This is a genomic window from Vibrio sp. Of14-4, assembly GCF_022347625.1.
GTDB classification, from domain to species: domain Bacteria; phylum Pseudomonadota; class Gammaproteobacteria; order Enterobacterales; family Vibrionaceae; genus Vibrio; species Vibrio pristinus.
Genome location: NZ_JAKRGI010000002.1, coordinates 1 through 57671 on the forward strand (window position 1 = coordinate 1; position 57671 = coordinate 57671).

A 57671-nucleotide genomic window follows, 5' to 3' on the forward strand; every position below is an offset into this window, starting at 1 on the left:
TGTCGATACCGTTTGGGATGGGCTCAACATTGTGTATGATTTGGGTAAAGTTGGCGTCGGCTATGCGACCAATAACCCTGTTATGGTTAATCAAGGTGCAGCCGACTTAGCTTGCGACACCGCCGCGATTCTAATACCCTATGTTCCTGCTGGCAGCACCAAAGTAGCCCGCTTATCTTCGGATGTGGCTGAAGTTGGGAAGAAGGTCGAGACACCGCATACTGTAAACACTGGTGGTAAGGCTCCCAAGACTTCTGAGCCAAATTCAATAATAGAAAGTAAACGAGCGGATGGTTCATCAAGCGTTACTTATTATGATGATAAAGGTAAAGCATTCAGTCGAGAAGATTATGGTCAACAAAGTACTCATGGCCCGTTAGGAAAGCGTGCAGATGGCAGATCGGTGGCCCATGAACACAGATTTGACTACAACGAGCGAGGCTTTCCAGTTAAGCAAGATGTTTTTAGGGAACTATCAGAAAACGGAACGCCCGTAGGACCTTGGATAAAAAACAAATGAGTGAAACTATAATCGGTTATATCAATTCTATTCACAGAACAGAGTTGATATCTACAGAAAATGAGATTCAGCAGAAGACGGATTTGGGGTTCAAGTTTGAGAATAATTTGAATTTGTATAATTATCCTGAGAACATATCTTCGCGCGAAGATATCGTGTATTTTATTATATCTGATTCAAATAATTCTAGTACTGCAACAATATTGCTGAATGAATATGATTACGACCCCGAAGATGAATCTGAAGGTAATTCCCACAGCAAAATTCCATTTTTATTAGAGGACAGGATTTTTGAAATTACCAAAATTATTAAAACATTACTAAATAGCAACTCAGTGAGAGAACTAGGCATTTCGCTTAGCTTATGTGATGAAATAGAGAAAGTTAAATACACTTCTATCGAATCATTCGAAGGTATTATAGTTGCTGATTGTGTAGCAAGTTGCCCACCAAATACACTGTACTTGGTAGAAAAATAGTGAAAGCCTTAAAATTTCACTTCCGTTTGAACTTAGCTGATAGAGAATAATCGATTAAACACAGGCACCATATAGACAGAATATGGTGCCTATATTTTTATCTATACAGCGTATTTTGACTCATACCGTTCAGAAAGTAGTGAACGATGAACTTCACTATTCCCTTACATCTGCATCTTATTTTCGACCAATTCACCTTGATTTCATCTCAGCTTAACCGTAAATTCAATCACTTAGACTCATATGGTCAAGTAACGTAGCGACTAAAATAATGAACCTTTTTCTAGACGCCATTTCCGAAGGCAAATACTGGGTAGCGGTGACGATTGCCTTCGTCTCAATTTTGCTCAACATCCAGAAAGTGACTGAGTATTACTTCTATCTGCGTAAAAATAGACAAGCCCAAATTTTAGCCGCGCTGCAAGAGCCTTTAGTGTCATCCGAGTTAAAGTCTCACTTAAGAAATGAGCTCGATATTGAATATTTTAAGAGCGTACATGGCGTGCGTTTAAGTACACCTATGCTAAACGCTGTCTTTTTACTCAATCAGAGACTAGGCGATAGTGTCGCCTTTCGGCATGTTTTGCGTGCTTTTAAGAATACACCCGATATCTCGGGAATAGAGCAGTACTCATTTCGTATCAAGGTTAGCTTATTTGAAACCCTAATGAAGTTGTACAACCTTATCGCTGGCATTGTTATTACTGCTTTAGGCTTTTTGGGCTTTATGTTGTCTATCCACATAATAATAACTGGTGGTGAGCTAAGCACTTATATGACGGGTATTCTACTTATTCCAATAGGCGCTTTTATATTTGATGATGGTGTGGCTTTTGTCTCGGTTCGCCACATTAATCAAGCACTAGAGGATTACGAGCAACAACGCCTTCAGGTTGATTGAACAATGGTTTGAATACGCATATAAGCATATGAAATAGTAACTAATTTCTCCGTTACATCACCGAAGCTTTTGATGATATAAATCCAAGTAAATCCCCTTCATCGCTGGGCGCATCACAAATCACGCTGCTTACAATCTTGATGGTTGCTTTTCACCGCATCATCACTCACAGCTTTCGCATAATTTCTCATCCTTTGTTTGTCGAAGATTCTGATTTGTAGCTATGCTGAATTCGAATTTAAATTCATACAAATCAACAATTTATTTGTTGCTTTATCAATTATACCTAACAAAATAACAAGGTTTAACACTATGAAAATGACAACAACGCTGCTGGCTACACTTCTTTTCGCTTCCACTGGTGCGGTTGCTAATACAGCCCCATTAACAGAAAAAGAAAACCAGTTGATCGAAGCGGCAGCGACTTTGGATATGCGTGGTTGTGCGGTGGCTTCACTTGAAGAGCTGCGTAATCCAGAAAGAAGAGGAGCACTAAATGCGTTATTCCAAAGCATGAATATGGAACTTCAAGGCATCGGCTATGAGTCAATGGGCGCAGACCTACCTAGCTCAGAGCAAATGGCTACGGCTATTTTAGCAATGTGCAAAGCTAAGTATTAATCGCTTAGCCGAATACTTTTCACCAAAAGAGTGGGAATTCTCCCACTCTTTTTGTTTAGGTATATTTTACCTGTTTATATAGTCACCTTTTCACCAGCCATACATCACCTAAAGTGTCTAAAATTACTCTTCACCCACGAACATACACAGACCCTATTTAATATAACCGTATGGGTTATAAAACCACATTGTAACAATGCTCCTTTTTTACCGAGGTTTAATAGTTTGTTCCCTCTTTTTTTGATTCACTTTTCTTTACTATGAATAAATCATTACGTGAGTTCTGCACATTATGGATATGGAAAGACTATGAATTGGTTCCTAAAGCAAGCAGCGAAGCGCGCAGCCAAACAGGCAGCAAAGAAAGCCGCAAATCAGGTAGCAAAACAAGCAGCGATGCAAGCGGAAGAAGCAGCGAAAAGAGCAGGACAAGCCGCGCAAGAAGCTGCCATGCAAGCCATTGAGGCCCCGCACATGAGTGACTTTTCCGAACAGGCTTCGAATGAATCATCTTCGCCTTTCTCTAAACAAGGCACCAAACTCACAGACAGTACCTTTGCCGATACCATTGGCTTGGCAATGCACAACGCAATCAATAATCAGCAGCAATCTCAGGTGACGACAGCCGCTACTGTGGCTAGCACCTGCGCAAGAATACTCGCCACATCGGTTGGGCCAAGCGTTCCGACACCCAAGGCTAATTCGATGATGGGCAAAGTCAAACCCGATGGACTTGTTCTTCATAACCCCAAAACGCAGTAAGGATATCTAAACCAATTAATTCGTGCTAGTTATAAACATTCAATAGAGTGATATGTTTATTATATTGTTGTTAATTTATAAAAAAAAAGTGATGGCAGTTAAACATTAAGGTATTTCATTTGTCAGTAATGAAATAGACCTTTTCAGTATAATAATCAAACACTATCATCCGCCTTGCTCTGCAGTCAAAGATTATATTAATCAAGGATTTATTGACTATGCACGAGCTAAACTTCAAACAAGAAATAACGAATTGAATAACATAAGGTTGGCTGATTATGCAGTTAAAATCTCTATCCCTTGCATCAATGTTACTTGTTGCATCAACAAGTGCATCCGCTTCTTTCATTAAATTGCTTAATGATGATGAACAATCTACGTACCATCTTTCTAAATATTGTGTAAATGAGCTACATGAGCTAAAAACAGAATCGCAAGATGCATGGATTGGCCAGTCAGAATATGTTGAATACCACGATGGGTTCTATGGATTCAACTACCGTGTATACCACGCGCCAAACTACTTTGAAACAGAAGAGCTTGCTGTTATCAGACTAAACGCTATCCCGGTGCCACCGCCAGTACCAGCAGATGCTCCGAGCCACAACTTCACCTGTAGTATCGATAGACGATAGAAACCAATATTTACCTTATCTGACGCACTGAATATAGGTTGAGGGCGTCGGCTGAGTATAAAAAGTCCGCGCGGGATATGTTCAATCTCGCGTGGATACTTTACAAACCCCGAACTAAACTGCTATTAGCTGACTTAGACGCCTTGCGATATGGTTATCTAACGCCATTTTACCTGCACCGCTAATGGCTAATGAAGCCGAGGAAGCAAGTAACACCAAACCAAACTCATAGCCATTATTAGACATAAATAATCCATTTTCGATATGAACACTAAAGATGGCCACCACCATAGTAAAAGCGGTCAGTATTGCCGCTGGACGGGTTAAAAGCCCAAGCAGGATAAAAAGCCCACCAAAAAATTCAGCACTGCCCGCTAAAAAGGCCATTAATACACCGGGGCCAAGACCTATCGACTCCATCCACTGCCCTGTGCCTGCTAAACCATAACCGCCAAACCAACCAAATAATTTCTGTGCTCCATGTACCATAAATATAATTCCGACTGGAATACGCAGAATGAGTGTTTCAAATCCCGAATTTGAAACTGATAACGCTCGAAACAGTGCCTTCATAGTTCTTACCTCAATATTTTCAAATAACAACAAACTTATCGTTATAACTACTATTGCTGACTTGAATTCAATACTAGTCGTACATAAGTCAGAGTTAAATCCCATATCGATGATGATATTATTCGAAAAAACTGAATGAATAACATACATCAACAATAGAAATCATGATGGTGAAGCGTAAGTTTTAAAAATTGTTAAATAAAACAACTCGGCTAACCTTAGAAAGTGTATGTTTTTCAGTTCTAGGACAATAATGATGATGAAGCTATTAACAGTTCTCCCCGTTATACTGGCATTGGCAAGCTTTAGTGTAAAAGCAGAAACAATTGCCGTTGCTGGCTCAACAACAATCAAACCTATTTTTGATCATCTTAATTACGTATTAAGACAAGGAAAAGTCAGCTTACCCGCTGAAGAAGTGAAATCCATTGATGCAATTAACCAAGCTCTGGGTCCAGATCAACTTGCGCAAATCAAGCAACACTTTAATAGCTATGTGTTCAATGTTCGCCCCGGAGGATCTTCAAAAGGGGTAAAAAGTGCCTTCGACAATCAAGTTGATATAGGTATGGCTTCAAGAGCACTAAAAGAGAAGGAGTCACCCCTTAAGAGCTCGCTCGATGTAGTTAGTATTGGTTCTGACGCACTAGTATTTATGGTTTCTACTACAAATTCCGTTGATAATATTCCTCTTAACTCGTTATCCCAAGCCTTCTCTGGGCAGATAAAAACATGGGAAGAATTAGGTACAACAGGTGGAAAAATAAGGCTACTAGGCAAAGGCTCACACCATGGTACTCATGATGTTTTTCTTGCCAAGCTCAACTTGAAAGGAAAAAAACTTGCGCCTATTACCTATTTCGAAGATGAACTAACCATTACAAAATCGATTGCTCAACGTTTTAAAAATGGACTCGCGTTTGGTTCTTTAGGGGCCATACCAAACAACGCACTTGGACAGACTGTCAAACTGGTCTCCGTAGATGGAGTTGCGCCTATGGTTGATGGACAATTTAACTCTCAATACGGTTATGTCTGACCACTAAACCTAGTGGTCAACAAGTCATCGTCAAACAAGCCGGGAGTTAAAGTTGTTTTGGAATTTTTCAAGACTGAATCTGGTAAAGCGCTGATCAAAGCTTATGGTTTTGTCCCCACACCTTAAGTGAGTAACCAATTAGTTTAACGTGCCATAAGGCATAATCACAGTGTCTGCTAAAGCAGGCAGGCACTGGCTGCGTTCAACTATTAAATCTCGCCATATGGTAAGCAGAGACATATTCGCCATTTCTGTATGCGAAAGCAGCAGATTCACCCTCAATAACAAAGCCAAACTTTTTATATAGACCAATCGCGGCTTGGTTGTCTGTGTATACGGTAAGTTCGATGCGAGATAAATTTAGCCAGTTGTCTGCCAGATCTATGATGGTTGAAAGCAACTTGCTACCCACTCCTAGGCCAGAATAGTTGTCTTTAATTCCCATCCCAAACGAAGCTACATGCCTGCGACGTGGATTCACACTAATGATGAGAGAAATATCCCCGACGATTTCACCCTCGACTAAAGCGACAAATCTATGGCAGTTATCTGTCATATTTTCGACCCTATCATGCCAAAAATCAGCCGATGGAAAAGGCAGTTGCAGCGTATTACTGTATGCGTTGGTGCATGCGTAAATATCTCTAATTTGCATAGCATCTGAGGCTTGTGATCGCCTTATTTCAATATCCATACTTCTCCTCAACAAAGATAGGGTCGATACACCCGAATAATTTACCTAATATTTATATGACTTATCGACGACTCAAGTCCTTCCATATTTGTACTTGTTGTATAAATAACTTGTTATCGGACGTTGAATAAGACTTGGCTACGTTCACCCACTGGGCGCCTGTTTCATCGATATGGCGAAATTCTATTTGAAGGGCATATTTCGCGCAGCGAGTGAGTCCAAAAACAAATCCTACTGTGGTAAGGCTTGCAACGACAATCTTTAACCATAGTGGAGACTCCTCTAACTGTGAAATTCCAAGCCAAACAGAACCAGAAAAAAGCAGTATCCAAAATAAAATCTGCCAAAAATTATCAAGAATGGATAATTTCTTAACACGAAATTGATTTATTTTCGCCAATGGATATACATCTTTTTTAAATCTAAATTCAGTTTTACTTAGTTCAAAGTCAGTTAACTTATACATGATTTCCCCTAGTACTACTATATCTAGAAAAGGATAGGTATCTTCAATCTAACAGATTGATTATTAGTGACTATAATAAAATCAAGATATACGATCAAGCACATAATTAATGCATTTTCAGGCGATTTATTGTCGAAATCAATACAGAAAAATTTAGGTGATTTGGTGAAAGGTGGACACCATATCCTTGGCATCCTTATACTAAAAATTTAATCTTTATTATTGAGTACTAGATATCACGCCTAGTTTCTTTAACTCCTTTGAGGCTTCTGCCATTGCTTGACGAAACTCTGGCTTAGCATGCAACCTAGCAAATACCGCAGAGCCCATTAACCTGCCTGCATCGACATCGCTTTGCCAATGTACGCCACATACAACACGGCTTTGCCCAAAATCATAGCCGCGCGCTAGCAGCACGTTTTGTTTCTCAGGGACTAACTCTGCTAACACCAAAGCTGCGGCCCAACCATAGGAAGCGTGACCTGAAGGATAAGATCCATTTTCTGACAAGCTCTTCTCGCTTTCTGGCGTACAAGAATGGGTATCAAAATAAACAAACGGGCGGGTTCTCATATATTCAAGCTTAGCTGAGCGAACCGCCAGCCTAGCACTGTCGCCACGTACCCTTTTCAGAACTTCAATAAGTTTGGGTGTTGTTGTAGGTGAGATATCAATGCCTAAAACACCACTAAATGCATCACCCATGTGATTAGCAGATAAGTTGGCATCGGCTATTGCAAGCTTCCACCTTCTCTCTCCTTCAAAATGTCGTGTTTGGATAAAGGCTTGCTTATCAGCACTCCATTGAACTGTATTTTCAGTTGGTGGAGGAGGAAGAATGGAGAGACTATCTGGTACTTCATAGATAGATAAGAAGTTTACAATTTCATCATTAGAGGCAGCGAAAATATGCGTGGACCATAATATCGAGGCCATAACAGCAACATTCTTGATCATCGACGAACTCCTTTTAGAATGGATGAACCCATTTCTGTATGGCAAGACGGATGTTCTTGATAAGAAGCCGTTAATTGGTCAACTCTAGCTGGATTCCAATCTCTTGTTTTTTGGTTATTCGCACATAGGGTCAATCGAGTTTGAACTTGATTCATTAATGATTTTATAAATTTCATGGCTTTTATCAGTTAAATAAGAAAATAAAGCAATAGTAAGGCTTGCCCTATTCTTATTCGAAGAACACACTGATTTATTCCGTAACCGGTATAAAAGTCAGTGACTTAGAGCAAGCCATAGCCACAGCCTACCCTAATGAGATAACGCATGAAATCAGGTGAAAACCTGAGGAGCCTGAGGTGATTGACAGATATGTATTCTCTAAAACGACCCTATGTATAAAGGTAAAAGTTATCGCTTTTTATCTACCTACAGTGAAGCAAACAACCAGTTGAGAACAGAAAATACCACCATACCACCCGTAACAATCAGTAATGTATTTTTGTATCTTAAGCTCAGCAACACGGTAATAGCGCCAGCATAAAAAAATGGGCTATAATGCAATGTCTCAAGAGAAGAACCATGACCTAAAAATACGATTGGTACCCACATGGCAGTCAGTACAGAAGGCGCCGTATACCTAAGAAGCTGCTTGGTTTTACTACCAAGAGAAATCGGCATTGATTTCATAAAAAACAGATATCGACATGAAAATGTGATCAGAGCCATTAAGAAAATAACCCACTCGGTATTAAGCGTCATGTTTTTCTCCATTCGATGTATAAAAGCCAGTAATCATCCCCAGTATCGTCGCGCCAATAAGAGAATACTCAAATCCTACCATGTCTAAAGCCAGTACAGAAAAGCCACTGACAAGCACCGCAAAAAGAGTCGAACGGTCTTTTATTGATGGGATAACAATAGCAATGAATGTTGCAGCGATTGCAAATTCAAGTCCGAGCTCCTCAATATTATCAATACTTGAACCTGCGATTATTCCGCCGAGCGTTGCAAGGTTCCAAACCAAATAAAAGCCCACTCCTGCTGTCATGGCATACACGTAACTAAACGAGCGAGTTTTATCTATATGACTGGTTGAAACAGCAAACATTTCATCGGTAAGAAAAAAAGCGAAAGCCATACGTTTAAACCAAGATAGCTTCATGATGTGTGTTTGAAAAACGGCTGAATAAAGAAGATGACGAGAGCCGATAACAAAAGTTGAAGATAGTATGGGCAATGTAGGGCTCATTACACCAAATAGAGAAATACCCGCCAACTGAGCAGCGCCAGCAAACACAAACAGTGACATTGCCTGTGCCTGCAACGGGGAAAGCCCTGCTTGAATCGCCAATGAGCCACACAGTACTCCCCAAGGGATTAGTGCTAAACACAATGGGAAAATTGCAACACTGGCTTGATAAATTAACCTAGCTTCACTGGGTAGTTTAAAGTTCAAAATCGATGGCCTCTTTTCTACAAATTGTTATGAGAACATATTTATCATACTTTTCATTAATAGATCTAGGCCAGATAATATAATTAACTACAATATTTCTCATAGGCAAATAATTAAGACCAAATATTATGTTAATATTGAACTCAGAAATTGATGTTTTTTTATTTATTCATCTGGTTCTCTAAGGTTTGAATACGTTTATTTTGTGCTTTAATGGCTTCGAGCAAGATTGGAATCATTGAGCGATAGTCAACTCTCAAATAGCCTAATTCTGGATCATCATGGACAATTTCAGGATAAACAAGCTTTAAGTCCTGAGCAATGAAGCCAAACTCTGTTCTATCTGAACCGTTAAGTTGGTATCGAACACCTTGAATGCGATTTACTTTCTCCATCGGGGATATAATATCGGTAATATTTTTCTTCAATTTTATATCACTGCACCATGGTTGAAACTTATCTGGACACACTTTGGGTTGTGGTAAATTGTCTGCATTGACTAAATTAGACACAAAGGCCATGACAAAAGTAATGAAATAAAGAATTTTGTTGTTTAACATAAAATCTCACTAAATAGTAATTTATTTATTTTTTATAACTATCAAATGCAAGAATATATTTAACCATATAATAAAAGCGATACAAAGGATGATATAGAATATCTAACCAATAAAATATAAAAAGCAAAATAATGATTAATTTATCCTTAAAATGATTAATTTTGGTGACGAAAAGCAATTAATTTAAAATATCCAGTTCGAAAATGTTCTTTTTATGTTAAAAAAATCCGGTGTAACTATACAAAACAATCTTATAATGAAGACATTAGCCGCAATTTTAGTTTTTTTCATGAGTGTAATAAATACTTCTCAAGCGACAGCTCTCACTTATGTCTACTGTGGTTTACCCGATGGCAGTGATTGGGATTGGTTGCTTGATGAACAAGGAAACTACATCAGTATAGAAGGGCAATGGAGAAGAGTATCTCTTCATGATTCAAGTTTCTTCAATGTATTCAACGTAGAGAAAGCAACCTTTGATGAAAAAAACCTAGATTGCCCCTCGGGTTATAACCTCCAACCTGCTGACCGCAATACCTCATATTGGGAAGTATTCCAAATAACACTTCCCAATGGCTCGACCTATTTTATGGACGGGCATAAGTCTTATCACAATACTAGCCGTCATCAAAGCCATTACCTTCGCTCATTGTAAAAACTCAAAATATTCACACTTATACAGCCGAGATTAAATAGTAATGAAAAAGGTACTCGCTTATTTTTTATTTATACTGTCGCTTTATCCCTCAATATCATACTCAATGACTTATGTTTATTGTGGACTACCCGATGGCAGCGACTGGGATTGGTTACTGGATAATAATGGAAACTACGAAACAATAGAGGGAACATGGGCAAGGATTACACAAAGTAACGGACGATATTTTAATGTGTTTCGTGTAACAGAAAGTCATTATGACAGTAAAGCGTTTAGCTGTCCCGCTGGCTATGTACCACAGCCAGCAGAGCGAAGAACATCAGGGTGGGAAGTGTTTGAAATACAAAAAACCGATGGTACAAGAATTCTACTTGATGGCCACAAAACAATCTATGACTCAAGGGGAGTACCGTCTGCCTATCGGCTTTAATAATCACTAACAGTACTTTTTTTTAAATATCTAAGCTTAGCGATAGAACAACTGGATATTCGCGCGAATAAAAAAGCGGCACTTTTGAGTTAGTCAATACTGTAATTTTTAGTCCAATTTACAAAAATTCTGGACAATTGTACGTTACGATTTCAGATGAATGTCAGGCGTTCGGATAAATTTAGCTAGGGCAAAATGAAAGACCTGATCCCAAGCATTTGTGGCGTATAAAACGACGAGAGCACCGACTCAATTACATGTTTCTGGTGGGAGAACGTAAGTACGACTTGAATATTTGAGGGAAAACTCGCGTTCAGAACTGCATTCTATATAACCTTGGTTATTGAGTTCATTCTGTATTGATAGATTAATCTTCCAACCATAGGCAAACGTAACAAAAAAAAGGCCGCCTAGAATTATAATGATAAATTTAGGCATCCATCTTAAACACCTTCCAGTAACAAAAACTATAAGTGCTAATAGCGATGCCACTATTAATGTATAGCTAATAGCGAGCAAGGAGGCGTCGTTAAGTGCACTGTAAACCTTTACTACGCTTGGGAGTTCCTTCGGTACAAATAAATTCTGTGGCGCAAGCAAAAAAACTAAAACTGAGAGTGCAACACATGATGCTAAAAACAATCCTGAGCGTAACCGATTAATTTTCATTAATTAATCCTTCAATTTCTTTTTTCATTGGTTCGGTATACTGATACTGATCATCGATAGCAGAAACAACCTTACCTATACCAAAGGCAGCTATCGCAAAAAATCCGAGAACAATGGCGGTGGGAGGTGATGCAAAGGCTACTGCCAAGCCAACCCTAAGCCCTATTGTTAGACCTTGAGCTATTACGCCCGCCACAATTCCCTTGGCTACATCAGCAGAATATTGGCCGACAACCTCACCCAAGGTTTTTTCATCATGCATTATGTAATCAACGGCATTGACTGCACCACTGAAAACAAGCTCTACATATATGTTACCTTTCAAGAAATTAATATTGCCCTTAACAGTATTCAGTGCGTAGCCAATTTTAAGCATTTGAGGTGTCGCTTCCTGCCAGCGAATACCGAGATCTAAATATTTAGGCTTGTAATTTTCAACGACAATATTCGTTACTCCATTGATATCGACCGCTTTAGCTGTTGCTCCCCATCCTCCAAGTTCTTTAGCGACTTCATAGGCACCTTTTAAGCCCATGCTTACACCTGTGTAGTCTTTACCTGTAGCGAGCTCTCCGTGAGTGTCTTTCATGAGTAAATCTAAATACTCGTTTGCTTCTTCAACTGTCATCACAGCAATGCTGACATTAGTTTGTTGAGACGTATCCCACTGATATTCTTTGGCTTGCTCTTGTAAGTCTTTATTCCACTCTTTTTCAGTAAGATCGTAAGCCTGCTGTGCAGCAGCGCGCTCTGCAATAACCCGCTCTCTATTTTCTGCCCAACGTTTCTCGTCCTTTACGGTATAAGTTAGTTCCGCTCTTCGCTCTTGACGTTGACGCGCTGCTCTTTCTCTTGTGGTTTCTTGCCTTTCTTCTGGGACATATGGGAAAGATTCATACCGCATGTGAGTTGGCCTTAATAAAAAATAAGCCAGATGATATCAATATTTTCAGTTATTTATAACGCCTCACAAGGTGTTTTGAGGCATTTACCGACCAAATAGTTATTTTGACTACTAAAACGCTCAAAGTGACGCTTTTAGTCCTCAATTTTTGAGAGCAAATATGAATAGAATCTGGTTTTATTAGGAATGGAAAGAAGCTTGTCAGCCACATTAATAAATTAGAATATAACGAATTAGTTGAGGTATTGAAAGTAGCGTCACCATAATTTGTGCTCCCACTGAACTTACAAAATACACCAAGCTTCAAACCAAAAATACACCGTGTAATGCATCAACTTTATGGCTTTTTTATTTATTTTTTTTGAGCTCATCAATATAATTTTTGACTTGACGCATTAACATGCGTGGTGCAATTAATTCGAATCTAACGTCATCCATTTCTTTCCATTGATATCTGTAGACATTTACTGCTATAAACTCATCAATGCTTGCTTATGATTAAGCTCTCTTCTTCTGAGATGACTTAGGTGATAAGTCGTCTGTTTTAAATTGACAATTGCAGGATGGTACTGTATTTACATACAGTCAATTAGGCTGGTCATAATAAACAACAGGAGCGTCTTTAATGGTAAGTCTTAGTTTGGAGAAGGGTATAAAAGAGCTTGTTGAAGGTTTTATCAAGGCAGGATGCCCTTCCGTCAGGAATCAGTCTATTGCTGAGCGGCGACAATGCTACTTGGACAGTGTCTCTCTTGCAGGGGAAAGCGAGCCTGTAAATCAAGTCAGAGAGGTAGAGATTGATGGTTTAACGCTACGCATGTACAAACCATCTGCTGAAGAAAGACTACCAGTAGCGATATATTTTCATGGTGGTTGTTTTGTTAGTGGTGGATTCGATACCCACGATCAACAACTTAGAAAACTGGCTAATGTTTCTGGTGCAATTGTCATAGCGGTAAAGTACCGACTGGCTCCTGAGCATGCTTATCCAGCAGCACACGATGACGCATATAACTCGACCTTGATTATACGTGAACACTGTGCTGATTGGGGTGGTGACCCACATAATATAAGTCTTGTCGGAGATAGCGCAGGAGGCCACTTATGTCTCGTAACATCTTTACGATTAAAAGAACATTCTGACTGGCAACCAGCAAAGCAAATTCTTATTTATCCTATGTTAGATGCGACTGCTTCGAGTCAAAGCTATGAAGATAATGGTAAGCACTACATCATTACCAAAGATACCTTGGTAACAGGGTATGATATGTACTTAAATGAAGTATCGCGAGAGCACCCTGAGGCAAGTCCTCTATATCGAACTGATTTAGCGGGTCTTCCAGAAACTCATATTCTTACTGCGGAATTCGATCCTTTAGTTGATGAAGGTGAACTTCTATATCGCAAGTTGCTGGATGCAGGAGTTGAAGCTCAGTGTAGAAGGTATTTAGGCGTAACTCACGGATTTTTTCAGCTCTCAGGCATAAGCCATGCGGCTAAAGAGTCCATTAATCAAGTTGCTACTATTATCCAATCCAATAAATGAGCTTTACGCCAAGCTTTACTGATTTTCCTCGCTGAAAGGTTGGCTCACATGACAAAAGTCGTTCAGTACAAGATTTTAGAGTATAGACATTCAAATGCGAATGACTTCAGTTTCATTATAATGGGAAAGAAGATGGGAGTTTTCTATCATGGTCTCTCTGCTGGAAACCATGAACAAAAGTATGGTGATTTCAGTGGCACGATCTGCCTCTGAGTAATTGCGTTAAATTGGAATGGGGCAAAAGACGTGCTTGCCGAGATCGTCGCTAGGACTTCCTTAGACAAAATTGAGCTAGTGACTTTGCTAATTTGGCGGATTCAGAAGTAGCTACAGCTATTGAGACATGTCTTATCAATTTTAAGAGGGAACAAGTATTGAAACTCGATCTCTTCTTGCTCAATTTATCTGGGATGGAAGTCCTAACACCTCTATTTCAAAGGATCGTCATCCGGCAGAGCATTATGAATCCAGAGTGCCAATCTATGTTTGATACTGGTTCCATCAAGTTTACTCTCTGGCAAAGGTGTAATTTGCTTAGCATCAACCAAAAACAGATAGATGGCTTTTACTTTCAAAGGCTGAGGAGACTGAGGTAAGTCAAAACCTTGCATTTTGGCCATTTTACCGCCAATTTCTAACGCTTTTTTGACCAGTTTGTCTTCGTTATGAAGTTTTGATTTTTTTGACATGAAGAAAACCTCTTTAAATAATTGCACTTAGACTACACCAAACCAACAAAAGTGCCTGTTAACAGACTCTCAGATTAAGCGCCAACCCAGCAAAGATTCTCGCTAAACTGCACTCTTCAACACAAGCATTCAATAATGAGATAAGTGAGGTTCAAGATTGGACATCAGAAAGACACGATTTACTGGTCCAGTTACTTGAGCATGAAACCATGCATGAAGGCCAGTTAATTAGGCACATATATGCACTAAAACAAGAACTACCCAATTCTATCAAGTGGGCGTAAATGCCCACAAATCGAGCAATTACTTCTCTTCGTTAAGAATAAATTCAATAAAGTTATCTCGTGCAGGATGGCTAATATCTTGGTTCCAAACCAAACCAGATTCCCATACTGACTGTTCTCCTTCTAACGAGAAAAAGATAATATTGCTATTCGCTATGTAACTTGCACTTTTGGGTATTATGGTAAATCCTAAATCAGCAGAGACTAAAGCTAACAATGTTTGAATGTCATCAGCCTCCTGTACCGGGTATAGTTTCTGCCCATGTTCAGCCAGCAACATATCTATCTGCCTGCTAAGGCCTCTACCACGTGCTGACCTCAGTCGTAAGTAATTTTTCCTTTTAAGACATTGCCATAGGTTGCTTTTGTCTACACAAACACTTCGGTGAAAAGCGACAACTAAACTATCCGATATAAGGCGAATAGCAGTCAAAGGTGGGTCAACGGGTAATCGGCTAAAGCTTAATTGAAGCTCGTCACGCAATAGCGCAATGTTTTGGCTGTGCGATGGTAAATCATTCAACGTAATGTGAATATTCGGAAAATGGCGCTTAAACCGAGCTATATAGTTAGGCGCAAGATGGTAGGACGAAATACCAAAACCTATATTAAGGGTACCTGTCGTCCCCTCAACAACCATATCCGCTAACGCACCAAAGGCTTTAAAGCTTGCAACTAACCGCTGAGCTTCTGGTAGAAGAGTCTGTCCTGCCTGCGTTAAACAGGCCCCTTGCCTTCCCCTATCAAACAAGCTTATCCCTATCTGCGCTTCAAGGCGCTGAATTTTTTTTGTGAGCGCAGATTGAGTAATGCATAAGTGTTCCGACGCAATACGGTAGTTTCCATCTTGTGCTAACTGGCAGAAGGTATGCAGCTTATCAAAATCCATTCCAATAACTCATTGAAGATGTAAGAAAAGTCATTATACGGAATGAAACATCCTATTTACACTCTGGGGAAAAGTTAGAGTCACCAAGGAAACATATATGAAAAATCTGCGTGTTGCATCCGTTCAGTTTAACCATCGGGCTAATGATAAAGTTTACAACCTATCAGTCGTTGAACACTACGTAAAACAGGCCGCTATTCAAAAAGTAGAAATCATAGTGTTCCCTGAAATGTGCGTGACTGGTTACTGGCATGTATCGAAACTGGATAAAGAAGCCGTGTTTTCTCTTGCGGAGTTTGTCCCAGAAGGCGATACATGCCAAGCACTATTGGCGATGTCGTCACAACATCAACTCACTATCGGCGTTGGCCTTATTGAAAAAGATCAATCTGGAAACCTTTATAACGCATATATAATGGCAATGCCTGATGGGAAATTAGCTAAACACAGAAAATTACATACGTTTGTCAGTCCATACATGTCTAGCGGTAACGATTATACCGTCTTTGACACCCCTTATGGATGGAAGCTTGGCATTTTAATTTGTTGGGATAACAACTTAGTTGAAAACGCTAGGATTACAGCGCTCAAAGGCGCTGATATTCTGATTGCTCCACACCAAACCGGAGGATGCAATTCTCGAAGTCCAAACGCGATGGGACTCATTGATCCAGAACTTTGGCATGAACGCAATACAAATCCAGATGCTATACGCGCCGAAATGCAAGGTCCAAAAGGGCGAGATTGGTTAATGCGTTGGTTGCCATCACGAGCTCACGATAATGGTATGTTCCTCATTTTCAGTAATGGAGTCGGATTAGATATGGATGAAGTTCGAACTGGTAATGCGATGATCCTCAACCCTTATGGCGAAGTGGTTGCTGAAACAACAAGTATTTATGATGATATTGTTATTGCAGATCTAGATGCAAAAGAACTCAGTATGTGCACTGGTAGGCGTTGGATCCGTGGTAGAAGGCCAAATTTATATCAAGCATTAACAGTAAAAGGAAATGAACTTACCCCCGCTCAAGCAAGGTTCTCCACTGAGTCTACCGGCTCAAACCAAGGTTTGATTGAGCAATCTCAATCAAGCAACTATAAATCATCTTAATTACTATTAATGCGACTTCTGAATTGGGAATAAGCGAAGAATGACAACGACCAAGCGCCGTGAGCAGCATATCAAAAAAGTATGCGACTTTATTGATCACAATTTAGATGATGAGTTCACACTAGAACAACTCAGCGCACTGGCAGCAAGTTCCAAATACCATTTTCATCGGATATTTAAGTCGTCTTTGGGAATAAGTGCTACCCAATATGTATTATTGGCTCGTATGAAGAGAGCGTCATTTCGTTTGGCATTCGAACATGAAGTAAGTATTACGGACATTGCATTTGAAGCGCACTTTGAAAGCCTAGAGGCATTTTCTCGCGCTTTTTCGAGAATATTTGGTCAGTCTCCTTCTCAATTTAGAAATCAACCTGAGTGGCGTGGTTGGCACTCACGGTATGACTATCATCCGCCAAAAGTTGGAGATAAAGTAATGGATGTAAATATCATTGATTTCAAACAAACCCAAGTTGCTTTAATTGAGCATATCGGCTCTGAAAAGCTGATTTATGAAACCGTATCGAAGTTTATACAGTGGCGAAAATCGACAGGATTATCGCCAATAAAAACACATGACACATTTGGTATCCCGCACTCTGATCCAAGTATCACACTAGATGAAGAATTCCAGTTTGATATTTGCGGTTCTTATCAAGGGGAAATACCAGAAAATGAATATGGGGTAAAATCCGGAGTCATTCCTAGTGGTAGATGCGCGGTTGCAATTCACAAAGGAAGCTATAGCCATATGAATGAAACGATAGAATACCTATATCAAAAATGGCTTCCTCAAAGCGGAGCCAGTTTACGGGATTTTCCGTGCTTCTTTCGGTATATAAACTTTAGCCATCAAGTGGATGAGTGTGAACTATTGACAGAAGTTTATCTGCCTATTCGATAAAAATAGTACTTGATGGAGTAGGGCCTAGCCCAATTATAAAGCTTAGTCTTCGAAGGAGACTAAGCTTTATGAGAACACAGCCATCGTTAGCCTTGGTATAAATATATCATTCAACAAAATAGACCAATAAAGTTCATTTAAATAACAAGCGAATCTATGTTTATTGCTTTAAGCAACCAGTATAATATAAACCTGCCGCATAATTGGCGATTACTAATATTATAATTTGAGGTTTTAATGAAAGTTGGTTTAATACTCATATCGATTGTTTTAATAGCATCGGCACAGGCTCAAGAGCCAAGAACTTGGCAGTCCATGGATTTAGGCAGCAGCCATAGCTGCGCAATTTCCACCTACGGCCAATTACATTGCTGGGGAAATAACTATTCAGGTGAGCTTGGCCTTGCCATTTCAAATGCACACACCTTTAACACTCCACAAAGCGTTAACATAAGATACCCTATAGATTCGGTGCACTTGGGAGGTGCACATACTTGCGCTATCTTGCAAAGTGGCTCGGTAAAGTGTTGGGGAAGCAATAGCCGGCACCTTCTCAGAAATCACTTACACCGACTTATTGCACCTACTAACTTAAATCTTGAAGATATACCCAGTGCGATAAGCATTAATGAAGAACATGCCTGTTATACACTCGCTAACAACACAGCAAAATGCTGGGGCGAAAACTTTTTTGGCCAACTTGGTACTGGCTCAACAAACCCAAGGCTACATCCTGCAAGTGTATTCAATCAAGAAGGCGTCTTACAGGTAGAAACCGGCAGCAATTTCTCATGTTTAGTCAATAACCTTGGGCAGGTGAAATGTTGGGGGAACAACTATTTTGGCCAGCTCGGTATAGGGTTTCCGCCTTGGCACCTGCAAGATACAAACTCGTACTTGATTCCACAGTTAGTTGAAACTCAAAATAGGGTTTTAAAAGTGTCTTCGGGCAAAGTATTTAGCTGTGCACTCAATGAAAATGGTCGGGTACTGTGTTGGGGGAACAATCAATATGGACAAATTGGGATTGGAAGTAACCTCAACTCTCCTCTTCCTCAAACGGTCACCCTCCCTCTGGCAGCTATTGATATTGAGGTAGGTGATCATCATGCCTGTGCAATCCTTTCTGATTCAAGTCTGTCTTGCTGGGGCAATAACCAATATGGACAATTGGGTATCGGCGATACGATCAATCGTTCGACTCCTGTCGGCGTATCTCTAGGCAGCGATACCCACAGTATTTCTTTAGGTGCCTACCACTCATGCGCTTTGCTAACCAACGGGGTGATGAAATGCTGGGGAGACAACGTTCACGGGCAGTTAGGGATTGGCAACAACATGTCAACCACGTTACCACAAACAGTATATTAAAAGATCGCGGCTAGACAAGAATCTCTATATCTTCGGTAGGATAAGAGCAGCAGGGCAATATATAGCCCTGCTCAATATCTTGGTCTGATATGCCACCTTTGTGATCCATAACCACTTGACCTTTGTTAAGCCTGAGCTTACACACGCCACAGCAACCAATACCACAACCTCTGGGTATACAATAGCCAACCTGCTCTAATTGGCTTAGCAAAGAAAGGCCTTGGTTATGCGCACAATCAATCAACTCACCGTTCACTTTAATGGTATGTTTAGGCATTATTATTCGATTGCCTTTCAAGATACTGCTCGGCAACATCCTCAAGTATTTTACCCGTAAGATTTAATGTCACTCTCGCTACCTGCTTAATGTTTTCCCTATCGATATCTGATGTCACCCACTTAGCGATCGCCATCTCCACATCTTTGGCATGTTGGGCATCAATTTCCGCATGGGCAATAAAGAAGGTCATTTGGTCATCTCTCAAGCCCAGCCTGCTTTTACATACTTCTAACAGCGGCTGCAGATGTTCATAACTATCTTCAGCCCAAAAACTGTAGCCAAGGCGAGCTGCGACACCCAATTTCATCGCAACACTATCTAGATATCCACTGAGTGCTGCCGTCGCTGGCAATGGCGGTGACTTGAGAACATCTTCATTGAACCCAAGTGATTTCAAGTCATGAGCCGCCATATTTTCGTGACCTAGTTCCTCCATTGCATGTTTCAAGGCAAAATGGATCAAACCAATATTCTTATAGCTTTCTGGAAATACCGCCGAAGCTTGATTTAGAGAATTATACTTGGTGTAGTGATACACTTGTACCATAGCAAGAACATAGAGATCTGGATTATCCATTTCCATTGCTAGCTTAAAGAATTGCCCTCGCTTTATTTTACTCCATTCATAATCACATATTTCTTTTAACTCATTAATTAAGTTAGACATTATTCAATCCTTATAACCCAAATACACGTTTAATCATAAATATGAATATTGATATTCCATTTAATCCTTCAACAGAGTCCCAATGCTCTTTTATTTTATTATTTTTTATTTCATAAATATCTATAGCTTTGTACTTTAGTGTTATACCTAATAATTTAGTCCAATGATTTGCATAGACAAATACATGATCATCACTTGAAAGTATCTTTTCTATAGAAGCTGAACCGTTAGGAAACTTCTTACTATAATTACTAAAGTACTCTATAAACCCATCTCTTCCATTATCAACAAAATTGCTATTGTTAATATAATTTTCATCCATATATTCTTTACATCTAGAAAAATCTCTATTTATAAAAACATCGGTGTAAAAGTCTTGTACCAAGGCAATATTCTCTTTCATAAATTTAGATACTCTGCTTGTTGTTCACTCTTTCATCCAGAATGTCTATCGCTTCTTCTTCGCTCTCAACATCCAAATTCAGACGTTTTATCATGTCTTGAAACATATCTACTTTAAATAGTAAGTAGTTATGATCTCTTTCCTTAATATAGAACTCTAACGTATCGTTACTAAAGCTAATATTCTTACGGGACATTCTAGGCTTAGTGTATGTAATAGCATTTCGAATACCTGTCGAGAGTATGATGGACGTCGAGGAAACAAGCGCCAAGCAATGCGCGACCATACGACTTCTGATCCCCTGAGTGTTATCAACGACTAATCTAGAATACTCAATATAATCATTTTCCAAACCTTCTCCTAAAAAGGCTGTTATATCATTCTCATTAATATAGTGACCTACTTCAAAAGGATAAAAGCGTACTCTTTGACTTGCTGTCATTTTTCCTTCTGAGAAAAAAGAAAATATATAAGAGTCTATATCATATTCATCCAAAAATAATTTTTCTTTATATCCATGAAAAACAGATTCATTTTTCTCTGAATAAACTTTCTTTCTTAAATCTGATAATTCCTCCAGATCTTGATTATTATTTAACAATCTTATTTCTACATCCTTATCTTTAAAAGTATTTTTTACAAAGTAATCTAATCTTTGACATTGCTTATTAATTTCATTAAACATAGAATTTTTTAATGAAAAGTCTAACTCAATTTTTGCTCCCATTTAAAATCCTCGTTTCTTAGTACTTAATAAATTGATACTAGTTCTTGTTACTTTCATGTCAAACTATAGATCTTAATATTATTTACATTTATTTTTATTTATGATCTTCCCCAAATAAAACAACATATAAAGTAATAGATTTATAATGTAATGGTAGACTAATAGCCTGTTTAATTAAATATTTCAAACAGTAGCACCTATGAATACTGGTGACCAGAAATAGAGATAAGCAGTACTTTTTAAGCTAAAGGCAATAACAAGCACAGCGACTCATATTTTTCATAAGTTATGATATAGAGACCGCAATTATAAATTTTACTAATGAGAGTCTTGTGATCTTCTGCCAACATTTGAATGACTAATGTTGGCACCAAGTAAATCTATAACGTACAAAAAACACACATACGACAATATATTCATAAAAACGAAATATTCGGGGTTTAGCTTACATGCCAACAACTTATGACAACAGTTTTACAAATGCAGAACATTGATACTCATCTTCCTACTCTTCGCTCGATTAGCGAACATGTGCAATCATACAAGTTGCCAAGCCTAGCCCAGTGTATTGTTCATATTAAAAATAGAAAAATTGACGCTAACAATATCAAGCTGGCGCGGCTGAAGAAAGATATATCGCATCAAGTGAGGACGCTAAAGCTTCATCAGGTTGGCAAAGATAGCGTTATAAGCGACAACATCAATTTAAAAGAGGCTCGATTATTAAACAAAGAGCTCGGGCGATTAAGTACGATTGACAAATTAGTAGAAGATCATAAATCACGAGCTGAAACGTACCTTAAAGAAACGGCTTTTTTGGGCAAAGTGGGCGCTAGGCAGCAAACCTCCACGGGCATTAATATCACTGGTAGTGTTGATGCAAGCGGCGCGAAAGTATTGAGTAAAACATTAGGCTTCGAGTCTGGCCGTCGCCTAGATAATAATGATGAAGGCTCAGTGCGAGTCAACAAAGTTCAACGTGTTATGGCTAGGCTGTGGACAGGCCTGTCTTTTAAAATAGGTGATAATGTTGAGCTAGGTGCAGGCGCTCAAACTCAGTTTTCAACGACTCAAACTAAATACAAAAAATTTACCAATCACACCGAGCTTTCTCAGTATCTAGCAAAAAAATCCTCATCTAAACTGATACAGCAGCAGCAAAAAGCCCTGAATGCTAGAGACACTGTGGTCCCTCTTCTCTCTGAGCATCTGACCAACTTAGATGACAAGAAGTTCGATCACCTATATCAGTCAATTCGACCAGAGCAGAAGAAAACATATAAGCATGGTATCAAAAATAGGCGAACCTCGGAGGGCGAGGTAAATGCAACAGCAAAGTTTGCGATTAGTCCTCATTATACACTCGGAGCTCAAGCCGCAGTGCAAGCTTCGAAAAGCAAAGAAAGCACCGTTGAGACAATGTATGAAGACCTTACCCAGCATCTAACAAAGCCAGAAAAAATCACTCAAGTTGCGCCTTTTCTCAACGCTTTTTTGCCCGATACCAAACAGCCGAAGGAATGGATCGCCTTTTCTGAGCAGTTAGAAAGAGACATCATAGATTACTCAAGCAGCGTCAAAAAACATGATTATCTCAAGTCATCCACTCGATGGAATGCATCGCATGAATGCAATAAGCACAGATTAGAAGATAAATATGGCAATATTGGTCGCCATCAACAATTGCAATTTTTCCATTTGTGCCATGCATGGCTGAATGCTTCTGCTCCAGAGTTGTCCCCGTCTTCAAAACATTCAGAAAACGATTTTTCTCGCCTTGCAGACCGCGTAAAGCAAGCGCTACAAAACGTTGACTTTAACTACTCTCAAACTCGACTTAATCGACTGACCAAAGTCAGACAACATGTCATGGAGACCAAAAAAGACATCAACCAAACCGCCAAAGTGCAAGTTGGCCCAATAGCTCTTACCATTCATGAACGCGAACGACACTTTATCCATCCTAGTCGAGTTCGATGCGGCGACTACAGAGATGTCAACATTACACTGTCAGCAAGCACCAATTTAACAGAGCTACTGCAGGTTCCTAAGCTGCAACAGCAACTTTCTGATGCACTGGCCAGCCATCAGCTTGACTCTATTGTTAGCATAAAAACCCTATTACAACTCGACCTGACAGGGTTAGTTACCATACAGAAACGCTGGTTTAAGCCTGATGCTAAACAGCTCGCATTTAATGACCAAGTGCAGCGCCAGTTCACTCGCTACTATGTGGGGAGCGATATAGTAACAAGCACAACCGGTAGCCTTCAAACGGGAGCTGGCTATTCACTCGATGCCAACTTACGCTATCAACAAAGGCAGCAAAAAGTGGTCGGGGAAGATATAGACCCTAACGATCTTATATACAGCCTAGTCAGATTTAATAAACTGTATAAAGATGCGGGCAAAGATCTTACCTCAAAAGAAAACCCTTGGAATGAATTTGTACAATTACACCAAGCCAGTTTTCAACAAATGTTGGTTAAAATGAGCGATACCGATAGTGCCGTGAACCATCAAGCACATACGCTACTGCAAGAGGCACAAAAAGAAGGCCGCTCTCTAATAACAGAAACCGAATTTTTTGATCATATGCGGGCCTATAAGAAAGCGGTAGAAGAAGCGGAAGACAAACAGTATGAAGACATTTTCGCTAACACTCTTGAGGCTTTGAATCTATTGCTGATTAGCCAATTTGTAAAAACAGAAAAGCTACATAAAGCAACCTGGACAAAAAAACCGTTCAAAGCTGAGCGTTCAAAAGCGCTCAGCAACAAAAGCAAAATTGCTAAGGCATTACATTTACAGAGAAAAGTGCTTCAAAACAAGCAAAAAGACTCTTCACAATAGTAGTAAACATAGGTTCACATCCAGTTTCAGTAATCTACTGACAAGCTCCGTTTATGATCACGGAGCTTTCAAGCTTAAAACAAGGTTAACTTTGACTTGCCGCAATCAGAGCCTCATTCTCTATCACCTGAGACCATATATCCATCAAGACTAAATGCTCAAATGGCCTCCAGCGCATTGCCGGAATATTTAACACCGCATAGAGTTGAGCACTCACATCATGCCAATACTTGTCGCTAAGATAGGTATCTCTATTAACCGATTCAGTGAGATAAGTTCGATGGCCTTGCCCCATTTGTAAAAACCAGTCTACGGGGAAACGTTCGTCGTAGTGAGGCAAAGATTGAGCCCAAGACTGAGAAGATAGGTACCAATATGGCTTACTAAGATAAGCGTTATACATGGGGCCATAAAGACTACTAGGCCAAATACGTTGCTGCCAAGATACGGGTAGGAAGTGTAACTTCTGTTGTTGTCGCAACTCATATTGAAAGCGAAAAACAAAATCTCCGAGCATCACCCAAGCTTTATGCGTATCCATACTAGAAATAATTTCTCTTATCGAGCGGTACATATAAGGTAATGCTTGCTGAGCAGTCAAGCTCTCAGGGATCCCTTCAAGCACATCAATTAGCAATGGCATATCCTTTTCAATGATCTGCAGAGATGGGTTGCCTAAATAGGGTAACGCATAATAACGATCTTCATTTCTATGCTGCCATTGTGTCCACAGGTTTAGGTAAGGCTCATCAAGCTCGGCTTCCGACCAAGCATACCTGTAGTGCTGCTCAAGATAGTCTTGAGTATCAATTGTCACTAGAGGTTGATTTAATCTTTTGAGCAGAGGATCTTTAGTTTCATCAAATAACACCTCTCGACCTTGGTAAACATTGCAGCTATATATTCCACACACCAGCTGTCCTTCGTCCACCATAAATCGACCCGTTGCTAATTCCTGAACTGTTGCAGGGCGCTGCATGATTTGCAGTGAAAAGTTGTTGATTGCTATGCTTCTTGCTCTTTGATATAGGCTCTGATGGTAAATAAGAAGATCATCACTGGCGATAACTGACTGAATAGCCTCATCGATTGCGGCTTTTTGCTGCTCCAGTAAAACTCGTCGCCAACTTGATATATGAGCCATAGCCTGATCGACCATTTTTGTTTTATAGGCAAAAAAATCGCTTCTCGCTTGCTCATTTAGTTGGCTTCTTCCTACACCAATAACCATTAAGTTCTGAATCAAAGATTGATAAGTGCAATCCCTCAGTCGTTGAGTTTCGGTTAAGCTGGTACTCATATTCGATTGTAAGTTGCTTTCGATCAAATGGCGTTCATTGATACACGCTCGCTCTCCAAAATCATGAGTTAAGTGATCAGTCGAGTTATAGTGATTGAGCATAAGATGCATGTATTCGGAATCCATTTGGGCGAAGGTGTCATCTAACACTTTTTCAATTTCAAGTACCTTTGCACTGAATGTCGCATCGTAATGCAGCATATGTACACTGATAATCCTTTTCGCAAGCTCGTTAGTATGGTTCTTCAGCTGCTGATACTGCTGGTATACATGAGTTGCTGTCGCTCTATTAATGAGGGTTTCAGGATTATCGTTGGCATACGTATAGTGACCTAAGCTGGCAAATCGCTCAAGGCGCTTTTGAGGGCTGTCCATATGAGAGAGAGTATCGTAATAGCTAACAGCAAAGCCAATAAAAGGAATCGGCTCTAAGGTCACCGCAAGCCTGTCTAGTGCTGTTGCTGAATCATCCCACATAGTTCTGACTAATCTGTCATACCAAGGGATTAAAGTAATGACATCAAGACCTGCAGATAGACCTTCCGCCACGCCGTGTAGCAGTTGCCGACTCAAAGTACGCTGTGCAAGACGTTGAAACTGACTCTTCCTTGTATTGGATGCCGTGCCTACAGCTTGGGTATTCTCACTAATGGCAACAGCTAGACCGGACCAAGCCCGACTTCCTGACAGAGTGTTGTCCTCTGGAAAAACCAAACTCGGGATTTGTTCAATCGCAGAAAGCGACTGAGCATTTTGTAAACTCGATGAAAACTCGGTATCAAGCCTAGACAGCCAAGTTTCTTCCTGCTCTATTTGGCTACTCAATAGATCACATCGTTGGCCTGCCTGAGCCTGAAATAAGAAAAAAGACAATAGTGCCGTTAGGTAGTATCGGTATCTCATTACAAACTCCAGCATTTTTTCAACTGAGGAAGCGGTTTTTCTGACAAAAGAGTGACGTCCTGCTTCAGAGCAAGGTCTGCCCATGCCTGTTTTAACTGAAACGGATGTATTCTGGCATGGGACGCAAGCTCACTGGTATGATTGACCATAAGTGAAGTGCCTTGCTCTGAAATATGCTCAGCCAGCTTAATCGCATTAATTTCGTTATTCGGGGCAAATAAAGCAATATTGCTCGCTTGGCTAAGCGTTGTAAGCCCTTCTCCCACGACCTCATTTGTACCAATCGACACAAACTTCACCTCAACGTTAGGATTGTTCGCTGCACTGGCAATCGCCTTTTGCTGTAGTTCACGCACAAACCTTTTTTTGCCGTAGGAGAGGCGTCTAAACTCATCACCTTCAAGAATAATGAGATCACTGTCTGTTGCTTGGGCGATATCAATGACATTCTTTACATCTCGGTTAAGCCTAGGGCTAGTGTTGTGGTCTCCAAACACACTCGAGCTCATTACCACTAACGGGCTATCAGAGTTATCTAAGTAAGATGTGGTTGTATGGGTGCGTTCTGCCAAAGCACTGACTTTTCCGGGACGTCGACGAAGCATAGACGTACTGCGACTACCTAGGCTAGGTGAATCAACATGCTGGTAAGGAAGCATACTACTCGGCCAGTACATATCTCGAGTAGGCACTCCTAATTCCTTGGCCAAATGATATTCTGTTACAGGTTTTTCCTTTTTCAGTAGAGCAAGGTTCGTTTTTACCTCTTTGTAATCAGCTTGTGAGACTTGTCCTTGCTTCTTGGCTTGATACCAAAGCTCACCATAACTTTCTCGGCGCTCTATTGAACGTTGACGTGTAATAGTAGGCTTTTTTATTTCTGCGGCTGCTTCCTTATTTCGATAAGCAATGCCTGTCGCTTCAAATTCTTTACGTGCGAGCTGAAATTCAACACGTTCACCCTGCCTAAAACTCACCCCTTGTTCATCTACGCCATCGATAGGCGCAACATGTGACACAGCACGTACTCCAGTGGGTAAACCGCCGGAAAGGTAATCTCGAGCATGTACCAGCTCATGGCCTAACGCGACAGAAGGCCTGATTGTTTCTGTCGAACCAGGAATAACAACTTCTACATTAGGATTAAAGTAAATACGCGCTGGCACTCCAAGCCCATTTGATTGATTAGCCATATAAGAAGCATCCGCGATAAGAGGCTCAGTAACAAAGCTTTTACTTTCGGTTCCCTCCGTTATCACGACATGGATATTCTTCAGCACACTTTCAGGAGCCGCTTCCCTAGAGTATGGCAGGGCTCTTAGCTGGTTTGGTAAAGGTAACGGATGGTAATGTGAGACCTGGTTTAGTAAAGACCTGCCCGTGGAAGTGCTTTTAATCTGCTCAAGCAACCTTGCTATATTAGCAATATAGTCTTGGGATGAACTTTGTACATAGATACCCTTTTCAATTTTAAATAGATAGCCTTTAGAATCACCAATATCGATTATATTTTTGCCATCTGGCGGACCATAATATAATGTAGCTAATGAATTAACCGAATAAAAAAATAATAAAGTGGTAAGTAACACTCGCATCTTATATGTCTCTTTATTTTATTATCTATATATATTTCAAGGATATTAATAGTTGATAGATAACAATTTATTAAGACAAATAATAAAATATCCACAGTATTAATAACCAGATTTAAGATAATGACTTTTAATTTTTTTCGTATTTTCTTATATGATACTTTTTAATCTATCTAATAGGCATAGTAAACATTATATGTATTTTGCTTTAAAAATAGCCATGAAAATTTGACCTTGATCATTTTAAAATCAAAAAACGTAATAAACATGCAAATATTAAGGCTTTTAGTACACTATTTAATCTAATAAAGCACTGATAATTAATGGTATTTTTGTCAATAATAAATTATGGTAGTATTAAAATTTATACATACATAAAAGGCTAATTTCAGGTATACTTATGAGTATTAGTTTCATTGGGTGGGTAATTGTTAACTAAAGGGTATGTATGAGTTTTGTTATTTTTTCTTTATTGCTAATATTTTTATTTACAGCCAAAGCTTTAAAATGGAGAAAAATATTTTTTATTTCATTACTGATGTTTTCTTCTCTATTTTTCCTTATAGGAACAGGTATTATTCCTAGCTATTTACTGTCTACATTACAAGAACAGTATCAGGTAAAACATAAAGTAAAATGGTCGGACAATAATGCCATCGTTTTACTCGGTGCTGGTACACAATTTATTGAAAGAAGTAATAACTTTGAACCAAGCTTCTTTTCCTTTGGACGAATACATGAAACTGCAGCACAATACTACGACTGCGCCGTACAAGATTCAATATGTAAGATCATCATTAGCGGTGGGGATGCACAAGGAAACGGTGTTACTGAAGCTGATATCTATAAAAAAGAACTATTAAGACTCGACATCCCTGTACAAGACATCATTTTGGAAGCGGACAGCGTCAACACTTGGAAAAATGCTCAGTTCACTTCAGTACTTCTTAACCAACAACAAACAGAAACTGTGGTGTTAGTCTCTTCTGGCTTACATATGAAACGAAGTCAGCTCTACTTTAAGCACTTCGGGGTTAACACGTTGCCTGTAAGGGCTGATTATATGGACGCAAGGGTTTCTACCATACCGCTTTGGTACAACTTCGCCGTTACTGATTTTGCGCTACATGAATATACCGGTATAGCTCGTTATCATTGGTACAATTTCATGGGATGGAACGCCACTCAAGAACAGCCAGGTGATGTATAGCGTATATCTGTCACTTGCCTATAATACGCTAGCAAATGAAGCTCGCTTTTTTAAACACTCTACGCCGACTCATTGACTGAATTAAACTGTAGGGCGACCAGCCGCTGATACAACTCACAGCGATTAAGTAGCTGCTTATGGTCGGCAATATCGACTAATTTACCCTGCTCTAACACCGCTATCTGGTCAGCATGTTGAATAGTCGATAGTCGATGAGCAATAATGACCGTTGTTCTATTTTGCATCAAAGCATCAAGCGCCTGTTGAATATGGTGTTCACTCTCACTATCTAGTGCACTGGTTGCTTCATCAAGTAGTAGTATCTCTGGATCCTTAAGAATAGCTCGTGCTATTGCGAGACGCTGACGTTGCCCACCAGAAAGACGAACGCCTCGCTCACCAAGGAAGCTATTATAGCCATCAGGTAATTTAAGGATAAAATCATGCGCATGCGCTTTTTTCGCTGCATTAATCACTTCTTCATCCGTAGCGTCCGGCTTACCATACCGAATGTTATAAAATACATCTTGACTAAACAAAGCGGGCTGTTGAGGAACAATCGCCATTTTTTGACGTAAAGCGTTAAGATCCAAATCACGAATATCGGTACCGCCAAGTGTTATTGAACCATACTGCGGATCATAGAACCTCTGTAATAATTCAAATAATGTTGTCTTTCCTGCCCCTGAATGCCCTACTAGCGCCACTACCTGACCTTTCTTTACCGTTAGCGTTAGCTTTTCAATAGCAGGTTGTTCCGGTCTCGATGGATAAGAAAAAGTGACATCATCAAATCTAAGCTCGGTAGATAAGCAAGCTACATTCGTTGGGGGCTTACTCGGGAAGGTAATTTGGCTCTCAACTTGAAGAAGTTCAATCAATCTCTCCGTTGCTCCCGCGGCTCTTTGCAGCTCGCCCATCACTTCGGATATGTTTGCCAACGACGATGCGACCATAACCGAATAGAAAACAAACGCTGCTAGGTCTCCACCTGAAATAGTGCCATTGATCACATCGTTGCCACCCACCCATAGCATACCTGCAATAGCACTGAATACAATTAAGATAACACCTGAGATAAGAATGGCCCTTTGTTTCACTCTGCGGCGACCGATATCATAGGCTTGTTCTACTTCGATAGCGAAAGCATGACTTTCTAAATTCTGCCTTCCATAACTTTGAACTGTTTTAATCTGCTCTATCGCTTCACCTGCATAGCTTCCGACATCAGCAATAGAGTCCTGACTTTGTCGAGAAAGTCTTCTAACTCGCTTACCGTAAACAAGAATAGGTAGAATGATAACAGGGACAGAGATCAGAACAATCAGAGTTAACTTAATATTGGTCGCAAACAACATAATAATGGCGCCTAAGCACATAAGAGCACTACGCATAGCCATTGAAAGTGATGACCCAATGATACTTTGCAGCAATGTGGTATCTGTTGTTATTCTGGCCATTATGTCGCCGCTTCCGTGAGTTTCAAAGTAACTAGGATGCAGTGTTATAACATGATTAAATACCGCGAGACGTATGTCTGCACTCACTCTCTCCCCAACACTAGACACTAGGTAAAAACGAAAGAATGTACCGAGTGAAATCAATGACGTGACCAATAGAATAAAACCGATGGCCACATTTAGTGCTTCTCCAGATTGCTGGGCAAAACCCTGATCAATAAGTAGTCGAATTCCTTGGCCAACAGATAATGTTAGGCATGCGGTCATGACTAAAGCCAGTAACGCAGCCGAAACTTTCCAGCGATATGGACGAATAAATTGTATTAACTCGACCAATATATGCAAAGAACGCCGTTCAGTCATGGTTGAACGGCTTGATGAAAGATGAGAAGTTGACTGATTCAAGTCTGGCTGATGAGCGCCACGCATAATACCGCCTAATAAATTGGGAGTTTGGTTAAAAGCTCAGATTTGTCTTTTGCTCGGCTTGTAGCAAAAGATTAACACTGCTCAGTACCGCCAGCCAATCAATTTGAAGCAAAGGTTTGTACAGTTAGCACAACAGAACAGAGTTAGTTACCGGCCAATTGATTTAAGAATCTGAGCTGCTGGCGCTCATGGTCTGTCATTTGATAAGCTTCATCGGTAAGGGAGTCCGTGTCAAAACTCCCTAGTGGGAAACGTTCAGGGCTAGCATTACCATACATGGCCTTCTCTCCTGGGAAGCCCGACATACGTTCTATAATGATATCGCCCAATTCATAATTGGATCTTCCACTTGGCAACACTCGTTTATATGCTTTAAGCTCTATTGTCTGTAACCCTTCCAACAAGTGCTCTTTTTCAACTAAGGACGCTAAAGCAATACCATCCGTTTTATACAAGTTAGCCCTAAGACGAAATATGCCTGCTTTCTTGATGTCCAAATCAACGGGGATCACTAAATCTGGACCTTTTGCGAAACTCGGAGATACCGAATCGATACTCGCCACAGAATGATACAAACGCACATCAGCACTAATAACATCATAGCCTCTACTGAAATCGATTCTGGCCACCAACCTCAACTCTTGGGGCCAAGTTTTAGAGGGTATAATGTGCCACTTCCCATCATCAATATCCAAAGAAGCCAAGGACACCTGAGTATTTATATCAACTACATCTAGTGTGGCTGTTTGAACCACTTCATTGCTCACTAACTCCACCTGAATCGCTTCAGGATAAAAGTAGCGAAACTTCTCAGCCACTAGCGCTGCGGTCGTTTGTCCATTTAAAACAGGAACCTCTATGGGTATAAACTGATTCCAATATTGATACGCACTATTTTTAATCGGTTGGGAATAGGACGGAAAACTGAGTTCATCTTCATGACGAAATGCGACATTGTGCCAGTTGAGTTGTACATTTTTAACTGCTATCGCTTGATGAGGGGTGGTTGAGTCAATATCTAATGATAGCTGACTAACATCAGTCTTAGCCACCACTCTACTAGATTGAGCGATATCGGCTTCATCACCCAAGTCAATGTCAAGCCACAGCAATACACCACCCAAAGTAACAACAGCCGACAGCACGCCAATTTTTCTTACCAAAGCAGTCATCTCAAATGTCCAACAAATAGGTACACGTTTCCCACCCCCAAAAATCAGTGAAGGTTGGCCACGATTTCAGACATGGTTCTGCTATCTGAACCCTCAACGTAGAGATACTTATTTCGCCACCATTTACTTTCTTGATAGGTTTCGACTCCCACACTTTGTCCATTAGCAAGAGAGATCTCATTGATACTCGATGTCAATTTACCCTTGTACTCAGCTTCAACCACATCACTATGACTATAACCATCTCCCATCAGCACAGGATAATGAGCTGGCATAAACTCTGAGACTCCATTGGACTGTCGTTCGACTTTGCCATTCATCGCTAAACTGGACGAGCAACTGTTGAAACTACCGACCCTGAGAGCCCCACATGCAGAATGTGCAGCAACAACTCCATCATCATTACCTGGCAAAAATACCGACGTTGCTTTGTAGTATTCTGTACCATTACCTATAAAACGAATCCTAGGAATCCGATTGTCTGACAAGCTCGCTATATTTCGTGCATTAGACACCCTCAGATCATTGAGCACGCCAGTATTAGTTTGATTGGGTATCTCGCCAAGCCATAACGAAATAGCGTAACGCATAGCACGATTGGCTAGGCCACCTCCTTCCACAACATTCATAATAATATCGGCAAGCTCGGAGCCTCCTCCCGCACCTGCAAAATCATAGGTTGCAACAATATTAAGAGGTTCAAGCCCCGCATTTAACAGCCAGTTCTCTTGATTGTCGAGTATGTAGCGCGCGATAAGGTCGCCTGCAGAGTGGGTGACTAAGATACATCCAGACTGGCAAACTCCATTACGCGACAGCTCTTGTAACTTGGGCCATACATATTGACTGGAAATTTTTCCTTCAATGCGCTCATGAGAAGGCCAATCTATACGGGCATCGGCATATTGAAGCCAATATTCTTTCCAAGAATCTTCTCCATCTCTCTCGACCTGAGCTCTATCGGGTTTTGACTGTAATTGATCTGACTGAAAACCATGAATGAGTATTACAGGGTAATTTCCTATCGCTGCATAGCCTAAGGTAGAAAATACTACTGATAATACCAATATGATGATATTTGCCACTATCTTCATGATAAAGCGCACCTTTTATGTCCTGAATATGATGTAGATTGCCATTTAGTTACGAGCAAAATTCACAACATCGAAACGCCTTTGCTGGTCTTTTAGTGTTAGTTGTCAGTTGGTTTTTATGCAACAACCCCGATAGTCGCTTTTGTACCGAGTTAAAAAAACAGTATTAATATTTACTCTTTATTCATTTAAGCCCACAAAATACACATCATTAAAATTTACTATTATCATTTAATGTCGAAATGTCATGTTTTAATGCTAAGTGAATCGACTTTTTATCAACTAACTATCCCCATAAAGTGCACCATTATGTGTCATTCTCACCTAACTCAGTCTTGTTATCAGTTTGAAACTTTCACTATTGACTCAAAACCCATTAGAACCCTAGTATTGGCCATAATCAGGCGATTTAAGGAATAAAGATGTCAGGATATAGAGTTAGTTGGGCGATTGCCGGACTGGGTAAAATAGCCCACAGGTTTGCCGAGGATCTAACCAAGTATGTTGCAAATGGGTACTTATACGCGGTTGCTTCTCGATCAGAAAAACGATCGCAAATGTTTGCTGAACACTACGACGCAGAAAAAGCCTACGCCTCTTATCAAGATCTGGCAAACGATCCGAATGTTGACGCCGTTTACATCGCAACCATCCATCCTTTTCATTATGACATAGCCAAGTTATTTTTAAGTGCCGGCAAACACGTCTTGGTGGAAAAGCCCGCTTTTACAACAGTAAAAGATTGGGATGAAATGCAGAGCCTAGCCTCTGAAAAGGAAGTGCTCTTAATAGACGCGATGAAGTCAGTTGCTTTCCCTGCGTATCAGAGTCTGCGTCAATTTATCAGGCAAAACCACATCGAAATCACATCGATTGAGGCAGCTTTCGGCAACTGGCACGAGTTTGATACCAAGCAACAAATATTCAATCCCGACTTGTGCGGCGGAGCCACTCTAGATGTAGGAGTATACCCATTGTGGTTATATGTTGACATATGTCACCTGACTGGCTCAGATGTATTCCCTCCCAAAGTCAACTATTGGCAGGACAACCCAGAATCTGAGGTCGATGAAACTATCGAGTTCAGCTTTAAACAAGGTATAAAGGGTAATATTAAAGCTTCAATTACTCAAAATTTAGAGCGCCGTGCCATTATACTAGGCCCAGAGATCAAGATTATCATCCACGAAAAGTGGTGGAACCCAACCAAAATTGATGTGTTCTACAAAGGGGAGCACAGAGTGATATCCCCTGCCATCATGGGGGGAGGTTTTGAACATGAAGCAACTCATATCTCAGAATTAATTATCAATAATGAAACCAGCTCGCCACTAATTACAGCTAAGACAAGTCGAAAAGTTATCGATATTATGGAACAAACTCTAAGAGGCCAAGGGTTGGGAAAACTCTTAGCAAGAGCAGATTAAAAACTTTAGAGAGGCTATAACGCCTCTCTGTCTTAAAGATAAGCGAACTTGAAAGTTAGATCTCGTAAAACCACGTGTCTTGCTGCAAGTCAAGTAGCTCAGGTTGGCCTTTTTCAAGTTGATATAAATGAAACTGACTTAGCGGGGGTGAATAAACATGTAATGTGACCAAAGGTTTATCATCTGCCTGTAAATTGGAAATTTGATGAATGTCATTATCCATACTCACTGTCACACTTCCCTCTCGGTGATGTGTTGATTGAGCCGCATAAATGTAACCATTGTCAGCCGTTTCAAATAGGGTTTCTGTGGCCTCCCCCTTGAGCACACGAACACCACAAGCTGTATTGAGATGATCATGAATCTTACTTCTTTGACCATTCAGCCAGCTCAAAATCAACACTTCACAGTGCTGATTCTTAAATAAACGCTTGCGACAATAATTCTCTTCATCAAAACTTGCTAATGATTTTATTTCATCATCTTGCAAATCGACATGCTCTAGTATGAAACGAATTGTTGCTAGCGACAACGGTTTGTTCACTAACTGAATCTGTTCGATAAAAGACGCAAAACTGAGCCTAAAGTCACTATCAAGCAATGCAGCCAGTGCTGGAGCTGGTAAGGTCATTGTCTGTGGATTTAGCAAGATTCCCTCCCCATCGAAGTCTTAATGTTGCTTTATTGTTACTAAATGATGATGTAATAGACATGTCGATGTATCAAAAGTGCAAAAAAGAGTTCAATTTGGTGATTTTAATCGGAAAATTATAGTAATAAACAGAAATAACACTTACCTAAAAAGTTCATAGAAATATTGGCCGAACATAATACCTTCAAACACACACTGAATTAGGCGTAACCTTTACCGTCAGCGAATGATAAATCATTTTTCTAAGCCAAATATGACTCGGGTCCGTTGCCTTTCTTTTGTGCCAAATCGCATCAAAATTAAACGAATCAATGTGAAATGGCGGCCTAAACAGAGTCAATTCTGATTGCTTTTCCAATGTTCCTAATGTCCTCTTAGCTACCGTTAGTATCAAGTCCGTACCTCTCACTAACTCGCCAGCGATACTCGAATGAGGAAGGATCACACTTATATTGCGCTTATGTCCAATTTTACTTAGAGAGTTATCAATTTCATTATCAACACCCTCTTTAAGAGCGATAAGAAGGTGAAAACGAGACAACCACGCTGATAAACTTAAATAGCCACAATCAGGAAGTGTTGACTTATCGGCAACACAAATAAACTCATCTTCAAACAGTGTTTCTGTTTGAAGTTCCTTATCTATATCTGGAAAGACCCCAAAGGCGATATCGCACTCACCATCCATAACACTGGCTATCATTGCCTCTCTACTGCCCTGCTTTATAATAAATTTTATGTTGGGAGCAATTGCCCGTATTTGAGACAATAAGTTGGGTAAAAGCACCCTAACACCATAGTCTGACATCGCAATACGGAAAGTTCGATTGGCTAGCCTTGGCGAAAACTCTGGTGGTTCAAACAAAGTGGTCAATTGAGCGAGAGCTTCTTCTAAAGGCTGGAGAAGCTCTTCGGCTTTCGACGTTAATTCCAGTTTCCCCGCTCGACGGATCAAAAGAGGGTCATCAAAGGTTTTTCGTAAATAGGCCAAAGAGTGACTAACCGCAGGCTGACTTTTACTGAGCCGAATTGCAGCACGAGAAATATGCTTTTCAGACAGCAGTGCCTGTAAGGTTACTAAGTGATTGAGGTCAACTCGTCTTAGGTAATTCATATTTGGGCTTGTAAACGGCATTATTACTTAACTCATTGTACAGTATAAAAAAACAAACTTACTTTCAATTCACCTATCGCCGTATGAGCTGTAGTTTGGGCGCACTCCAAATTTTTATAGAGTGGGTATGCTTGGCTCCGTTATCCTCCAAAATTAGGCTGAAAACCAGGCGTAAGCAGGTACTCAAAACGCGCTGTCGGCGTCGTTCCAAACTACTCATAGATAATGCAACGCTCTTCATCACTGATAATGGATTTCGCTTCAGGGCGCTTTTCTATAGTGCCAAAAGGCAGTTGAGCTATCATTTTCCAAGTACTAGGAATATTCCACTCTTGCGCAACACCCTGATCAATAATTGGGTTGTAATGTTGTATAGAAGCACCTATATTCTCGGCGGCTAAAGCTGCCCAAACTGATAGCTGCGCCATACCATTAGCTTGTTCAGACCAACTTTCCATGCTGTCAGAGTCGTCAGGATAGCGTTGCTGTAACTGTTTAATCACTTCAATATCTTCAAAAAAGAGAACCGTACCAAAGCCAGATGCAAAACATGCATCAATTTTTGACAGACTTATATCTAGTGCGTCAGACGCCTGAACCTTACTTAGCTCATATTTAACCAGAGCCCAAAGTTTGCAGTGGTGGTTACCGAATAGAACGACAACACGTGTACTTTGAGAATTAAATACCGAAGGCGACAACTTAATCGCTCTATTAACCAGATCGGAGATATATCGCTTAGGGAGAGTGACACAGTTGCCCAAGTAATATACAGAACGTCTCCTTTCGAGCTGGAGCAGAAATGAATTTTTCATTAGCATTCCCATGTTAATATTCTTTTAATGATAATTGTTCTTCTTTCTCTATAGGGAGCAATATTGCTTTATTCATTTAACCTAGGAAAGTCATTCTTATCGCAATAGCCATAGCTAAATCATGGAGTTTGGTTCATCTAACCAGCAAGCTTAATAATAAATGAACCTGAATTTTTAATACAAACAGTATGCATCAACTTCAAGTAGCTAAGTATCACAATAGAAATTCTCGGTTTTAATAAAGTGTCTTCATTTACTAACTTATACCATATGATCATAACCATCAGCATAAGAATTGAAGTGCTTAAAGAATTTTGATGCATATTATTTACTGTAATCATTTCTCCATGGTCATTCTCACACAATTTTTCGCTCAATTGAAATTCGTATGACGAATGAAATTAAGAAAAAACTTCTTCCTTATTCACATAATGAATATTTATCCAAAAAAATCAACATGTTTTGTACAGACTAACTCCTTTAAGCCTAGTAAGTCAACTTATTAGATACCATAACAATTGCATATTTAAATCAATAATAAGTCAATTAAGACATTATAATTAAGGCTTAATAATAAGGTATTAAAAAGTAATAATAATAATTAAAAACAAGCATGGGATTAATTTTAATATTAAATAAAGATTAATGTTAAAATTAATTAAAAATATAATATTATTTACAAAAGATATTACCATTTTATAGATTTCTATTTTATGTATATACTTATGGGTGACCATTATCATATAAATTTCGTAAGTTAGACTGTACATTGAGATATATCATATATTTTTCACAAGTTAGCCTTTGTGAAAATGTGTAAATAAGGAAAAGAATAAACTAACTATTACTTTATGTGGAAATGTTTAGTAGTCTATCCATAGATATTAAAGGCATATGATCCAAAGAGTAAAGACTATGACCAAAACAGCAGTCATCACAGGTGCTAGCCGTGGTATTGGGAACACCATATCTCACTACCTTGCTAAGCAAGGCTATAATTTAGTGCTACTCGCTCATAACACTGAGAACCTAAAGAAACTCAGTTCTGAGCTCAGTATAGCGTTTCCCGCTCTCTCTATAAGAACATTTAGCATAGATTTTTCTCATCCAGAAAAAGTAGACACATCAATTCAAGCCATTTTAGCCGATCTGAATTCCATCGATATACTTGTCAGTAGTGCTGGTGTATTGGAAGCTGGCCACATTGATATTTCTACCTCTCAACTCATCAATCTAGTTAATGTTAATCTCACTTCGACCATGATTGTATGTAATGCAGTGGCACAAAAAATGTGCAATCAAAAATATGGGGAAATATACAATCTTGGCTCAACAGCAGGTTTATCACCTGTATCGAAAATTGCGGCTTATTCAGCCACTAAGTCTGCAATAGTAAGCTATAGCCAATCTCTATATGAGGAGCTTTTGCCCTATAACATAAAGGTATGTTGCTTGTGCCCGAGTGTCGTCGATACTGACATGACTAATGACGGTCGCATTGATAATGCGCTTAAAATTGAAACAGCAGATGTTACCAAAGCAATGGACTTTATTCGTCAGCTGTCTTCAGGAGCCGCGATGTCAGTTTTGCCTATACGGTGTAAAGTGATTGATTTGGAGAGATAGAGACAAAAAAGGGCTACTCAAAGTAGCCCTTTAAAATGGGAGATATAAAATTAGCGACTTTGAAGCTCATCAAAAATCGCTTCTGCGTCAACAACGCCCCCAGAGATAGATAAAGTACTAAATGGCACTAAATCTTCAGGGGTTGTTGGGTTTTTAACTAAAAGTTCGGGATAAGTACGAGCCTTAGTCATCAATAGTTCTTTTAGCTCAACTGCAGATAAATCAGGGTAATGAGACCATACCATAGCTGCTACTCCTGAAACGACTGGTGCTGCCATACTAGTACCACTATATGTGGAATAAGTATTGTCAGGTGTCGAAGAGAGAACTCGATACCCAGGGGCAAATACATCAACCGTTTCCTGACCGTAGTTACTAAAGCTCGCGACAAGGGCATCATCAGCATATTTTGCTGAAGCCCCGATATCCATCCATGTTGAAATAGGTTTGGACCACTGATGTTTTGCAAATCTATTTGGGAAGCTTGGTTTGACATCATTATCATTACGGCTGTTACCTGCCGAGTGAACGATTAGAACACCTTTACGGGCAGCATAGCGAAACGCGTGATCAACAACAAACTTTCGTGGAGAGTAACTCTTACCAAAACTCATGTTGATTATCTTTGCTCCGTTATCGACCGCATAACGAACAGCATTAGCAATGTCTTTGTCCCTTTCGTCACCATTTGGCACCATGCGCACTGCCATTATCTGAGCGTACTGGGCGATACCATCAATACCAATTCCATTTCGGCGTTCAGCAGCAATAATTCCAGCAACATGTGTACCGTGCGATCCAACTGGACCTTTTACATCGTTATTACCGTAACCTTTTTCCCACGCATTATCGATATCATCCAAAACAATGTCTTTGCGTGTATCAAGCTCTAAGTTGTAGTGATAATCGAGGGAAGTTTGGTAGCGAACCTTACGAGACTCGAGATAATCGAATGAATACCATGACTCAAACACAGCCAACAAGCCCTTCGCCGCCTCCACCACTTCTGGGTTTGAGTTCGTCAGTAGTATTTGTAAACCATCGACAGTAAAATCTTTATGCTCAACCAACTCTAGAATAGCGGCTTTAAAACCATTAGCTTCTTCTGAGGCTTTAACCACTTTATCAAGTAAATTTTGATAATTAGACACAGAGCTTTGATAGTCAGCCTCTACACCTTTGTAATATTCGAGCATTTTTGGTGGAATCCACTCTTGCTCTGCAACCATCTCAAGATACTTCTTGTATTCTCTGGTAACCTCTAAGGTATCTTGATCTACGTTTACACCCAAAGAGTTACCCAAAAAGTTCCAGCCATGAATATCATCGATGTAACCATTTCCATCATCATCGATGCCATTACCTGGTATCTCATCTTTGTTTGTCCACAGCTTGTTTTTTAAATCCTCATGCTCAATATCAACACCAGAATCGAGTACCGCAACAATCACTGGTTGAGGTTTGAGTGGTGGAAGCATAGATTCATACACATAGTCAGCACCCACACCCTGAAGGTTTGAGTAATTCGCTGACATATTGAACCAGTCGCCTCGTTGCTCTGAAGGCGGAATCATCATACTCATCGGTGAGAAAGCAGCAGGCTTTATCGATTTCTGAGAATGATCTTCAATAATATTTCCCTTCACATCTGTGATAAAGGGACTGGGTTCAACAGTGATACCCGCAGAGACCGACGCCGACGCCATGATAGCGATGGCAAGCGTAGAAAGTTTATATCCATTTTTCATTTTAATTACATCCTATTTAATTAAACGCTTAAAAAGCGAACAAAACGATAAGATGCAAAGAGCATAAAATCATTCATATCATCAATTAAATGATATTAAGATCTCACTATTGTCGGCATTTATCTCTTAAAGTTTGAGATAAATTCTATTGATAGATATGTTTTTATAATTAATAACAGAGAACCTTAAAGAGGCTATTCCATAATACTGTATAACATATGGATAAATATCCTTTGTTTCTACCTCTATGCAGTTCGAAATAATCGTAAAGCATCACATAATTGTATTTTTAACTTGAAGAATATATGGAACGTGCTTAACTAGATTCGACTTAAGTGACTGAATTTTATAATACTGAAATCTGAGGAGCAGGCATGGAGCTTAGACGATCGTTTCAAGAACAAATCCCAAATAACCATTGTTTTGGTTGTGGACCTCAGAATCACCAAGGACTAAAAATTCAAAGCTACTGGAGTGGTGAAAACCAATCTGTATGTGATTTTACTCCATTACCACACCACAGTGCCGGACCTTTACATTTTCTCAATGGTGGCATCATTTCAACCATAATTGATTGCCACTGTGTGTGTACTGCGATTGCCAAAGGCTATTTGATGCGTGATAGAGAGATAGGACAAGGTGAGTTAGTGTGGTTTGCAACTGGGAATTTAGAGGTCAAATTCGCAAAACCGGTTCCAATGGACAGCCACGTTCACTTAGTTGCTTCGATTTCAGAAGCGAAAGAGAGCAAGATTGTACTCTCCTGCGATTTATTTGCCGATGACACTCTGTGCTGTCAAAGTACAATTGTTGCTGTAAAAGTCCCAAACCAATGGTTTGAGCCTAAACAGTAATTCAAAGCAAAAGCCAGAACTTCAGAAGTTACTGGCTTTTTCTTTTAGTAAAAGCTCTTATCTTGTATGGGCGTTAGCCTTAGTTAAAATTTGTAGCCGCCGCCAATCATAAATACCCACGGATCTATCTCTACATCGGTAGAGTATTCGGTTGCACCTGCTTTATACTTTGCTGTCGTATCAATATCAGCGTACCACACCGAAGCGTTAAGGAACCAATCTTCGTTTATCATGTAGTCGATACCGACATTGGCCGCTAACCCCCATGAATCATCAAGAGACAAATCACTTAAACCAGCGCCTTTACCCCTACCATTTAATTCTTCGTCAAAAAACATAGTGTAGTTTATACCTGCGCCAACATAAGGGCGGATCTCACTATCTGCATTACCAAAATAGTATTCAAGCATAAAAGTGGGTGGTAAATGTTTGGTTTCAGCGATTTCACCAAGATTATTATGATTAGTTGAAATCTTATGAGAAAATGGTGTCGCTGCAAGTACTTCAAAACTGATGTTGTCGGTAAACATATACCCAAAAGTTAAACCAAGCTGAGTGTTAGAGTCCACGGAAAAATGGCTACCCGACGAGTTGAGTACATCACCACTACTATCATTAGGCGAAACTGTAGCAACCCCTGCACGAACAATAAAGTCTCCTTCTTGATGAGCCATGACATTACCAGATACGAGAGCTGTCAGAGCAGCAAGACCACATAGTGCTTTTTTCATTTTGATATCCCTTAAGGCTTCTTTTGTTGAACCAGAAATTCATACCTTTGGGGAACAAGCTATCATAGATAAAATTAACCACTTTGATAAAAATCAAAAGACGCCGACTAAAGGCTTAGGCAGCATCTTTTTTAAGAGCTTAAACGCCAGCTTTACTCAACCTTAAAGAAGGATAACTCAGTATTTTGTTTGTCTGCTAATAGCGCTAAGTCTGACGAAGAGCTCTTCGCTTGTTCAACTGCACCAACGTTCTCATTAACCAAATCAAACATGGTTACCGTGCTCTGAGATATCTCTTCTGTCACACTGTATTGTTCCTGAGAAGCGGTAGCAACAAGGGTATTGATACCTGAAATGGCTTCGACAGAATTTGCTATGTCATCAAACGACGACTTCACGTTATCAGATAAGTCCACAGACTCCTGTATTGAGGCTACGTTCGCGATCATATTGTTATTGGCTTTCTCCGATTGCTCTTGGAGTTTGGTAATAATCTCTTGAATGTTTTGCGTAGACTCTTGTGTCTTACCCGCTAGCTGCCTAACTTCATCGGCCACCACAGCGAAACCGCGTCCCTGCTCACCAGCACGCGCAGCTTCGATCGCGGCGTTTAATGCCAGCAAATTAGTTTGCTCTGAAATAGAACTAATCACATTGGTCACTTCACCGATATTGACCGCGCTATTTTTCAGCTCCTCAATCATACTGGCTGTTTCTTGGACGGATTTGTTGATGTTTTGGGTCAACACAATTGATTTATCTAACGCTGTGTTACCATTCTTCACATTGCTGATCGCTTTCTTGGTTTCTTCTTCAGCTTGTACCGCATTAGATGACACCTCTTTTGAGGTGCTCGATAGCTCATTGATCGCTGTGGAGATACTCTCGACTCGATTAAGCACATCCTGAGTATTATCCGCTGTATTTTTCATCAGCTGAGTTAGATGACTAGATGCAGAATTGGTGTTATTTGACGATTCTGTTAGCTCCCTAATCAGCTGAGAAAGCTGATCAATTGACTGGTTATAAGTCTGCTTGATTTTGAAAAACTCATTTTTTGATGGGACAAGCTGCAGAGGTTTCAACACCCCCTTGGCAAGCTGTTTTATAGCCGTTGACATTTCGTCGATGTTTTTTGCCAACGAGTGGTTGATAAACATAAGGAACAAACCTGATACAAGGCAGGAGATTACCGACAATAAAATAACGTTGAAAACCGAAGAGGACAGAGAAGATTTAAGGGCCTTATAACGAGTTTGCAAAAACGCTTCTTCCGCACCATCAATCTGCTGGAAAATAACCCGCATATCATCCACGTACTTGCGGCGATCTTGCTGAATAAAATCGAGCACTTCAGAATCACTGGCCGAACCTCTAAGCTGAATTCCCTTATCAATCTCGACGCTTCTCCATTCTTCATACAATCGTCTGATCTCGTTCAAGCGTTTGGTTTGATCATCAGTAGGATTGTTTATGAAGATATCCGCTAAATACTTCATATCTTTCTCAATATTTTCTACACCTAGATTGTATGGCATGAGAGAACCTTGAGACTTAGTCAGCATATAACCGCGAAACCCAGTTTCGATATTGAGGATTTGTTCCAGCAAACTATCTAGCTTGCCCTTAATTGTATAAGTCTTGGAAACTTGACTTTGGCTCAGCATTACATTTTGATTTGACTGACTGGCCAACATAGCAACAGACACAAACCCAACAATGACAACAATGAGAGCACTGTAAATGAGTACTTTCGTCGGCAGTTTTTGCAACATTTTCATAAAACAAATCCTAATTGATGGTTCAGTCAATAATTCTAGTCGATAAATGGCTACCTGTAATACTGAGACTACAAAATGAACATCATTTATATCAAATTATGAACAATTTACGCTCACTATCAGACTATAAATAGCGGCACTACCTTTTAGTTTATTAAAGATAACAAAAAACGCACACATTGCTGGGCAATGTGTGCGCTTCTATATCAACAATTAAATTAGTCATTCACTGATTGTTTCAGCTTTTCTTGCTCAATGACAATCTCAGTGTAACAACTACCTTTCGAGTGTTAACCTGCCGTTGGTTCGGATGCTGCATGGCCAGCAAGCTGAATTTCTTGCTGCCTCAACATAATGTCTAACTCATCACGGCGTGCTTTAAATGCTAACATTTCACTTTTTGGAACCGAGCTTGCCATAGGTATATTAGCCGTCATCGCATTAACAGCTCGGCCTCGGTCAATCAACTCATAATGAATATGTGGACCTGTTACACGACCTGTAGAACCTGACAAACCAATCCGCTGCCCGCGAGATACTTTTTGACCTTTGCTGACCAAAATTTTGCTTAAATGCAGGTAGCGAGTTTTATAGCGGCTTCCATGTTGAATCACTACATAATTCCCCGCATAAGGGTGCTTGCGAGTCATGATAACTACGCCATCACCCGTAGCTTGAATCGGCGTTCCAGTCGGAGTCGCCCAATCTGTGCCATTGTGAGGAGCAATTCGACCCGTTACTGGGTGCTTTCTGGTTGGATTAAAGTTTGAACTCAGGCGATAGTGTCCACTGACTGGCTTGCGCTGAAAAGCTCTTTGTAAACTGTTGCCATTTTTATCATAGTACTGCCCATCTGAATGCAAATAGGCAGTAATTTCACGGCCACGGTTATAAATTTTTACCGCTTGCAGTTCTTTATTTCCTGTATCTATATCTCCAACATATTGCTTCGATAGAACAACTTCAAACACGTCTCCAGCACGGAGGTCTCTGGAAAAATTAAGTTTATCTTTCAACAAAGTAACGATTTGCTCATTTTCGCTACTGCCTAAGCCTACACGATGTAAGGACTGAGAAAAGCTGCCCGCAATTTCTCCAACTAATGCATGTTCTTTCCATATCCCAGGAATCTTCACTTCGTTAAATGCGTAGCTACCATCATCGAGTAACTTATAGACGGCTCTGTCAACGATACTGAATTCCAATTCCATTTTAGCCAGACGCTTCGTATCAGCATCTCGCCAAAACCTCAGAGTGTTGCCGGGCTTCAAGGTATCTAATGCCAAGTAGTTTAGGTCCGTTTCCATGATTTTCATCAGTTCACTATAACCAAAGCCGAGCTGATCAAAAATAGTACTGAGGTTATCTCCTCTCTTTATGATGTACTCATAATCTGGTACGTCACGAACTATCTCTGCCTGATTATTTTGGTCACTTACAAGGCTCGATTCCTGTATAGAAAGGTGAATTGTACGTTTACTTTGACTGGTATTATTTGTTGCAGACATAACCAATGCAGCAACAATAGGAAGACTCAAAAGTATCATCTTTCTCGATTTAGAGAGCTCTCTAAAACGGGATCTCAAACTATTGGGTTGCACACTTTGACCTATACATGGTTAAAACAAAAGACTAAGATTACGTATTTCTGGGAGGCTTGTCACCTTCTGATTGTCATTATTAAATCAAAAAGAGACCAGCCAACCTATGTTCTCAATACCTATTTTTGATAAAAATATCATTTTGTCAATTTAATTCAAGGTTATGAAAAGTTGAAACTAAACCATTATCGGAACCAAATCCATTAGGTTGGTATTTATCTGCATTCGGGTCATTCACCCAAAGGTGACCATCAATTAAGTAACGAAATTCAAAATGATTGTCCTTAGGTAACCGCGTTTTAAACTTATAGGATTTTGATTTATTGACTTTTTTCATCGCCATAGGCTGCCAACCTGAGAAGTCAGCCACAATCGAAACAGACTCACGCACTTGCGTAGCCGACAGCTCGAAAGTCACTTCCACCTCATCCTTAGTCTTAAAAAAACGCTTATTAATCATGAGCTACTCCATTTTGGGGACTGTTATTTCCACGACAAACTCGAAAAGTATAGTGTCTGACACTTTCGCTGCTTGTCTAATTGCTTGACCAGATTCACGTTGTTTAAATGTTTGTGGATTAATAACGCCCATAATGATCAATAGCATAGGCTGTGTGTCACGCTGTTTGAGGTAATCAGAAAAAGACTGGATACGATAAAATTAACACTCTAAGTTTAACGTTTTCATTCGATTGGCGTAAGAGCCAGACTTAACTGACTCTTGAGCCAAAGCTGAGAATAGCTATAGAGCATGGTCTAGGTGATACTTGCCCACCATTTCTCCCTTTTTGTTGAGAAAACGCTGGTACGAGAATGCCGATATGTCGACACACGTTGGCCGCTCTCTGACAAGTTCATTCAAAATTTTCCCTGTAATTGCTGAAGTCAACATACCGGTGCGAAAGTGTCCGCAAGCATTAAAATACCCTTCAGTACCCGGTACAGAGCCAATAATTGGTAGTTCATCAGGTGAGCCGGGCCTAAGCCCTGCCCAGCAACGCTTGATGTTCATGTCTTTGAGAGCAGGTATCGACTTCATAGCGCCCAACCCAAGTTGCTTGATGTATTTTATATCATTGGTTGTATCAAAACCCCGCTCCTCGGTTGTCGAACCAATCAATATCTCACCATTGTCTTTTTGAGCAATATAACAATCGCTGGTAGTCAAACAACCATTAAGCAATTTGGGGAGTTTTTCAGTGATGATAACTTGGCCTTTGACAGGAAAAACCGGCAGATCGTAACCGGTTGCCCAGCGGCTGATATTCTCAGCCCAAGCTCCAGCGGCGTTAATCATGACTTTGCAGGGCAATTTTCCGTGCTCCGTTTCAACCGCTGTTATACAACTTTGATGCTTTTCAATTCCTGTAACTTTGGTGTTTAGATAAAGTTCAACGCCATTTTGTCTTGCAGCTTCAAGATACGCTTCATTAAGGCGGTAAGGATTTATTTGATGGTCGCAATCAAACTCCATCGCGCCAATTGCCTGTGTAGATACATTCGGCTCTTCTGAGTGCAGCTCACTTTGACTCAACCATCGAACATGCTGATGTCTATCTGGAACTGCGGCGGCTATTTGTTCAGCATACATACGATCATACTGGTCAAACATAAGAAACTTAAGACCGGTTTGCTCAAACTTAAAGTCAACACCATGATTCTCTATCAGCTCATTATATAATTTGGGATACATAGCATTTGACATCATTGCCATATCAAAAAATGATTTAGGCATGATATGGGGCTGCATTTTAGGCGCGATATCAGATCCCGATTCTTGCATCTGTTTAGATAAGGTTTTGAATAAAATCACCCCGCAACCTAGCCCAGTTGATTCGCCCATTGCCCATAAACCACCAGCTGACGCTCGTGAAGCATTACCTGGGTATTTGTAATCTACAAGCGCAATATTAAGATCTTTTTCTCTACTCAAGAAATAGGCTATCGAAGCACCAATAACACCACCACCGCAAATAACAACATCATAGGTTTTCATGATTTATCCTCCAAAGCAGAAAATGGGATAGGATCAAGAGGAAACCTCGGGCGAACCATGCCTTGCTCAGCGGCTAAGCCCTCTTTTTTAAGCCTGTCATAGCAGTAATGCGCGCAGGTTTTTCCTTGGCAATCACCCATAGTTATACGGGTGCGCATTTTCAAGGTCACAATATCTCTGCACCCTTGCTGGATGGCGTCATCAATCGCTTTTCGCTTCACCTGCTCACAACGACATATCACCGTATCTTCGTCTGGTAACGAGAGTAAGCCGAGTTCTCTATGGCCAACATTGTCAAAAGCTTCACGAAAGCGATACAAGCGCGCTAAACGTTTCCGCATCTCTGAAATATGTTGTTGGGCATCCAAACGCCCCAATTTACTGAGCTCAGAGGCAATTGCTTTAGCCGCTATGTTTCCTTCAAGAGCAGCAGCATCAGCACCTGCAATTTTTGCACTATCGCCAGCACAATAAATGTTATCCTGACTACTACGTTGCCATTCATCAACGCAGGGTATAGCACCACTCATATGATCGTATTGAATCTCAAGCCCGATAAGTTGAGCTAACTGAGAACGTGCTGCAAAGCCATACCCGACTCCTAAGGTATCAACATTATGTTTTACAGCCTTAGAATGATCAGGGCACCAATTATCATCGTAAGGAGCGACAGTGACCTGCTGCAATTGTCCCTCTCCCTCTGCTTTAACTAGCCCCCAGCCATAATGGAGGGAAATATCATGTTGCTTTAGATACAACATCATAGATAATCCATCCAGTGCCTGTTGAGGTCGATTTAAGATAGCGATTGTTTCCTTTGCAATCGAAGAAAACTTCGCCGCTTCATAAATCGCGTCTATCTGACAACCGGCTTTATGCAACTGACAGGCAACCAAAATAAGCAATGGCCCTGTACCTGTGATCACCAGTTTTTTACCAGGTCTGACTAAACCACTTTTTAGCTGAAGTTGGATAGCACCAAGAAGCATTACCCCGGGTAGTTGCCACCCAGGAAAAGGAATACTGCGTTCTTGACAACCTGTAGCCAACAACAAATAGTCATAATCAACCTGTGATAACTTACCATCGTGGCTAACGAGTAAGGTTCTATCAGCTAAAGGCCCCAAGACTTTCGTTTGAGTTTTAAGGTCAATATATGAAGCGTTACTACGATAATCCTCCTGCAATTTATCCATAGCTTTTTTGAGCTTAGTGTCTAAGTGAGGCAAATCATGGTTTTTTCGCAAAGGACCACGATAGATTACACCACCTACTTTTGGCGCTTCATCAATCACAGTGGTGTGCACACCAAATTTGGCAAGTTCAGTGGCCGCTGATATTCCAGCAGGTCCAGCTCCAACAATAACGACTTTCTTACCCATGGTTCTTCCCCTTCTCTAATACCTGATTGCGGTTGGTTTCTATCTCCATATCAGGTTTCACTAGAGTTTGGCAGGCTCGTTGCTTAAAACGGCCATTAACATGCAATAGGCAACAATGGCAAACGCCCATTCCACAATAGGGGCCAGAGCTAGTGCCATAATCGTTAGTCATAAACTGACGTATATTTGATGCAAGTAAAGCACTGAGGACACTTTCGCCTTCAACGGCTGGGATCGGTTTCCCATCCACTCGAATGGTGAATGGCTTATCGAGCACTTCGGTAATGTCTTGATGTCGTTTCGTAGTCGGTTTCATCGATGTCTCCAAAGCAAAAGGCAACAAAGCTTGTACTATAATACCCACACAAAATGTAAGTTAAATGCTCAAATACCATTGAGTTTTGATTAGCAAAATTTCATCACAAATCGAATGGTTATTTGTTGTGTGAAAACTCAACATAGGGAGAAATAAAGGCGTGAGAAAGGTGGGATAGCAGGTGCAGACGATGGGGAAATCTCTGCACTCCAATCTAATTTTGCTTTATTTGTGCCATTCTCCTATCGAGTTCCTTGCATAAAATATTCAAAGCATAGGGTTTGAGTGTTTTCCATTTTTGACATTCATCTCTGGTGCGACCGCAACCAATACACCATCCTTTAGGTCCAGAAAACTCACAAATATCAATACATGGACTTTTATTCTTTTTCATCATTACACCTATGTTTATATGTTCATCACTCTGAGGCTACACATTTGAGAGTACCTGATCGATACTCACTTCTAGTGTGCGCAGTCGGTTAAACTCCTCAAAGATACGTTGTTCCAAATTTTTAAAATTAAGTGGTAAAGTGCGCTGACAGATTCCATAACTGCTTGTCAAAACTTTATATCCTTTCCAACTGACAATACGCTCTTGTTCAAACTGTAGAAATTGACGGATAAATTCAGACTGAGATGGGCAGTCTTCCTCTGCGTGCATACAAACAGGAAAAGATTTCTGCTTAATTTGTGGTCCTTCAATAAAAGTTTCAAAATGAATACCACCTTGGTTGTGGTTACACCAATTCTCTTTGTAGAGCTGGAGGTAGCTTCCACGATTATAGATCTCCCAACCATGATCAAACCAACTGGCTTGTTCCAGCATTTTCTCTAAGTTTCTAAATACGCCTTTTACATCTTTCATAATATTCATCCATAACACATTTATGATTTTTGGTACCCCACACGGTAAAGTACGAACAAACCACCTAAAGCCGCGGTAACTATACCAACAGGTAATTCTTGTGGTGCGAGAACAGTTCTACTGATCAAATCACCAAAAAGTAAAATGACCGCCCCCCATAGCGCGATCAAAGGAATGGACTGCTTATGTGTCACACTTGAAAACGGGCGCACAAGATGAGGAACCATAAGCCCGATAAAGCCAATCACACCAGTCAGTGACACAATTGAAGCAGTGCAAAGTGCGCAACAGAAAAAAATTTCGCTTTTAAGACGATGTACGTTGATGCCTAGAGAACGAGTAGTTTGTTCACTGACCAACAAGGTATCAAGTTGTCGACAACGTTTAAAAACTAATACCAAGACAGCAAGTACACCACAAGCTGCAAAGCCGATATTCTCCCAGCGGGCAAGGCCTAATCCCCCCATAGTCCAAAATAGAATCGAGCTGGCTGCGCGCTGGTCACCTGAGTAAATCAAAAAGCTCGTCAAAGCGCCAAATAAGAAAGAAATGGCCAAACCGCACAATATGAGGTTATTTCCCCCTTTCCTCTTTTGTATCGTAAAAAGAGAAATAACAGCAGCAGCCGATACAATCCCACCTGTGAAAGCAGCAATAGGCAGTGACCATATACCCAATGCATCGCCAAACTGAGTGAGGATTAAGACAGCACCAACTGATGCACCTGACGACAACCCAAACAAGAAAGGATCAGCTAAGTCATTTTGAGTCGATGTTTGCAGTAAACCACCAACCATAGCTAGACCAGCTCCGGCAATAATAGCGAGTATCGCTCTTGGCAATCGAATGTCGACCAGAATACGACTGGTAATACTTAGTTCATCTCGGCTAAGCTCAGCCAAAGCCGATACTAAGTCTGAGAATGATAACGTTACTGAGCCAAACTTAATGCTGAGCATAAAAGCGGTCACCAGCGCAAAAACTCCAACAAGCCATGCGAGTAGATATTTAACCACGACTATCACCAAACAGACTTAGAAATACTTAGGTCGGAGTACTTCGGCCAGTTTTTCAATGGCTTCAATATTGGCAGGGCCAGGGGTAAGCTGCTCATATCTCAGTCGAACATAGCGAGCTGACTTAACCGCGTTGGTATACTTCATGAGTGGATGAGCTTCCAAAAAACGTTGCAGTGAGTTGGCGCCATTCGCACCTTGATAATCAAGCAAAATGATCACATCTGGATTCATTTGAGCAACACTTTCCCATGACGTTGTCGCCCAGCCAGCAGACATGTTACTTGTCACATTGGTGCCACCAGCAGCTTCAATAAGAGCATTTGGCATAGCGTATTTACCAGCCGTGAAAGGTTTATCCTGTCCGGAATCATATAAGAACACTTTTACGGGAGAATGGCTTTTCGCTGGATTACCCTCACTGACTTTCTCAATACGTGCTTTCCAAGACGCAATCAAATGATCGGCTTTGTCTTGTACATCAAATATGACACCTAGTTTTTTAACATCATCATACAAAAGGTCCATACTCGCAGCTTGCTGAGAACTTATCGTATGGCTACAGCTTTCACTAAGAACCAGTGTATCTATTTTGTATGGCTTGAGCGTTTCTGGAGTAACATCGCCGCCAACCTTCATCCCATAATTCCATCCGGCAAAAAAGAAATCCGCTTTTGAAGCGATAAGTGTTTCAAGTGATGGGTATTTGGGAGCAAGCTCTGGAATCTTTCCTAACTGCTGCTTAAAAGAAGGTGACATTTTATACCAGCCCGTGATACCAGTGACACCAACTATATCCTTTTGCAAACCAAGGGAGAAGGCCATTTCCGACATATTGATATCGTGGATGACAGCGCGTGAGGGACGCTGTTCAATGATCAATGGGTTTCCACAATTATCGATTGTGACAGGGTAAACGGTGCTTTTCGCAAACGCGATAGACAATGGCAAAAAAAACAACAAAGAGGGGGCAAAACCGAAAAGCCGTTTCATAGCTGAGCTCCTATTGAGGTTGAATAATGGTTAGATGACGCGGCTTCAAAATGATGAATGGTGCAATCGATGTTGGGGTGCTTAAGTGGAATAACGCGTAAACCAAAAACAGGCGTCATAAACTCATCTTGTAATAAGATATCTGGCGCCCCATATGCCGACATTTTTTGCTCGGACATAAGTAGCACTTTGTCAGCAAAAGGAGTGACCAAAGGCAAATCATGCAACACCGCAACTGACGCGACGTTTTTTTTCTTTATAAGCGCTAACAATTCAAGACGGGCCAATGGATCGAGATGATTAGTAGGCTCATCAAGAAGCAAAATTCTAGGTTCTTGAGCGAAAGCACGAGCAATGCTGGCTTTTTGCTGCTCTCCTCCGGACAGCTGTCCAAAATACATTTGACTTTTATGAGCGAGGCCAACATCTTCTATGGCTTGTGTTATGGCCCTATCATGCTCTTTATTAGTGCAACAAAAGCGATGTGGTAACCGCCCCAAACCCACGTACTCAGTCACTCTCATTCGTGGATCAACATGTTCATGCTGAGCAACCAAAGCAATACGTTTGGCCATATCTTGCCGATGCAAGCACTCAATACGCTGACCTGAGACTTCAATAGAGCCAGAAACACTTCGATATTCTTGCACGATAGCTTTAAGCAGGCTTGACTTTCCGCTACCATTCGGACCAATAATAGCCACACATTCACCTGAATAAACATCGAAGGTAACATCTGAAACAGCTCGCCAGTGATCAGGACCGTCAACGTAAAGATGCTTGATTGATAGAATGGGTGAATTCAGATTTTCCATTACATCACAACTTTAACCACTTTGGATACGTTATAACATAACACAAGCTAGTTAAGTGATTCTATTGTTAGTTACAAATAAAGCCAAACCATCTTATCGAAGTGTGGGCGTAAGGTGAGACCAGCATTGGCAACTTCTCGCTACAACACCACTATAGAGTTGATAGCCTCAGCAATCGAAGTGAACTGGATCTTCGTAAGACACACTTCGGCTTGAGCAAACTGGTGCTCCTGAATCAGCTCAGTAACATTCGCAAGCGAGAGCGTTCGATCCCGTGATTCAAGTGTATAGCCAGGTCGACAGGATTTGACTTGATAGGTTTGGCCAAGGCCGTCAATCAGACAATCGGACGAGCTAAAAATCAGACCGTCAAGTTCGCTAGATAAAGCTTGTTCGCTGGCGAGAAAAATCAGCTCACAATCCCCTTCAAGTTTAAATATACAGGGCCATTGCACCATAATAATGTCTTACTTACTGCTGTTAGCGATTGAATTTATCATTTAACGGCTATCAAGACTACTTCCAACCATATTGCCACTGGCTTACATCTTTCAAATCACGCCAATCGATAAGATAGTCATTTTTTGAAAGAATCGCTTGCAGGGTGCAAGAGACAACCCTACCTTCCTCATCATATTCAGCGTCTGTCACCAAAAAATGTTTTTCTCGTTTTAAGGGAGTAACAGCTGTCCATTTACTATTGGCAAGCTTAGCGGGGTTAATTCTATTCATTGTATAGTTATCAAAATTTAGTACGATCAGTTGTTTATACTTATCTAGGGTGACCATAGATCAGAACGCTTACGTTTTGCTTTCATTGATGTCCTCAATCAACCGTTCTAATAAAGCGACGACTTCTTCACTCGCCGCTTCCATAGTGTTTAGATGTTTGAACATAGCTTGTGTATCACCTGCTTTTCCTGACTCAAGTGCTAATCTGCCTGACTCATGAACTTGTTTATGGGGAGCGTCAAGAGACTTGAAATTATTCAGGTGACTATATAACTGTTGTCCTTTACCTTCGAAATACCACTTTCCAAGACGGCATTCAGTATGTTTGTTAACTTGAGTATCATAGTCTTCGTTAACCACTTGTTTGTATATCGCATTTTTCCATACCATATGGTCCATTTTTACAGTATCCAGAAATGCTCTCGAAGCCTTATCATAAATTACTCGCTTCATATTTTCTGAGCTTTCAAGTACCTCATTGAGCGATGAACGTATTGCGTCCGAAGATATTACAACTTGTTCTACACTCCGAGCATCATTCTGAATTGATTGTTTAATTTCAGAAGACTGTGCCAAAATAGCTTTCACTAGTGCTTCAATCTCTTCACTTGATTTATTCGCTTTTTCCGCAAGAGTTCTTACTTCATCAGCAACGACTGCAAACCCACGTCCTGCTTCGCCAGCCCTCGCAGCCTCAATAGCGGCATTTAGTGCCAGGAGGTTCGTTTGTTCGGATATTTCTTGTATTGCGCCTACTAAGTGACTAATGTTAGAAGCTGTATCAGAAAGAGTTTCTGCAGATCTCATGCTATTTGATGATTGTTCTCGAATATGAAGGGCGCTCTCAGACAATTTAGCCAACGCTCTTTCTGCTTCATTAAACGTACCACCAACGTCTTCCAATACCCTTGTTTCATGTTCAAGTTCAGTTGCAGAATCTGCCAAACCGTTTCTTATTCTATCTATCAAATCACTACTTCCAACTAATAGTGGCAGTACTTGAGACGAGAAACCTATTTGTTGCTGTGATGTGCCTTTCTCTTCCAAATCAGATTTTAAGGCCTGAATATCTTCCAAAGAGGCTTGGTATTTCAACTCAAGTTCGTCGATTTTATCTTGAAGTTCTTGATTTTTTTGCTTTAGTTTTGATGTCCAAATCATAGTGTTTAAATCCGTGGCTTTAAAAATAAAATAAAATAAAGTGTTGTCGCACAACTGGATCGAGAAATGACCAATGCACATTGTTAATGATAGTTAAGTAATTAGTGAATGCAGTAAAACCAGAGTATCTTTATCTGATTATGGCCCTCCCTACAATTTCATTCAGACGTTCGGCGAGTCTTAAGGTGCTGACAGAATAGAAAAAGAAAGTCGCCAACCACACAACCTACACCCAATTTTGATATCAATCATTGATGCGTTTTTTTTAAAAGAACGTATTATGACTGATTAATAAAGTTATTGGCTGGAGCATGAAAGTTGTGACTAAAACAAATGGCACTGAAGCACCGCATTTCAAAAAAAATATGGAGGACTTTGCTATGAACGCAGACTACTCTTTGCTCAACACTCTACACGCAGATCCAGATGCAACAAGCAGTGGTGAGGATCATCTGCCAAGACAGGTGCTGTCTGGGCACTATGTGCCAGTCAAACCTTCTCCGATTGCTGATCCTGTTTACATCAGTCACAGTAAGACGTTTTTTAAAGAACTAGGCCTCAGTGACAAACTAGCAAAGTCAGAAGAGTTCAAACACCTTTTTTCCGGCGACATGAATCATGTGCCAGAGGCGATGAAAAATATCGGCTGGGCAACGGGTTATGCACTCTCGATCTTCGGTACCGAATACATACAACAGTGCCCATTTGGAACCGGTAATGGTTACGGTGACGGGCGAGCCATTTCAGTATTTGAAGGCGTATTGAATAATAAGCGCTGGGAAATGCAACTGAAAGGCGGTGGTCCAACGCCTTATTGTCGAGGGGCCGATGGTAGAGCAGTACTTCGCTCAAGTGTGCGAGAATATCTTGCTCAAGAATACATGCATGCTTTAGGGATACCCTCATCTCGTTCCTTATGCCTTTTTGTATCTCGAACCGACACTGTCGACCGACCATGGTATAGTGAAGGTACTCGCTCAGATAACCCCGACATCATGGTGTCTAACCCCGTCGCGATTACCACGCGAGTCGCGCCTTCTTTCTTACGAGTTGGTCAGCTTGAGCTCTTTAGTCGTCGTGCTCGCAGCCTCACCGATGCTGATGTCATGAAAGAACTCGAGATGATAGTGCTGCATATCATAGAGCGAGAATATCGAGACGAGATTGAGCACTCACTGCCACTCACACAGAAGGTCGTTATTCTTGCCGATAAATTTCGAGAGAGATTAACCTCTCTTGTCACTAATTGGATTCGTGTTGGCTATTGCCAAGGTAACTTCAACAGTGACAACTGCGCAGCAGGAGGCTTCACTCTAGATTACGGACCATTCGGTTTTTGTGAATACTTTGAGCCTTATTTCCAACCATGGACAGGCGGTGGAAACCATTTCGCCTTTCTAAATCAACCCCTAGCTGCAGAAAAAAACTTTGAAACCTTCTGCGCCGCACTTAAGCCACTGTTGCACTCTTCACCAGAGCAAGAGGAGCAATTGGACGATATTTGTGAAGGCTTTTCGCCAATGATGCAGGATAAAGTCAGTCAGATGTGGGCCGACAAACTTGGCTGGGAAACATTCGACAATGCTCTTTTCAATCAACTTATTACTCTGATGATGAAAACTCATGTCGACTACACCATCTTATTCCGCGAGCTTTGTCATATTCCAGGTGACGTCTCAGGTATTGAGCCGAGCTTCTACGCCAAGCCAAGTGAAGAAATCCTTAATGAATGGCAGCGATGGTTATCTTCATGGCGAGATAAGGTTCTTTCCACTTCAAGTCCTGAATCTGCGTCGGATCAGATGAAAAAAGTAAATCCCAAGTATACATGGCGAGAATGGCTGATTGTGCCTGCCTATCAACAAGCAGAGCAAGGGGATTATTCACTTATTCATGAGTTAGAACAAGTACTCCAAGATCCTTATGGCGAGCAATCATCACAGGTAGAGGAAAAGTACTATCGCTTAAGACCGCTAGAGTTTTTTGCCTCTGGCGGCGTTTCTCACTACAGTTGCTCATCTTAAGACTATGTATAGCTTTCCAATTTATAGGCGAACGAGAGAGGACTCAGCCAGTCCTCTCTCAAAGTTCCGGATTTATTTACCGCCGATACTTAATCGAGCGAACCGAATGTCTGGTGCAAAGAAGGTATGACTATCATTGTTCATTTGTGTATCCCCTACAGCATCCACTTCAGCTAACATCTTGTAGAAGTTACCAGCCACAGTTATTCCACGCACCGGTTGAATACGCTGCCCATCACGACACAAAAAACCACTAGCGCCAAACGAAAAATCGCCACTGACAACATCAGCGCCAGAATGAACACCTTGCAGCTCTACAAGTTCGAGATATTCACCGGACTGGACTTCAGCAAGGCTACTACGACCAAGTGCAATCACTTTGTGATTAGCCGAAACATCCAAACTGGATTTCGCCCCTCGCGCAGCGCTTGCCGTCGATTTAACTCCTAGATAGCTTGCGCTATGACTATTATGCAGTAAGGTTTTCAGCTCGCCATTTGCAATCAAGATGTTATCTTGGGTAGCAAAACCTTCGCTATCAAAGCCCGAAATCGCCATACCGCTCGGCATATAAGCCACATCTGACAGAGAAATTAGTTCGCTGGCAACCGTATGTCCAACTTTGTCGGCAAGCGGCGTCACGCCTTTCATTGCACTCACACCAGAAAAAGCACTAGCGAAAGCACCAAATAAACTGCTAAGGGCGTTAATAGTGAACACAACAGAATAATTTCCGGTTGCCACTGAAGCACCATCCAGTAGCTCTTGGGCTAGACGATAGCCTTCGTCAACACATAAGTTCGAATTT

General features: G+C 40.6%; 59 protein-coding genes (1 of these 59 running past the window's edge). 19 read left to right on the forward strand and 40 right to left on the reverse strand.

The annotated features are described in order from the left end of the window. The 6 genes from MHN79_RS02205 to MHN79_RS02230 form a co-directional block, all read left to right on the forward strand. Positions 1-520 (forward strand): hypothetical protein (locus MHN79_RS02205; RefSeq protein ID WP_239171523.1); only part of this gene is annotated, 520 nt, incomplete at its 5' end. Continuing rightward, positions 517-999: a hypothetical protein gene (locus MHN79_RS02210; RefSeq protein ID WP_239171524.1), complete on the forward strand. Its 483-nt coding sequence runs from the start codon at positions 517-519 to the stop codon at positions 997-999. The genes MHN79_RS02205 and MHN79_RS02210, both read left to right, overlap by 4 nt. Positions 1000-1270: 271 nt before the next feature. Next, positions 1271-1900, forward strand: coding sequence for a hypothetical protein (locus MHN79_RS02215; protein WP_239171525.1), 630 nt, complete (start codon positions 1271-1273; stop codon positions 1898-1900). A 312-nt stretch (positions 1901-2212) separates the two neighbouring features. Next, positions 2213-2521, forward strand: coding sequence for a hypothetical protein (locus MHN79_RS02220; RefSeq protein ID WP_152432582.1), 309 nt, complete (start codon positions 2213-2215; stop codon positions 2519-2521). A gap of 309 nt (positions 2522-2830) precedes the next feature. Further along, positions 2831-3283, forward strand: a complete 453-nt coding sequence (locus MHN79_RS02225; RefSeq protein WP_239171526.1) for a RebB family R body protein — start codon at positions 2831-2833, stop codon at positions 3281-3283. Positions 3284-3561: 278 nt separating this feature from the next. Continuing rightward, entirely contained in the window at positions 3562-3918 is a 357-nt protein-coding gene (locus MHN79_RS02230; RefSeq protein ID WP_239171527.1) for a hypothetical protein, read from the forward strand. A gap of 114 nt (positions 3919-4032) precedes the next feature. Here the strand turns inward: MHN79_RS02230 and MHN79_RS02235 are convergent, their stop codons facing one another. Beyond that, on the reverse strand, positions 4033-4491 hold the full coding sequence (locus tag MHN79_RS02235; RefSeq protein WP_239171528.1) for a DoxX family protein: 459 nt from the start codon (positions 4489-4491) through the stop codon (positions 4033-4035). Positions 4492-4744: 253 nt separating this feature from the next. Here MHN79_RS02235 and MHN79_RS02240 point away from each other — a divergent pair, with 253 nt between their 5' ends. Continuing rightward, a complete protein-coding gene (locus MHN79_RS02240) occupies positions 4745-5530 on the forward strand; it encodes a substrate-binding domain-containing protein (protein WP_239171529.1) in 786 nt (261 codons plus the stop codon). A gap of 202 nt (positions 5531-5732) precedes the next feature. On the opposite strand, the gene MHN79_RS02245 is transcribed toward MHN79_RS02240, so the two are convergent. The 7 genes from MHN79_RS02245 to MHN79_RS02275 all read right to left on the reverse strand — a co-directional run bounded on the left by MHN79_RS02245 (position 5733) and on the right by MHN79_RS02275 (position 9663). Further along, entirely contained in the window at positions 5733-6224 is a 492-nt protein-coding gene (locus tag MHN79_RS02245) for a GNAT family N-acetyltransferase (RefSeq protein WP_239171530.1), read from the reverse strand. Between the two features lie 61 nt (positions 6225-6285). Then, on the reverse strand, positions 6286-6690 hold the full coding sequence (locus tag MHN79_RS02250) for a hypothetical protein (protein ID WP_239171531.1): 405 nt from the start codon (positions 6688-6690) through the stop codon (positions 6286-6288). Between the two features lie 219 nt (positions 6691-6909). Next, positions 6910-7647 (reverse strand): phosphatase PAP2 family protein, encoded by a 738-nt coding sequence (locus tag MHN79_RS02255; protein ID WP_239171532.1) that lies wholly within the window; start codon positions 7645-7647, stop codon positions 6910-6912. Further along, entirely contained in the window at positions 7644-7823 is a 180-nt protein-coding gene (locus MHN79_RS02260) for a hypothetical protein (RefSeq protein WP_239171533.1), read from the reverse strand. The genes MHN79_RS02255 and MHN79_RS02260 overlap by 4 nt, the downstream gene beginning before the upstream one ends. 250 nt (positions 7824-8073) lie before the next feature. Then, positions 8074-8406 (reverse strand): AzlD domain-containing protein, encoded by a 333-nt coding sequence (locus tag MHN79_RS02265; protein WP_239171534.1) that lies wholly within the window; start codon positions 8404-8406, stop codon positions 8074-8076. Further along, complete coding sequence (locus MHN79_RS02270; RefSeq protein WP_239171535.1) at positions 8396-9103, reverse strand: AzlC family ABC transporter permease; 708 nt, start codon at positions 9101-9103, stop codon at positions 8396-8398. The genes MHN79_RS02265 and MHN79_RS02270 overlap by 11 nt, the downstream gene beginning before the upstream one ends. Positions 9104-9264: 161 nt before the next feature. Next, positions 9265-9663, reverse strand: coding sequence for a tail fiber domain-containing protein (locus MHN79_RS02275; RefSeq protein WP_239171536.1), 399 nt, complete (start codon positions 9661-9663; stop codon positions 9265-9267). Positions 9664-9952: 289 nt separating this feature from the next. On the opposite strand from MHN79_RS02275, the gene MHN79_RS02280 reads away from it, so the two are divergent. Both MHN79_RS02280 and MHN79_RS02285 read left to right on the forward strand, forming a co-directional pair. Continuing rightward, positions 9953-10318, forward strand: a complete 366-nt coding sequence (locus tag MHN79_RS02280) for a hypothetical protein (RefSeq protein ID WP_239171537.1) — start codon at positions 9953-9955, stop codon at positions 10316-10318. Between the two features lie 106 nt (positions 10319-10424). Beyond that, complete coding sequence (locus MHN79_RS02285; RefSeq protein WP_239171538.1) at positions 10425-10751, forward strand: hypothetical protein; 327 nt, start codon at positions 10425-10427, stop codon at positions 10749-10751. Between the two features lie 658 nt (positions 10752-11409). Here MHN79_RS02285 and MHN79_RS02290 read toward each other — a convergent pair. Further along, a complete protein-coding gene (locus tag MHN79_RS02290) occupies positions 11410-12324 on the reverse strand; it encodes a hypothetical protein (protein WP_239171539.1) in 915 nt (304 codons plus the stop codon). A gap of 625 nt (positions 12325-12949) precedes the next feature. Between MHN79_RS02290 and MHN79_RS02295 the strand changes: the two genes are divergently transcribed. After that, complete coding sequence (locus tag MHN79_RS02295) at positions 12950-13870, forward strand: alpha/beta hydrolase (protein ID WP_239171540.1); 921 nt, start codon at positions 12950-12952, stop codon at positions 13868-13870. Between the two features lie 428 nt (positions 13871-14298). Here MHN79_RS02295 and MHN79_RS02300 read toward each other — a convergent pair whose 3' ends face one another. Both MHN79_RS02300 and MHN79_RS02305 read right to left on the reverse strand, forming a co-directional pair. After that, a complete protein-coding gene (locus tag MHN79_RS02300; RefSeq protein WP_239171541.1) occupies positions 14299-14559 on the reverse strand; it encodes a DUF5062 family protein in 261 nt (86 codons plus the stop codon). Positions 14560-14862: 303 nt separating this feature from the next. Next, complete coding sequence (locus MHN79_RS02305) at positions 14863-15732, reverse strand: LysR family transcriptional regulator (protein ID WP_239171542.1); 870 nt, start codon at positions 15730-15732, stop codon at positions 14863-14865. Positions 15733-15829: 97 nt separating this feature from the next. On the opposite strand from MHN79_RS02305, the gene MHN79_RS02310 reads away from it, so the two are divergent. From MHN79_RS02310 to MHN79_RS02320, 3 genes are all read left to right on the forward strand, one after another. Further along, entirely contained in the window at positions 15830-16846 is a 1017-nt protein-coding gene (locus tag MHN79_RS02310; protein WP_239171543.1) for a nitrilase family protein, read from the forward strand. Positions 16847-16886: 40 nt separating this feature from the next. Continuing rightward, complete coding sequence (locus MHN79_RS02315) at positions 16887-17750, forward strand: AraC family transcriptional regulator (protein WP_239171544.1); 864 nt, start codon at positions 16887-16889, stop codon at positions 17748-17750. A 237-nt stretch (positions 17751-17987) separates the two neighbouring features. Beyond that, entirely contained in the window at positions 17988-19121 is a 1134-nt protein-coding gene (locus MHN79_RS02320) for a hypothetical protein (protein WP_239171545.1), read from the forward strand. A 10-nt stretch (positions 19122-19131) separates the two neighbouring features. Here the strand turns inward: MHN79_RS02320 and MHN79_RS02325 are convergent, their stop codons facing one another. The 4 genes from MHN79_RS02325 to MHN79_RS02340 are packed head-to-tail and all read right to left on the reverse strand — an operon-like array spanning position 19132 to position 21198. Then, a complete protein-coding gene (locus MHN79_RS02325) occupies positions 19132-19398 on the reverse strand; it encodes a 2Fe-2S iron-sulfur cluster-binding protein (protein WP_239171546.1) in 267 nt (88 codons plus the stop codon). Beyond that, positions 19391-20068, reverse strand: coding sequence for an iron-containing redox enzyme family protein (locus MHN79_RS02330; RefSeq protein ID WP_239171547.1), 678 nt, complete (start codon positions 20066-20068; stop codon positions 19391-19393). Before MHN79_RS02330 ends, MHN79_RS02325 begins: the two co-directional genes overlap by 8 nt. A gap of 10 nt (positions 20069-20078) precedes the next feature. Next, positions 20079-20471 carry an ester cyclase gene (locus tag MHN79_RS02335; protein ID WP_239171548.1) on the reverse strand — a complete coding sequence of 131 codons (393 nt, stop codon included), beginning with the start codon at positions 20469-20471 and terminating at the stop codon, positions 20079-20081. Positions 20472-20475: 4 nt separating this feature from the next. Next, the gene (locus tag MHN79_RS02340; protein WP_239171549.1) at positions 20476-21198 is read right to left on the reverse strand and encodes a hypothetical protein; all 723 of its coding nucleotides are present in this window, start codon (positions 21196-21198) and stop codon (positions 20476-20478) included. A 462-nt stretch (positions 21199-21660) separates the two neighbouring features. On the opposite strand from MHN79_RS02340, the gene MHN79_RS02345 reads away from it, so the two are divergent. After that, positions 21661-24051 (forward strand): hypothetical protein, encoded by a 2391-nt coding sequence (locus tag MHN79_RS02345; RefSeq protein ID WP_239171550.1) that lies wholly within the window; start codon positions 21661-21663, stop codon positions 24049-24051. Positions 24052-24136: 85 nt separating this feature from the next. On the opposite strand, the gene MHN79_RS02350 is transcribed toward MHN79_RS02345, so the two are convergent. Next, a complete protein-coding gene (locus tag MHN79_RS02350) occupies positions 24137-26254 on the reverse strand; it encodes a hypothetical protein (protein WP_239171551.1) in 2118 nt (705 codons plus the stop codon). Beyond that, positions 26254-27849: a M91 family zinc metallopeptidase gene (locus MHN79_RS02355; protein ID WP_239171552.1), complete on the reverse strand. Its 1596-nt coding sequence runs from the start codon at positions 27847-27849 to the stop codon at positions 26254-26256. The genes MHN79_RS02350 and MHN79_RS02355 overlap by 1 nt, the downstream gene beginning before the upstream one ends. A 445-nt stretch (positions 27850-28294) precedes the next feature. Between MHN79_RS02355 and MHN79_RS02360 the strand changes: the two genes are divergently transcribed. Beyond that, positions 28295-29056, forward strand: a complete 762-nt coding sequence (locus MHN79_RS02360) for a YdcF family protein (RefSeq protein ID WP_239171553.1) — start codon at positions 28295-28297, stop codon at positions 29054-29056. Between the two features lie 59 nt (positions 29057-29115). Here MHN79_RS02360 and MHN79_RS02365 read toward each other — a convergent pair whose 3' ends face one another. From MHN79_RS02365 to MHN79_RS02375, 3 genes are all read right to left on the reverse strand, one after another. Beyond that, positions 29116-30879 (reverse strand): ABC transporter transmembrane domain-containing protein, encoded by a 1764-nt coding sequence (locus tag MHN79_RS02365; protein ID WP_239171779.1) that lies wholly within the window; start codon positions 30877-30879, stop codon positions 29116-29118. Positions 30880-31088: 209 nt separating this feature from the next. Continuing rightward, positions 31089-32117: a hypothetical protein gene (locus MHN79_RS02370; protein WP_239171554.1), complete on the reverse strand. Its 1029-nt coding sequence runs from the start codon at positions 32115-32117 to the stop codon at positions 31089-31091. Between the two features lie 44 nt (positions 32118-32161). Next, the gene (locus MHN79_RS02375) at positions 32162-33211 is read right to left on the reverse strand and encodes a hypothetical protein (RefSeq protein ID WP_239171555.1); all 1050 of its coding nucleotides are present in this window, start codon (positions 33209-33211) and stop codon (positions 32162-32164) included. Positions 33212-33633: 422 nt separating this feature from the next. Between MHN79_RS02375 and MHN79_RS02380 the strand changes: the two genes are divergently transcribed. After that, complete coding sequence (locus MHN79_RS02380; RefSeq protein ID WP_239171556.1) at positions 33634-34638, forward strand: Gfo/Idh/MocA family oxidoreductase; 1005 nt, start codon at positions 33634-33636, stop codon at positions 34636-34638. Between the two features lie 55 nt (positions 34639-34693). Here MHN79_RS02380 and MHN79_RS02385 read toward each other — a convergent pair whose 3' ends face one another. The 3 genes from MHN79_RS02385 to MHN79_RS02395 form a co-directional block, all read right to left on the reverse strand. Next, the gene (locus MHN79_RS02385; protein WP_239171780.1) at positions 34694-35269 is read right to left on the reverse strand and encodes a cysteine dioxygenase family protein; all 576 of its coding nucleotides are present in this window, start codon (positions 35267-35269) and stop codon (positions 34694-34696) included. 205 nt (positions 35270-35474) lie between these two features. After that, positions 35475-36425 (reverse strand): LysR family transcriptional regulator, encoded by a 951-nt coding sequence (locus tag MHN79_RS02390; protein ID WP_205395142.1) that lies wholly within the window; start codon positions 36423-36425, stop codon positions 35475-35477. 191 nt (positions 36426-36616) lie between these two features. Further along, positions 36617-37219 carry a nitroreductase family protein gene (locus MHN79_RS02395; protein WP_239171557.1) on the reverse strand — a complete coding sequence of 201 codons (603 nt, stop codon included), beginning with the start codon at positions 37217-37219 and terminating at the stop codon, positions 36617-36619. A gap of 915 nt (positions 37220-38134) precedes the next feature. Between MHN79_RS02395 and MHN79_RS02400 the strand changes: the two genes are divergently transcribed. Beyond that, positions 38135-38845: an SDR family NAD(P)-dependent oxidoreductase gene (locus MHN79_RS02400; protein WP_239171558.1), complete on the forward strand. Its 711-nt coding sequence runs from the start codon at positions 38135-38137 to the stop codon at positions 38843-38845. A gap of 50 nt (positions 38846-38895) precedes the next feature. Here the strand turns inward: MHN79_RS02400 and MHN79_RS02405 are convergent, their stop codons facing one another. Beyond that, entirely contained in the window at positions 38896-40593 is a 1698-nt protein-coding gene (locus MHN79_RS02405; RefSeq protein ID WP_239171559.1) for a S8 family peptidase, read from the reverse strand. A gap of 374 nt (positions 40594-40967) precedes the next feature. On the opposite strand from MHN79_RS02405, the gene MHN79_RS02410 reads away from it, so the two are divergent. Next, on the forward strand, positions 40968-41447 hold the full coding sequence (locus MHN79_RS02410) for a hotdog domain-containing protein (protein WP_239171560.1): 480 nt from the start codon (positions 40968-40970) through the stop codon (positions 41445-41447). An 83-nt stretch (positions 41448-41530) separates the two neighbouring features. On the opposite strand, the gene ompW is transcribed toward MHN79_RS02410, so the two are convergent. From ompW to MHN79_RS02485, 15 genes are all read right to left on the reverse strand, one after another. Then, the gene (gene ompW, locus MHN79_RS02415; protein WP_239171561.1) at positions 41531-42178 is read right to left on the reverse strand and encodes an outer membrane protein OmpW; all 648 of its coding nucleotides are present in this window, start codon (positions 42176-42178) and stop codon (positions 41531-41533) included. A 152-nt stretch (positions 42179-42330) separates the two neighbouring features. Continuing rightward, positions 42331-43959: a methyl-accepting chemotaxis protein gene (locus MHN79_RS02420; RefSeq protein ID WP_239171562.1), complete on the reverse strand. Its 1629-nt coding sequence runs from the start codon at positions 43957-43959 to the stop codon at positions 42331-42333. Positions 43960-44249: 290 nt separating this feature from the next. Continuing rightward, positions 44250-45506, reverse strand: coding sequence for a peptidoglycan DD-metalloendopeptidase family protein (locus tag MHN79_RS02425; protein WP_239171563.1), 1257 nt, complete (start codon positions 45504-45506; stop codon positions 44250-44252). A gap of 199 nt (positions 45507-45705) precedes the next feature. After that, on the reverse strand, positions 45706-46020 hold the full coding sequence (locus tag MHN79_RS02430) for an isoamylase early set domain-containing protein (protein WP_114783979.1): 315 nt from the start codon (positions 46018-46020) through the stop codon (positions 45706-45708). 282 nt (positions 46021-46302) lie between these two features. Continuing rightward, positions 46303-47556, reverse strand: a complete 1254-nt coding sequence (locus MHN79_RS02435) for an FAD-dependent oxidoreductase (protein WP_275435916.1) — start codon at positions 47554-47556, stop codon at positions 46303-46305. Beyond that, positions 47553-48938 (reverse strand): FAD/NAD(P)-binding oxidoreductase, encoded by a 1386-nt coding sequence (locus MHN79_RS02440; RefSeq protein WP_239171564.1) that lies wholly within the window; start codon positions 48936-48938, stop codon positions 47553-47555. Before MHN79_RS02440 ends, MHN79_RS02435 begins: the two co-directional genes overlap by 4 nt. Beyond that, positions 48931-49254, reverse strand: coding sequence for a (2Fe-2S)-binding protein (locus MHN79_RS02445; protein WP_239171565.1), 324 nt, complete (start codon positions 49252-49254; stop codon positions 48931-48933). The genes MHN79_RS02440 and MHN79_RS02445 overlap by 8 nt, the downstream gene beginning before the upstream one ends. Positions 49255-49468: 214 nt before the next feature. Beyond that, positions 49469-49648 carry a DUF1289 domain-containing protein gene (locus MHN79_RS02450; RefSeq protein ID WP_152432552.1) on the reverse strand — a complete coding sequence of 60 codons (180 nt, stop codon included), beginning with the start codon at positions 49646-49648 and terminating at the stop codon, positions 49469-49471. A 36-nt stretch (positions 49649-49684) separates the two neighbouring features. Beyond that, a complete protein-coding gene (locus MHN79_RS02455; RefSeq protein ID WP_239171566.1) occupies positions 49685-50122 on the reverse strand; it encodes a hypothetical protein in 438 nt (145 codons plus the stop codon). A 20-nt stretch (positions 50123-50142) separates the two neighbouring features. Next, a complete protein-coding gene (locus tag MHN79_RS02460; RefSeq protein WP_239171567.1) occupies positions 50143-51147 on the reverse strand; it encodes an iron ABC transporter permease in 1005 nt (334 codons plus the stop codon). 9 nt (positions 51148-51156) lie between these two features. Then, positions 51157-52131, reverse strand: a complete 975-nt coding sequence (locus MHN79_RS02465) for an ABC transporter substrate-binding protein (RefSeq protein WP_239171568.1) — start codon at positions 52129-52131, stop codon at positions 51157-51159. Continuing rightward, positions 52128-52946 (reverse strand): ABC transporter ATP-binding protein, encoded by an 819-nt coding sequence (locus MHN79_RS02470; protein ID WP_239171569.1) that lies wholly within the window; start codon positions 52944-52946, stop codon positions 52128-52130. Before MHN79_RS02470 ends, MHN79_RS02465 begins: the two co-directional genes overlap by 4 nt. Before the next feature lie 140 nt (positions 52947-53086). Further along, positions 53087-53404: a DUF4144 domain-containing protein gene (locus MHN79_RS02475; protein ID WP_239171570.1), complete on the reverse strand. Its 318-nt coding sequence runs from the start codon at positions 53402-53404 to the stop codon at positions 53087-53089. Between the two features lie 58 nt (positions 53405-53462). Continuing rightward, positions 53463-53678: a TIGR02450 family Trp-rich protein gene (locus MHN79_RS02480; protein ID WP_239171782.1), complete on the reverse strand. Its 216-nt coding sequence runs from the start codon at positions 53676-53678 to the stop codon at positions 53463-53465. A 69-nt stretch (positions 53679-53747) separates the two neighbouring features. Continuing rightward, a complete protein-coding gene (locus tag MHN79_RS02485) occupies positions 53748-54839 on the reverse strand; it encodes a methyl-accepting chemotaxis protein (RefSeq protein WP_239171571.1) in 1092 nt (363 codons plus the stop codon). A gap of 380 nt (positions 54840-55219) precedes the next feature. Between MHN79_RS02485 and MHN79_RS02490 the strand changes: the two genes are divergently transcribed. Beyond that, entirely contained in the window at positions 55220-56863 is a 1644-nt protein-coding gene (locus MHN79_RS02490; RefSeq protein ID WP_239171572.1) for a protein adenylyltransferase SelO family protein, read from the forward strand. Between the two features lie 72 nt (positions 56864-56935). Here the strand turns inward: MHN79_RS02490 and MHN79_RS02495 are convergent, their stop codons facing one another. Further along, on the reverse strand, positions 56936-57671 hold the 3' portion of the coding sequence (locus tag MHN79_RS02495; protein ID WP_239171573.1) for a TldD/PmbA family protein. 605 nt of this gene lie beyond the right edge of the window; 736 of the gene's 1341 nt are visible here — the last part of the coding sequence; the start codon falls outside the window, past its right edge; its stop codon occupies positions 56936-56938.

What these genes read in the sequence shown, in the direction of transcription:
- MHN79_RS02210 (WP_239171524.1), top strand. Translation starts at nt 517, where the DNA reads ATGAGTGAAACTATAATCGGTTATATCAATTCTATTCACAGAACAGAG.
- MHN79_RS02215 (WP_239171525.1), top strand. Translation starts at nt 1,271, where the DNA reads ATGAACCTTTTTCTAGACGCCATTTCCGAAGGCAAATACTGGGTAGCG.
- MHN79_RS02220 (WP_152432582.1), top strand. Translation starts at nt 2,213, where the DNA reads ATGAAAATGACAACAACGCTGCTGGCTACACTTCTTTTCGCTTCCACT.
- MHN79_RS02225 (WP_239171526.1), top strand. Translation starts at nt 2,831, where the DNA reads ATGAATTGGTTCCTAAAGCAAGCAGCGAAGCGCGCAGCCAAACAGGCA.
- MHN79_RS02230 (WP_239171527.1), top strand. Translation starts at nt 3,562, where the DNA reads ATGCAGTTAAAATCTCTATCCCTTGCATCAATGTTACTTGTTGCATCA.
- MHN79_RS02235 (WP_239171528.1), bottom strand. Translation starts at nt 4,491, where the DNA reads ATGAAGGCACTGTTTCGAGCGTTATCAGTTTCAAATTCGGGATTTGAA.
- MHN79_RS02240 (WP_239171529.1), top strand. Translation starts at nt 4,745, where the DNA reads ATGATGATGAAGCTATTAACAGTTCTCCCCGTTATACTGGCATTGGCA.
- MHN79_RS02245 (WP_239171530.1), bottom strand. Translation starts at nt 6,224, where the DNA reads ATGGATATTGAAATAAGGCGATCACAAGCCTCAGATGCTATGCAAATT.
- MHN79_RS02250 (WP_239171531.1), bottom strand. Translation starts at nt 6,690, where the DNA reads ATGTATAAGTTAACTGACTTTGAACTAAGTAAAACTGAATTTAGATTT.
- MHN79_RS02255 (WP_239171532.1), bottom strand. Translation starts at nt 7,647, where the DNA reads ATGATCAAGAATGTTGCTGTTATGGCCTCGATATTATGGTCCACGCAT.
- MHN79_RS02260 (WP_239171533.1), bottom strand. Translation starts at nt 7,823, where the DNA reads ATGAAATTTATAAAATCATTAATGAATCAAGTTCAAACTCGATTGACC.
- MHN79_RS02265 (WP_239171534.1), bottom strand. Translation starts at nt 8,406, where the DNA reads ATGACGCTTAATACCGAGTGGGTTATTTTCTTAATGGCTCTGATCACA.
- MHN79_RS02275 (WP_239171536.1), bottom strand. Translation starts at nt 9,663, where the DNA reads ATGTTAAACAACAAAATTCTTTATTTCATTACTTTTGTCATGGCCTTT.
- MHN79_RS02280 (WP_239171537.1), top strand. Translation starts at nt 9,953, where the DNA reads ATGAGTGTAATAAATACTTCTCAAGCGACAGCTCTCACTTATGTCTAC.
- MHN79_RS02285 (WP_239171538.1), top strand. Translation starts at nt 10,425, where the DNA reads ATGACTTATGTTTATTGTGGACTACCCGATGGCAGCGACTGGGATTGG.
- MHN79_RS02290 (WP_239171539.1), bottom strand. Translation starts at nt 12,324, where the DNA reads ATGCGGTATGAATCTTTCCCATATGTCCCAGAAGAAAGGCAAGAAACC.
- MHN79_RS02295 (WP_239171540.1), top strand. Translation starts at nt 12,950, where the DNA reads ATGGTAAGTCTTAGTTTGGAGAAGGGTATAAAAGAGCTTGTTGAAGGT.
- MHN79_RS02300 (WP_239171541.1), bottom strand. Translation starts at nt 14,559, where the DNA reads ATGTCAAAAAAATCAAAACTTCATAACGAAGACAAACTGGTCAAAAAA.
- MHN79_RS02305 (WP_239171542.1), bottom strand. Translation starts at nt 15,732, where the DNA reads ATGGATTTTGATAAGCTGCATACCTTCTGCCAGTTAGCACAAGATGGA.
- MHN79_RS02310 (WP_239171543.1), top strand. Translation starts at nt 15,830, where the DNA reads ATGAAAAATCTGCGTGTTGCATCCGTTCAGTTTAACCATCGGGCTAAT.
- MHN79_RS02315 (WP_239171544.1), top strand. Translation starts at nt 16,887, where the DNA reads ATGACAACGACCAAGCGCCGTGAGCAGCATATCAAAAAAGTATGCGAC.
- MHN79_RS02320 (WP_239171545.1), top strand. Translation starts at nt 17,988, where the DNA reads ATGAAAGTTGGTTTAATACTCATATCGATTGTTTTAATAGCATCGGCA.
- MHN79_RS02325 (WP_239171546.1), bottom strand. Translation starts at nt 19,398, where the DNA reads ATGCCTAAACATACCATTAAAGTGAACGGTGAGTTGATTGATTGTGCG.
- MHN79_RS02330 (WP_239171547.1), bottom strand. Translation starts at nt 20,068, where the DNA reads ATGTCTAACTTAATTAATGAGTTAAAAGAAATATGTGATTATGAATGG.
- MHN79_RS02335 (WP_239171548.1), bottom strand. Translation starts at nt 20,471, where the DNA reads ATGAAAGAGAATATTGCCTTGGTACAAGACTTTTACACCGATGTTTTT.
- MHN79_RS02340 (WP_239171549.1), bottom strand. Translation starts at nt 21,198, where the DNA reads ATGGGAGCAAAAATTGAGTTAGACTTTTCATTAAAAAATTCTATGTTT.
- MHN79_RS02345 (WP_239171550.1), top strand. Translation starts at nt 21,661, where the DNA reads ATGACAACAGTTTTACAAATGCAGAACATTGATACTCATCTTCCTACT.
- MHN79_RS02350 (WP_239171551.1), bottom strand. Translation starts at nt 26,254, where the DNA reads ATGAGATACCGATACTACCTAACGGCACTATTGTCTTTTTTCTTATTT.
- MHN79_RS02355 (WP_239171552.1), bottom strand. Translation starts at nt 27,849, where the DNA reads ATGCGAGTGTTACTTACCACTTTATTATTTTTTTATTCGGTTAATTCA.
- MHN79_RS02360 (WP_239171553.1), top strand. Translation starts at nt 28,295, where the DNA reads ATGAGTTTTGTTATTTTTTCTTTATTGCTAATATTTTTATTTACAGCC.
- MHN79_RS02365 (WP_239171779.1), bottom strand. Translation starts at nt 30,879, where the DNA reads ATGACTGAACGGCGTTCTTTGCATATATTGGTCGAGTTAATACAATTT.
- MHN79_RS02370 (WP_239171554.1), bottom strand. Translation starts at nt 32,117, where the DNA reads ATGACTGCTTTGGTAAGAAAAATTGGCGTGCTGTCGGCTGTTGTTACT.
- MHN79_RS02375 (WP_239171555.1), bottom strand. Translation starts at nt 33,211, where the DNA reads ATGAAGATAGTGGCAAATATCATCATATTGGTATTATCAGTAGTATTT.
- MHN79_RS02380 (WP_239171556.1), top strand. Translation starts at nt 33,634, where the DNA reads ATGTCAGGATATAGAGTTAGTTGGGCGATTGCCGGACTGGGTAAAATA.
- MHN79_RS02385 (WP_239171780.1), bottom strand. Translation starts at nt 35,269, where the DNA reads ATGACCTTACCAGCTCCAGCACTGGCTGCATTGCTTGATAGTGACTTT.
- MHN79_RS02390 (WP_205395142.1), bottom strand. Translation starts at nt 36,425, where the DNA reads ATGCCGTTTACAAGCCCAAATATGAATTACCTAAGACGAGTTGACCTC.
- MHN79_RS02395 (WP_239171557.1), bottom strand. Translation starts at nt 37,219, where the DNA reads ATGAAAAATTCATTTCTGCTCCAGCTCGAAAGGAGACGTTCTGTATAT.
- MHN79_RS02400 (WP_239171558.1), top strand. Translation starts at nt 38,135, where the DNA reads ATGACCAAAACAGCAGTCATCACAGGTGCTAGCCGTGGTATTGGGAAC.
- MHN79_RS02405 (WP_239171559.1), bottom strand. Translation starts at nt 40,593, where the DNA reads ATGAAAAATGGATATAAACTTTCTACGCTTGCCATCGCTATCATGGCG.
- MHN79_RS02410 (WP_239171560.1), top strand. Translation starts at nt 40,968, where the DNA reads ATGGAGCTTAGACGATCGTTTCAAGAACAAATCCCAAATAACCATTGT.
- ompW (WP_239171561.1), bottom strand. Translation starts at nt 42,178, where the DNA reads ATGAAAAAAGCACTATGTGGTCTTGCTGCTCTGACAGCTCTCGTATCT.
- MHN79_RS02420 (WP_239171562.1), bottom strand. Translation starts at nt 43,959, where the DNA reads ATGAAAATGTTGCAAAAACTGCCGACGAAAGTACTCATTTACAGTGCT.
- MHN79_RS02425 (WP_239171563.1), bottom strand. Translation starts at nt 45,506, where the DNA reads ATGATACTTTTGAGTCTTCCTATTGTTGCTGCATTGGTTATGTCTGCA.
- MHN79_RS02430 (WP_114783979.1), bottom strand. Translation starts at nt 46,020, where the DNA reads ATGATTAATAAGCGTTTTTTTAAGACTAAGGATGAGGTGGAAGTGACT.
- MHN79_RS02435 (WP_275435916.1), bottom strand. Translation starts at nt 47,556, where the DNA reads ATGAAAACCTATGATGTTGTTATTTGCGGTGGTGGTGTTATTGGTGCT.
- MHN79_RS02440 (WP_239171564.1), bottom strand. Translation starts at nt 48,938, where the DNA reads ATGGGTAAGAAAGTCGTTATTGTTGGAGCTGGACCTGCTGGAATATCA.
- MHN79_RS02445 (WP_239171565.1), bottom strand. Translation starts at nt 49,254, where the DNA reads ATGAAACCGACTACGAAACGACATCAAGACATTACCGAAGTGCTCGAT.
- MHN79_RS02450 (WP_152432552.1), bottom strand. Translation starts at nt 49,648, where the DNA reads ATGAAAAAGAATAAAAGTCCATGTATTGATATTTGTGAGTTTTCTGGA.
- MHN79_RS02455 (WP_239171566.1), bottom strand. Translation starts at nt 50,122, where the DNA reads ATGAAAGATGTAAAAGGCGTATTTAGAAACTTAGAGAAAATGCTGGAA.
- MHN79_RS02465 (WP_239171568.1), bottom strand. Translation starts at nt 52,131, where the DNA reads ATGAAACGGCTTTTCGGTTTTGCCCCCTCTTTGTTGTTTTTTTTGCCA.
- MHN79_RS02470 (WP_239171569.1), bottom strand. Translation starts at nt 52,946, where the DNA reads ATGGAAAATCTGAATTCACCCATTCTATCAATCAAGCATCTTTACGTT.
- MHN79_RS02475 (WP_239171570.1), bottom strand. Translation starts at nt 53,404, where the DNA reads ATGGTGCAATGGCCCTGTATATTTAAACTTGAAGGGGATTGTGAGCTG.
- MHN79_RS02480 (WP_239171782.1), bottom strand. Translation starts at nt 53,678, where the DNA reads ATGAATAGAATTAACCCCGCTAAGCTTGCCAATAGTAAATGGACAGCT.
- MHN79_RS02485 (WP_239171571.1), bottom strand. Translation starts at nt 54,839, where the DNA reads ATGATTTGGACATCAAAACTAAAGCAAAAAAATCAAGAACTTCAAGAT.
- MHN79_RS02490 (WP_239171572.1), top strand. Translation starts at nt 55,220, where the DNA reads ATGAACGCAGACTACTCTTTGCTCAACACTCTACACGCAGATCCAGAT.